Source organism: Anoxybacillus tepidamans PS2 (assembly GCF_000620165.1).
Classification (GTDB): Bacteria; Bacillota; Bacilli; order Bacillales; family Anoxybacillaceae; genus Anoxybacteroides; species Anoxybacteroides tepidamans_A.
Window position 1 is genome coordinate 57,672 of the sequence record NZ_JHVN01000012.1, and the last position, 44,496, is coordinate 102,167.

42 protein-coding genes and 1 other annotated feature (1 of these 43 cut by a window edge) are annotated in these 44,496 nt (G+C 42.4%); of the genes, 31 read left to right on the plus strand and 11 right to left on the minus strand.

All coding sequences use genetic code 11. The annotated features are described in order from the left end of the window. From N667_RS0110950 to murC, 8 genes are all read left to right on the plus strand, one after another. Nucleotides 1–832: the 3' portion of a M42 family metallopeptidase gene (locus N667_RS0110950; protein ID WP_027409612.1), read on the plus strand. The gene continues 242 nt to the left of window position 1, outside the view; 832 of the gene's 1,074 nt are visible here — the last part of the coding sequence; its start codon lies off the left edge, out of view; its stop codon occupies nucleotides 830–832. 56 nt (nucleotides 833–888) lie between these two features. Further along, nucleotides 889–1,425, plus strand: a complete 537-nt coding sequence (locus tag N667_RS0110955) for a DUF84 family protein (RefSeq protein ID WP_027409613.1) — start codon at nucleotides 889–891, stop codon at nucleotides 1,423–1,425. Continuing rightward, nucleotides 1,422–1,745, plus strand: a complete 324-nt coding sequence (locus tag N667_RS0110960) for a thioredoxin family protein (protein WP_027409614.1) — start codon at nucleotides 1,422–1,424, stop codon at nucleotides 1,743–1,745. The genes N667_RS0110955 and N667_RS0110960 overlap by 4 nt, the downstream gene beginning before the upstream one ends. 8 nt (nucleotides 1,746–1,753) lie before the next feature. Beyond that, a complete protein-coding gene (locus N667_RS0110965; protein WP_027409615.1) occupies nucleotides 1,754–2,548 on the plus strand; it encodes a DUF1444 domain-containing protein in 795 nt (264 codons plus the stop codon). A gap of 22 nt (nucleotides 2,549–2,570) precedes the next feature. Further along, nucleotides 2,571–3,173, plus strand: coding sequence for a YtpR family tRNA-binding protein (ytpR, locus tag N667_RS0110970; protein ID WP_027409616.1), 603 nt, complete (start codon nucleotides 2,571–2,573; stop codon nucleotides 3,171–3,173). Between the two features lie 97 nt (nucleotides 3,174–3,270). Beyond that, a complete protein-coding gene (locus N667_RS0110975; RefSeq protein ID WP_027409617.1) occupies nucleotides 3,271–5,484 on the plus strand; it encodes a DNA translocase FtsK in 2,214 nt (737 codons plus the stop codon). 63 nt (nucleotides 5,485–5,547) lie between these two features. Beyond that, nucleotides 5,548–6,645, plus strand: a complete 1,098-nt coding sequence (locus N667_RS0110980) for a nicotinate phosphoribosyltransferase (protein WP_027409618.1) — start codon at nucleotides 5,548–5,550, stop codon at nucleotides 6,643–6,645. Nucleotides 6,646–6,961: 316 nt separating this feature from the next. Then, the gene (murC, locus tag N667_RS0110985; protein WP_027409619.1) at nucleotides 6,962–8,263 is read left to right on the plus strand and encodes a UDP-N-acetylmuramate--L-alanine ligase; all 1,302 of its coding nucleotides are present in this window, start codon (nucleotides 6,962–6,964) and stop codon (nucleotides 8,261–8,263) included. A gap of 76 nt (nucleotides 8,264–8,339) precedes the next feature. On the opposite strand, the gene N667_RS0110990 is transcribed toward murC, so the two are convergent. Next, nucleotides 8,340–9,455, minus strand: coding sequence for an aminopeptidase (locus tag N667_RS0110990; protein ID WP_027409620.1), 1,116 nt, complete (start codon nucleotides 9,453–9,455; stop codon nucleotides 8,340–8,342). A gap of 165 nt (nucleotides 9,456–9,620) precedes the next feature. On the opposite strand from N667_RS0110990, the gene N667_RS0110995 reads away from it, so the two are divergent. Genes N667_RS0110995 through ytxJ form a run of 3 tightly spaced genes read left to right on the plus strand, consistent with a single transcriptional unit; the run spans nucleotide 9,621 to nucleotide 10,759 of the window. Then, the gene (locus N667_RS0110995; RefSeq protein WP_027409621.1) at nucleotides 9,621–10,019 is read left to right on the plus strand and encodes a DUF948 domain-containing protein; all 399 of its coding nucleotides are present in this window, start codon (nucleotides 9,621–9,623) and stop codon (nucleotides 10,017–10,019) included. A 15-nt stretch (nucleotides 10,020–10,034) separates the two neighbouring features. Beyond that, complete coding sequence (locus N667_RS0111000) at nucleotides 10,035–10,427, plus strand: YtxH domain-containing protein (RefSeq protein ID WP_027409622.1); 393 nt, start codon at nucleotides 10,035–10,037, stop codon at nucleotides 10,425–10,427. Between the two features lie 5 nt (nucleotides 10,428–10,432). Then, complete coding sequence (ytxJ, locus tag N667_RS0111005) at nucleotides 10,433–10,759, plus strand: bacillithiol system redox-active protein YtxJ (protein ID WP_027409623.1); 327 nt, start codon at nucleotides 10,433–10,435, stop codon at nucleotides 10,757–10,759. A 269-nt stretch (nucleotides 10,760–11,028) separates the two neighbouring features. Here the strand turns inward: ytxJ and N667_RS0111010 are convergent, their stop codons facing one another. Further along, entirely contained in the window at nucleotides 11,029–13,191 is a 2,163-nt protein-coding gene (locus N667_RS0111010; protein WP_027409624.1) for a cell division protein FtsA, read from the minus strand. 171 nt (nucleotides 13,192–13,362) lie between these two features. Here N667_RS0111010 and N667_RS0111015 point away from each other — a divergent pair, with 171 nt between their 5' ends. Both N667_RS0111015 and ccpA read left to right on the plus strand, forming a co-directional pair. Then, nucleotides 13,363–14,445 (plus strand): bifunctional 3-deoxy-7-phosphoheptulonate synthase/chorismate mutase, encoded by a 1,083-nt coding sequence (locus N667_RS0111015; protein WP_027409625.1) that lies wholly within the window; start codon nucleotides 13,363–13,365, stop codon nucleotides 14,443–14,445. Nucleotides 14,446–14,645: 200 nt separating this feature from the next. Then, nucleotides 14,646–15,641 carry a catabolite control protein A gene (gene ccpA / locus N667_RS0111020; RefSeq protein WP_027409626.1) on the plus strand — a complete coding sequence of 332 codons (996 nt, stop codon included), beginning with the start codon at nucleotides 14,646–14,648 and terminating at the stop codon, nucleotides 15,639–15,641. A gap of 14 nt (nucleotides 15,642–15,655) precedes the next feature. Here ccpA and N667_RS0111025 read toward each other — a convergent pair whose 3' ends face one another. Genes N667_RS0111025 through N667_RS0111035 form a run of 3 tightly spaced genes read right to left on the minus strand, consistent with a single transcriptional unit; the run spans nucleotide 15,656 to nucleotide 18,137 of the window. Continuing rightward, nucleotides 15,656–16,834, minus strand: coding sequence for an acetoin utilization protein AcuC (locus N667_RS0111025; RefSeq protein WP_027409627.1), 1,179 nt, complete (start codon nucleotides 16,832–16,834; stop codon nucleotides 15,656–15,658). Continuing rightward, the gene (locus N667_RS0111030) at nucleotides 16,831–17,475 is read right to left on the minus strand and encodes an acetoin utilization AcuB family protein (RefSeq protein ID WP_027409628.1); all 645 of its coding nucleotides are present in this window, start codon (nucleotides 17,473–17,475) and stop codon (nucleotides 16,831–16,833) included. Before N667_RS0111030 ends, N667_RS0111025 begins: the two co-directional genes overlap by 4 nt. Before the next feature lie 29 nt (nucleotides 17,476–17,504). Then, nucleotides 17,505–18,137, minus strand: coding sequence for a GNAT family N-acetyltransferase (locus tag N667_RS0111035; RefSeq protein WP_027409629.1), 633 nt, complete (start codon nucleotides 18,135–18,137; stop codon nucleotides 17,505–17,507). Nucleotides 18,138–18,316: 179 nt separating this feature from the next. Between N667_RS0111035 and acsA the strand changes: the two genes are divergently transcribed. After that, a complete protein-coding gene (gene acsA / locus N667_RS0111040) occupies nucleotides 18,317–20,032 on the plus strand; it encodes an acetate--CoA ligase (protein WP_027409630.1) in 1,716 nt (571 codons plus the stop codon). Between the two features lie 37 nt (nucleotides 20,033–20,069). Here acsA and N667_RS0111045 read toward each other — a convergent pair whose 3' ends face one another. Further along, complete coding sequence (locus N667_RS0111045; RefSeq protein WP_027409631.1) at nucleotides 20,070–22,862, minus strand: transglycosylase domain-containing protein; 2,793 nt, start codon at nucleotides 22,860–22,862, stop codon at nucleotides 20,070–20,072. A 152-nt stretch (nucleotides 22,863–23,014) separates the two neighbouring features. Then, nucleotides 23,015–23,236 (plus strand) — a binding site (T-box leader). A 43-nt stretch (nucleotides 23,237–23,279) separates the two neighbouring features. Here N667_RS0111045 and tyrS point away from each other — a divergent pair. Beyond that, nucleotides 23,280–24,539, plus strand: a complete 1,260-nt coding sequence (tyrS, locus tag N667_RS0111050; RefSeq protein ID WP_027409632.1) for a tyrosine--tRNA ligase — start codon at nucleotides 23,280–23,282, stop codon at nucleotides 24,537–24,539. A gap of 40 nt (nucleotides 24,540–24,579) precedes the next feature. Here tyrS and rpsD read toward each other — a convergent pair whose 3' ends face one another. Further along, the gene (rpsD, locus tag N667_RS0111055; protein WP_027409633.1) at nucleotides 24,580–25,182 is read right to left on the minus strand and encodes a 30S ribosomal protein S4; all 603 of its coding nucleotides are present in this window, start codon (nucleotides 25,180–25,182) and stop codon (nucleotides 24,580–24,582) included. Nucleotides 25,183–25,531: 349 nt separating this feature from the next. Between rpsD and N667_RS0111060 the strand changes: the two genes are divergently transcribed. Continuing rightward, nucleotides 25,532–27,379 carry a sensor domain-containing diguanylate cyclase gene (locus N667_RS0111060; protein ID WP_027409634.1) on the plus strand — a complete coding sequence of 616 codons (1,848 nt, stop codon included), beginning with the start codon at nucleotides 25,532–25,534 and terminating at the stop codon, nucleotides 27,377–27,379. 45 nt (nucleotides 27,380–27,424) lie between these two features. Here N667_RS0111060 and N667_RS0111065 read toward each other — a convergent pair whose 3' ends face one another. Both N667_RS0111065 and hisJ read right to left on the minus strand, forming a co-directional pair. Further along, the gene (locus N667_RS0111065; protein ID WP_027409635.1) at nucleotides 27,425–27,907 is read right to left on the minus strand and encodes a GAF domain-containing protein; all 483 of its coding nucleotides are present in this window, start codon (nucleotides 27,905–27,907) and stop codon (nucleotides 27,425–27,427) included. Between the two features lie 89 nt (nucleotides 27,908–27,996). Next, nucleotides 27,997–28,797 carry a histidinol-phosphatase HisJ gene (hisJ, locus tag N667_RS0111070; protein ID WP_027409636.1) on the minus strand — a complete coding sequence of 267 codons (801 nt, stop codon included), beginning with the start codon at nucleotides 28,795–28,797 and terminating at the stop codon, nucleotides 27,997–27,999. Nucleotides 28,798–28,995: 198 nt separating this feature from the next. Between hisJ and ezrA the strand changes: the two genes are divergently transcribed. The 5 genes from ezrA (at nucleotide 28,996) to mbcS (ending at nucleotide 35,191) form a co-directional block, all read left to right on the plus strand. After that, nucleotides 28,996–30,702 carry a septation ring formation regulator EzrA gene (gene ezrA / locus N667_RS0111075; RefSeq protein WP_027409637.1) on the plus strand — a complete coding sequence of 569 codons (1,707 nt, stop codon included), beginning with the start codon at nucleotides 28,996–28,998 and terminating at the stop codon, nucleotides 30,700–30,702. Between the two features lie 127 nt (nucleotides 30,703–30,829). Beyond that, nucleotides 30,830–31,972, plus strand: coding sequence for a cysteine desulfurase family protein (locus N667_RS0111080; RefSeq protein ID WP_027409638.1), 1,143 nt, complete (start codon nucleotides 30,830–30,832; stop codon nucleotides 31,970–31,972). 5 nt (nucleotides 31,973–31,977) lie between these two features. Then, a complete protein-coding gene (thiI, locus tag N667_RS0111085; RefSeq protein ID WP_027409639.1) occupies nucleotides 31,978–33,183 on the plus strand; it encodes a tRNA uracil 4-sulfurtransferase ThiI in 1,206 nt (401 codons plus the stop codon). Nucleotides 33,184–33,263: 80 nt separating this feature from the next. Next, entirely contained in the window at nucleotides 33,264–33,476 is a 213-nt protein-coding gene (locus N667_RS0111090; RefSeq protein WP_027409640.1) for an alpha/beta-type small acid-soluble spore protein, read from the plus strand. A gap of 122 nt (nucleotides 33,477–33,598) precedes the next feature. Then, a complete protein-coding gene (gene mbcS / locus N667_RS0111100; protein ID WP_027409641.1) occupies nucleotides 33,599–35,191 on the plus strand; it encodes an acyl-CoA synthetase MbcS in 1,593 nt (530 codons plus the stop codon). Between the two features lie 42 nt (nucleotides 35,192–35,233). Here mbcS and N667_RS0111105 read toward each other — a convergent pair whose 3' ends face one another. Further along, the gene (locus tag N667_RS0111105; RefSeq protein ID WP_027409642.1) at nucleotides 35,234–36,037 is read right to left on the minus strand and encodes an NAD kinase; all 804 of its coding nucleotides are present in this window, start codon (nucleotides 36,035–36,037) and stop codon (nucleotides 35,234–35,236) included. A 122-nt stretch (nucleotides 36,038–36,159) separates the two neighbouring features. Between N667_RS0111105 and sppA the strand changes: the two genes are divergently transcribed. The 7 genes from sppA (at nucleotide 36,160) to N667_RS0111140 (ending at nucleotide 41,979) form a co-directional block, all read left to right on the plus strand. After that, on the plus strand, nucleotides 36,160–37,170 hold the full coding sequence (gene sppA / locus N667_RS0111110; protein WP_027409643.1) for a signal peptide peptidase SppA: 1,011 nt from the start codon (nucleotides 36,160–36,162) through the stop codon (nucleotides 37,168–37,170). Continuing rightward, nucleotides 37,160–37,648 (plus strand): RDD family protein, encoded by a 489-nt coding sequence (locus N667_RS0111115; protein WP_051530032.1) that lies wholly within the window; start codon nucleotides 37,160–37,162, stop codon nucleotides 37,646–37,648. The genes sppA and N667_RS0111115 overlap by 11 nt, the downstream gene beginning before the upstream one ends. Nucleotides 37,649–37,716: 68 nt before the next feature. Next, nucleotides 37,717–38,388, plus strand: coding sequence for a DUF2953 domain-containing protein (locus tag N667_RS0111120; protein WP_027409645.1), 672 nt, complete (start codon nucleotides 37,717–37,719; stop codon nucleotides 38,386–38,388). A 12-nt stretch (nucleotides 38,389–38,400) separates the two neighbouring features. Then, complete coding sequence (ytfJ, locus tag N667_RS0111125; protein WP_027409646.1) at nucleotides 38,401–38,856, plus strand: GerW family sporulation protein; 456 nt, start codon at nucleotides 38,401–38,403, stop codon at nucleotides 38,854–38,856. A 136-nt stretch (nucleotides 38,857–38,992) separates the two neighbouring features. Then, a complete protein-coding gene (gene tpx, locus N667_RS0111130; RefSeq protein WP_027409647.1) occupies nucleotides 38,993–39,493 on the plus strand; it encodes a thiol peroxidase in 501 nt (166 codons plus the stop codon). A 107-nt stretch (nucleotides 39,494–39,600) separates the two neighbouring features. Beyond that, a complete protein-coding gene (locus tag N667_RS0111135; protein ID WP_027409648.1) occupies nucleotides 39,601–40,596 on the plus strand; it encodes a class I SAM-dependent methyltransferase in 996 nt (331 codons plus the stop codon). 189 nt (nucleotides 40,597–40,785) lie between these two features. Beyond that, the gene (locus N667_RS0111140; RefSeq protein WP_027409649.1) at nucleotides 40,786–41,979 is read left to right on the plus strand and encodes an acetate kinase; all 1,194 of its coding nucleotides are present in this window, start codon (nucleotides 40,786–40,788) and stop codon (nucleotides 41,977–41,979) included. Between the two features lie 44 nt (nucleotides 41,980–42,023). On the opposite strand, the gene N667_RS0111145 is transcribed toward N667_RS0111140, so the two are convergent. Beyond that, a complete protein-coding gene (locus N667_RS0111145) occupies nucleotides 42,024–42,743 on the minus strand; it encodes a hypothetical protein (RefSeq protein WP_027409650.1) in 720 nt (239 codons plus the stop codon). Between the two features lie 273 nt (nucleotides 42,744–43,016). Between N667_RS0111145 and N667_RS0111150 the strand changes: the two genes are divergently transcribed. The 3 genes from N667_RS0111150 to N667_RS20190 all read left to right on the plus strand — a co-directional run. Then, nucleotides 43,017–43,610, plus strand: a complete 594-nt coding sequence (locus tag N667_RS0111150) for a YcxB family protein (protein ID WP_027409651.1) — start codon at nucleotides 43,017–43,019, stop codon at nucleotides 43,608–43,610. 20 nt (nucleotides 43,611–43,630) lie between these two features. Further along, nucleotides 43,631–44,146 carry a molybdenum cofactor biosynthesis protein B gene (locus tag N667_RS0111155; RefSeq protein WP_027409652.1) on the plus strand — a complete coding sequence of 172 codons (516 nt, stop codon included), beginning with the start codon at nucleotides 43,631–43,633 and terminating at the stop codon, nucleotides 44,144–44,146. A 55-nt stretch (nucleotides 44,147–44,201) separates the two neighbouring features. Continuing rightward, a partial coding sequence (locus tag N667_RS20190) for a transposase (RefSeq protein WP_409978183.1) occupies nucleotides 44,202–44,496 on the plus strand: 295 nt, incomplete at its 3' end.

Sequence of the window (44,496 nt, forward strand, 5' to 3'; positions counted from 1 at the left end):
AATGATTCGCTTTCAGCCGCTTGGCGGATGGTGGAATCAGGTGATGCTTGCACAGCGCGTCCAAATTATCACGGATCATGGTCCTGTCATCGGTGTCATCGGGTCGGTTCCGCCACACTTGCTCGGAGAAGAACAGCGAAACAAGCCGATGGAGATCAAAAATATGCTAATTGATGTAGGAGCGGATGATCGGGAAGATGCCAAACGGATGGGAATCCGGCCCGGTCAACAAATTGTGCCGATTTGTCCATTTACGCCAATGGAAAACCCGAAAAAAATTTTGGCGAAGGCATGGGACAATCGCTATGGTTGCGGGCTGGCGATTGAATTGTTAAAGGAATTGAAAGATGAAAAACTGCCGAATACATTGTATTCCGGAGCGACTGTTCAAGAGGAAGTCGGCTTGCGCGGCGCACAAACGGCGGCGTATATGATTAAGCCAGACATCTTTTTCGCCTTGGACGCAAGCCCAGCGAACGACATGACGGGAGACAAGAAAGAGTTCGGACATCTTGGAAAAGGGGCGCTCGTCCGCATTTACGACCGTTCGATGGTGACCCATCGCGGCATGCGCGAGTTTGTATTAGACACGGCGGAAACACATCGAATTCCTTATCAGTTTTTTATTTCTCCTGGCGGCACGGATGCAGGGCGCGTACATATCGCGAATAACGGTATCCCTTCCGCTGTAATTGGCATTTGTTCAAGGTATATTCATTCTCACGCTTCGATTATTCACGTTGACGATTACGCGGCTGCCAAGCAATTGCTGATCGAACTTGTAAAAAAATGCGACAAAGGGACGGTTGCGGCTATTCATCAAAATAGTTGATGAAAGGGGAGTCTTATGAGACTTCTCTTTTTTCCGTGAAAGGATGGGACAGCGTGATTAAAATTGCAGTCGGCACGATGAACCGCGCGAAAATCGCTGCTGTTGAGGCCGTTTTTTCTGATGAACGCTTTATGGTTGTTGCAACGGAAGCGGATTCGAACGTATCTTCCCAACCATTCTCCGACGAAGAGACGAGGGAAGGGGCGATCAATCGCGCGAAGCATGCGCTTATGAAAGAGAATGCAGATATTGGTATTGGACTTGAAGGCGGCGTCGTGCAAGCGATGGACGGGCTGTGGGTATGCAATTGGGGGGCGCTTGTGGACCGAAACGGCCTTGTCGTATCGGCAGGTGGCGCCCGTATCCCATTGCCAACGGAAGTCGCCGAAGGGGTGCTTGGCGGACAAGAGCTCGGCGATGTAATGGACGCGTATACTGGGACGCGCAACATTCGCCAAAAAGAAGGAGCGATCGGTGTCTTTACGAACGGATACGTTAACCGGACCGATATGTTTGCTCATATTGTCAAACTGTTAGCAGGACAGTATGAATTTTCATACAAAACGAATGCTTATGAGGAGGGAGATAAATGAAAACGATCGAAACGATAGCGCAGTATGAGGAAGTGAAAAATAGCCAAAAAGCCATTTTCGTTTTTTCGGCTGATTGGTGTCCGGACTGCCGGTTCATTGAGCCGTTTTTGCCGGAGATTGAACAAATGTTTTCTGATTATGGATTTTACCTTGTCGACCGCGACCAATTATTAGAAGTTTGCCAAGCTGAAAATGTTTTTGGCATCCCTAGCTTTATCGCATATGAAAATGGCCGGGAGCTTGGCCGTTTTGTCAGCAAAGATCGCAAAACGAAAGAAGAGATTGAGCAATTTATTCAAGGGTTGCAGCGAGGAAAGTAAATATGAAAATGGACAGCAAAAAAATGCGGAGGGAAATCGAGAAAAGATTAGCGCGGGACGGCTGGACGTTTCACTTTGATAGTAAAAAAGACACGCTGCGCATTGAGGATGAGCGGACAAAAAAAGGAGTCACTGTTTCGCTGCCTGGCATTATCGCGAAATGGGAAGAAAAAAAAGATGAAGCGATTCAAGAGGTTGTTTATTACATCGAGCAGGCGCTGCAAACGATGCACGAAGAACAAACGTTATCTGGCAAAGAAAAGGACATTTATCCCGTTATTCGCTCCACTTCATTTCCGACAGAAACGAGCGAAGGCATTCCGCTTATTTACGACGAACATACAGCGGAAACGCGGATTTATTATGCACTTGATTTAGGAAATACGTATCGCCTTATTGACAAAAAGCTTGTCGAGCAGGAAAATTGGGATGTTCACCGAATCAAGGAAATCGCCCGCTTTAATGTCCGTTCTCTAGAGGTACCTGTCAAAGAGGATACGGTGGCGGGAAATATCTTTTATTTTGTCAACACGAACGATGGATATGACGCAAGCCGGATATTAAACGAACCGTTTTTAGAGAAGTTTTCAAAAAATATAAAAGGAACGATGGCACTTGCAGTACCGCATCAAGATGTTCTTGTGATTGCTGATATCCGCAATGAAACAGGCTACGATGTATTGGCGCAGTTGACGATGAGCTTTTTTGCCAGCGGCCGCGTGCCGATCACAGCTCTGTCGTTTTTGTATGAAGACGGTGAACTCGAACCGATTTTTATATTAGGCAAGCGTCGAGGCAAATAGCAAAATGAAAGGAAGGAAAGCAATGAACGTATTTTATAATCGTGATGGAATCGGCGATGTATTGCTCATTTCTTTAAAACCAATTAATTCTGAAACTCGCTTGTTCGAGAAAAAGGGAGATATTGTCCGTATTTTTGATGAAACAACAAATGAGACAGCAGGCTATAACATTTTTAATATTTCTAGTTATTATGCAATCGGCGAGACTGGAACGGTTGAAGTAAATGATGAGTTGGTTGCAGCCATTAATGAATTGTTGGAGAAAAACGGTTTTGAAAAAATTACAGCTGATTTTTCACCAAAGTTTGTCGTTGGATATGTTAAGGAAAAGCAAAAACATCCAAATGCCGACAAACTAAGCGTATGCCAGGTGGACGTTGGAGCGGAAGTGCTGCAAATTGTATGCGGAGCACCGAATGTAGAAGCGGGGCAAAAAGTTGTGGTCGCAAAAATCGGTGCCGTCATGCCGAGCGGTCTTGTCATTAAAGAAGCAGAATTGCGCGGAGTTCCTTCATACGGCATGATTTGCTCGGCACGGGAGCTTGAATTGCCAAATGCTCCACAAGAAAAGGGGATTCTTGTATTATCAGATAGCTATGAAGTTGGCCAACCTTTTACGAAGTAATTCAATTTGTCCGGTCACTAGAAACACTTCTAGTGACTTTTTTTTTATAATTGGTAAAATAGAGAGTTGAAAAGAGAATAGAAAGAGTGAAATGTATATGAAATGGCTAAAACGGCTTGTTCGCTATTTGTTTCAAGATGAGGAGAGAGAGCAGCCAATTCGCGAGGAAAGTCCAAAAAGGGAAAGGAAGTCCCCAGACTTAGACGTTAGAGTAACATATCAATACCCGACTGGGAAGTTTCGCTTTCCTATCATTCCTGATGAATCGTTGCCACAGCGTGAAAAAGGTGCGCGTGCAACTTACGAAAACGAAAGGACAACTATTGACGATTCGCCGGAGGAAAGGAGACCTTTTCGTCCTTCAGAAGTACCGTCTCCGATTTACGGTTATAAGGAGCGCCCGAGGCATGAGCCAACGCTTGAGGAAAGGGCGGTTTCGCAGCAATCGGATGTTCTGGTTGATAAAGAAGAGCAACGCCTAATAGATTTATCGTTAAATGAAGAGCAACAACCGGCAGAACAGGTATCTATTTCTTGGGGAGAACAAGAAATAGAGGAATATGAAGCGCGGCAAGAGGAACAAGCAATCACTGAACATGCCCAACCGCTAGAGACGGAGCGCGTTTTCCAAGAAGCAGGCTATCAGGAAGAAACAGCGATATCGCTAGTAGAGACAGAAGAACAACAAACTGCGCCAGTCGAACCTAGAGAGCAGAAAAAAGAAGCGATAAGCACTGAATTGCCACGAGAGAATAAAGAAGGCGGGAAGCGTGAAGCGAGCGTTTCGGTCAAGCCGACTTCGCCGCGCATCCCGTATAACGTGATGATGCTTAAACAAGATCGAAAGAAATGGGAAGAAAGAAAAAAACGGGAAGAAAAAGCTTGCGGATATCGTTTTCCATCGATTGAACTGCTGCAACCCCCATTTGAACAACAAGGTGATGATCGACAGTGGATCGAAAAACAGCGCGAGCAGCTTAATGAAACATTTAAAAATTTTAATGTTGGTGCGAAAGTTGTACACGTAACACAAGGTCCAACCGTGACAAGGTTTGAAGTGCAGCCTGCTCCAGGAGTAAAAGTGAATAAAATCACTAGTTTATCAGATGATATAAAGCTCAGTTTAGCGGCAAAAGACATTCGTATCGAGGCGCCGATCCCTGGAAAAAGCACGATTGGGATCGAGGTGCCGAACGCCAAAAGCAGGCCGGTATTCATTCGGGAAATTTTGCAGAGCGAGGAGTTTCGAGCAAGCACTTCACCTTTGACAGTGGCGCTTGGACTTGATTTATCCGGTGCGCCTATTGTAACAGATTTGAAAAAAATGCCGCACGGACTCATCGCGGGGGCAACCGGCTCAGGAAAAAGCGTATGCATCAATGCAATGCTTGTAAGTCTTCTTTATAAGGCAGCCCCTCATGAGGTAAAGCTGTTATTGATTGATCCAAAAATGGTAGAGCTTGCACCATATAATCACATTCCTCACCTCGTGAGCCCTGTAATTACAGATGTCAAAGCAGCGACCGGGGCGTTGAAATGGGCTGTTGAAGAGATGGAACGCCGCTATGAATTGTTTGCGCATGCTGGCGTGCGGGATATTCAAAAGTATAATGAACTTGTGAAAAAAGAGGAAACACCGGAACATTATCTTCCATATATTGTGATTGTGATTGACGAACTTGCTGACTTAATGATGGTCGCTCCGGCAGACGTTGAAGAAGCCATTTGCCGCATCGCACAAAAGGCAAGGGCTTGCGGCATTCACCTGATTGTAGCGACACAGCGTCCGTCCGTCGATGTCATTACTGGCTTAATTAAAGCTAACATTCCGACAAGAATTGCTTTTTCTGTTTCGTCGCAAATCGATTCAAGAACAATCATTGATACAAACGGGGCAGAAAAGCTGCTCGGACGCGGGGATATGCTGTTTTTGGAGAATGGTACATCGAAAACGGTGCGCATACAAGGAAACTTTGTGTCTGACGAGGAGATTGAGCGTGTAGTAACACATGTCAAAGCACAAATGTCTCCTTCCTATTTATTTGAACAAGACGATTTTTTAAAGCAGAGCCCTTTGTCTAATGACGGGGACGAGTTGTTCTATGAGGCATGTGAATTTGTCGTTCAGCAAGGAGGCGCATCGACCTCTAGCTTGCAACGGCGCTTTCGTATCGGCTATAATCGTGCAGCGCGGCTTATTGAAATGATGGAAGAGCAAGGCATCATTTCTGAAGCGCGCGGCAGCAAACCGCGTGATGTGTTGATTACGGAAGAGGAATTAGCAAATCTGCAAGAAACGAGCATGATGTGATGTGCTCGATATGAAGAAGCAAGAAAGGTGTCAGTGAAATTAAAGTAGGCGAGGGAACAAGAAATGAAGGAAATTGAATTAAAATTACAAGGAAAAATTAAGCGGTTAACCAACAAAACGTTTAAATTTGATGAACGGATTCGTGATGGCTGGTTTTCCGCTGTATACTTTTTAAAAACGAGGGAGATTGTAAAGGAATTTTGTCCGAATAACATTGTTACAATGCAGTTTTTTCAAAAAGAGCATGCTGTATTATGTGGAACGGATGAAGTGATTGCACTTGTGAAAACATTTGCGGATGAGCCAGAAAAATTAGAAATTTATTCATTAAAAGATGGGGATAAAATTAGCCCGTTTGAAACGGTGCTTACAATTACAGGTCCTTATCAAAATTTCGGGTATTTGGAAGGAATTATTGACGGTATTTTAGCGCGGCGGACGTCGGTAGCGACCAACGTCTATAATGTGGTCAAAGCCGCGGCGCTTTCCGGTGTGCAAAAACCGATTATTTTCATGGGGGATCGTGACGATCACTATACGCAACAAGCAGGGGACGGTTATGCCGCATTTATTGGCGGATCAACAGCGCAGGCAACCCACGCAATGAATGAATGGTGGGGCAAGCAAGGGATGGGAACAATGCCCCATGCGCTCATTCAACTGTTCGATGGCGATGTCGTAGCGGCAGCTAAAGCATATTATGCGAAATATCCGGAGGATGATTTAATTGTACTTGTTGATTACAATAACGACTGTATTACGGACGCGCTTCGCGTGGCAAGAGAATTTGGCGATCGATTGAAGGGAGTGCGCGTTGACACGTCCCGCACAATGATTGACCAATATTTTATCCGCCATCCGGAAGTGCTAGGTACATTTGATCCTCGCGGCGTGAATCCTCCGCTCATCTTTGCCTTGCGCGAGGCGTTGGACCGTGAAGGATTCCATCACGTCAAAATCGTAGTGAGCGGCGGTTTTAACGAGCAGCGCATTATCGAGTTTGAGAAGCAGGGTGTCCCTGTCGATATGTATGGAGTGGGAAGCAGCCTGTTGAAAATTCATATCGGCTTTACTGGTGATAACGTATTGCTTAACGGAAAACACCAAGCAAAGGCGGGACGAAGATACAGACCGAATCCCCGTTTAGAAAAAGTAGATTAATCATCAATACAATATTGGTTAAAAGGGAAAACTGATAGAGAAAGGCTATCAGTTTTCTTTTTCGTCATAGTCTTTAGCTAAAAACAATGATATAATGATGAAATGTGAGAATACATATGGCGTGTAAATGGCAAATGCAGATGAACATCATATACTGTGTTACAAAGAATGTGCTGCTACTCATATGAATCAAGAAAGGGAGAAGCGGCAATGAAGGTTTGAACCGAGCCGACCAGCGTGATGAACTATAAAAACGATTTGGTTGATTGTCATTGCGCAAAGGCTCAGAGACAGACGATTGTTGGAGGTCTTCGATATGACTGTTTACCATTTCGTTGGAATTAAAGGAACAGGAATGAGCGCATTAGCACAAATTCTTCATGATATGAAGTATACTGTTCAAGGTTCAGATGTGGAGAAACGCTTTTTTACGCAAAAAGCGTTGGAAGAGCGGGGAATTCCTATTTTTCCGTTTAACAGAGAAAATATTCGGCCAGGCTATACAGTTATTGCTGGGAACGCATTTCCAGATAACCATGAGGAAATTCAAGCAGCGCATGAGTTGGGAGTACCAGTCATTCGCTATCATCGGTTTCTAGGTGATTTTTTGCAAAAATTCACAAGCATTGCGGTCACCGGAGCCCACGGGAAAACGTCGACAACTGGATTGCTTGCCCATGTGATGCAAGGGGCGGAGCCGACATCGTATCTCATTGGCGATGGAACGGGAAAAGGGATCGAAGGAAGCAAATATTTTGTCTTTGAAGCTTGTGAATATCGTCGACATTTCTTATCCTATTTTCCAGATTATGCTATAATGACGAATATTGATTTTGATCATCCAGATTATTTTGCCAATATTGATGATGTATTTGCCGCATTTCAAGAAATGGCGATGCAAGTAAAAAAAGGCATTATCGCTTGCGGAGACGATGATTATTTGCAAAAAATTCAAGCGAAAGTGCCTGTATTGTTCTACGGCTTTGGTGAGGACAACGATTTTCAGGCTCGCAATATCGTCAAAACGACAGAAGGAACGTCGTTTGATGTGTTTGTCCGCAATACGTTTTTTGCTTCGTTTGAGATTCCGCGCTTTGGCGACCATAACGTACTAAACGCGCTTGCGGTGATTGCGCTTTGCCATTATGAAGAGATGGATGTCCATATTATTCAAGAGCGGCTAAAAACGTTTGAAGGAGTTAAGCGGCGCTTTAGTGAAAAGCAGATTGGCGATCAAATTATCATTGACGACTATGCACATCACCCGCGGGAAATTGTTGCAACAATTGATGCGGCAAGACAAAAATATCCGGACAGAGAGATTGTGGCTATCTTCCAGCCACATACGTATACGCGTACGCAAACATTTTTGCGGGAATTTGCTGAAAGCTTGCAGCTAGCAGACCAAGTATACTTATGCGATATCTTTGGTTCAGCGCGGGAGCATCATGGTCAATTGTCCATTCACGATTTGCAGGAGAAAATTCCAAACGCTCGTCTCATTAAGGAAGAAGATACGTCTGTATTGAAACAGCACTCAAATGCTGTGTTGGTTTTCATGGGAGCAGGCGACATTCAAAAGTTTCAACAAGCGTACGAAGAGACGGTGCATTCATAACACCAAGGAGCGCTACCTTGGTGTTTTTCTTTTGAAAAAAAGAGCCGATGTATACGCATCGACTCTTTTGCTTTTGTTATTTTAAGTTTTCAGGGTTAAGCGGTTCAAGTTCTGGAATGACGAAACGACCGTCCTTGCGGATTAACACTCCATCAAAGTAAATTTCGCCGCCGCCATATTCCGGACGCTGAATCATGACCATGTCCCAATGAATATTGGAGTGATTGCCATTATACGCGTCGTCATAGCATTGTCCCGGTGTAAAGTGAAAGCTTCCATCAATCTTTTCATCAAATAAGATATCTTGCATTGGATGCTGAATATATGGATTGACACCGATGGCAAATTCACCGATATAGCGAGCTCCTTCGTCTGTGTCAAAAATCTGGTTAATTCGCTCTGTGTCGTTGGCTGTTGCTTCGATAATTTTTCCATCTTTAAATGTTAATTTGACATTTTCAAACGTAAAGCCATGATATGGGGACGGTGTATTGAATGTAATCGTTCCATTGACAGAGTCACGAACAGGAGCTGTATATACTTCGCCATCTGGAATATTCATTTGTCCGGAACATTTAATGGCCGGAATGTCTTTAATTGAGAACGATAAATCGGTTCCTGGACCGGTAATGCGAACTTGATCGGTTTTATTCATTAAGGCGACAAGGGCGTCCATCGCTTGATCCATCTTGCTGTAGTCGAGATTGCAGACGTTAAAGTAAAAGTCTTCAAACGCTTCCGTGCTCATTTTCGCAAGCTGCGCCATTGAAGGGTTCGGATAGCGAAGCACAACCCATTTTGTTTTTGGCACGCGAATATCACGATGTACTTTCTTTCCAATCGTCTGACCATGAAGTTTCATTTTGTCGTCAGGAATATCAGCAAACTCGTTAATGTTATCACCTGAACGCAAACCGATATAGGCATCCATTTGCGACATGACATTCGCTTCAAAGTCAGCCATCATTTGAAATTGCTCTTCTTGCGCACCAAGAAGCAGCGCGCGGTCGATTTGATGATCTTTTAATGATACAAACGGATATCCCCCGGCAGCGTATGCTTCGCGGATAAGGGCAATAACAAGTTCACGCTGCAGTCCGAAGTTTTCAATTAGTACTTTCTCGCCTTTTTGCAGGCGAATAGAATAGTGAATGAGCGTTTTTGCTAATTGTTCAATACGTGGATCTTTCATTGATATAGCCTCCAATTTCAGAAATGTATGTATAGCTTTATTGTAACCAAATTCACTTAATTGTTGAATGAATGCGATGGGAGGAATTTGTCGATTCAAAGTCGAATCATTTGTATCGAGTATCATTTTTGCTGCTCATCAAAGTTGCAACGAGGAGGAAAAGGTGTGAAAATTATTTTATACTTAAGCGTAGCACTGATCGCCATTGCTTTTTTTATTTTAACCATGTACTTAGTCAAGACGTTAAAAACGGTTCAAGGAACGCTAGAAAGTTTGACAAAGACGATTGAAGGAATGGAAAAACAAATTAACGAGATTGGCAAGGAAACGGCACAATTGCTGCACAAAACGAACGTTGCTGCCGATCATGTACAGAAAAAAATGGAAAGCTTAACTATGCTATTTGATGCGGTAAAGCAAGTAGGTGCTACCGTTCAGATGTTTAATGATTCTCTATCGAGAAAATTAACAGCGAATGAACAAAAAGTTGCTCAAGCAGTGCAATGGGGAAATGCTTTTTTAGAAATATGGGAAAAATGGAAAGGAAGAAGAAAAAAAGTATAGAGGAGGGCGTTCGAAATGTCAAAAAATAATGGTGGCTTTTTATTTGGCGCAATTATTGGAGGAGTTGTTGGTGCAGCCACAGCGATGTTTTTAACGAGTGAAAAAGGGAAGAAGTTGATTGCTGAACTGAATGAAAACGATAATTTAGAACCGATTAAGACGAAGGCAACGGAATGGTTAAGCATTGCCAAGGAAAAAACGAAGGAAGTAGCGAAATTTACTTCGCCGACTAAAGAATCGCCGCAGATGAATTCCATTCCAGAAGAAAATGAACAAATTGCTCAAGAAGCGGCGTCTATTCCGCTTCCGATTAACAATAATAAAGAAACAATTGAAAAATTGTTGAAAGAGGCAGAAGCAGCATTGAATGATGCGGAACAAAAACGACATTCAGGCGAAACGGAGTGAGGATGATGGGGAAACAAAAACTTGAGACGATAGAGCAGTTCCAGCAAGTTGTCAACGAAAAAGACCGTTTTCTATTTATCAAACACAGCTTAACATGTCCGATTAGCCAAGCGGCGTTTCACGAATATGAAAAATTCGTAGCGGATCATCCGGAAATAGAGACGTATTATTTGTTTGTCCAGGAGGCGCGTCCTCTTTCGAACTACATTGCAGAAACGTTCGGGGTCAAACACGAATCCCCGCAGGCATTGCTGTTTGAAAATGGCTCTGTAACATGGCACACATCGCATTGGAACATTACATACGATGCTTTGCAATCCCATAAAAACTAATTGACATCGCTTGATTCCTAGCTTTTCTGCCGTAGTCGGCGAAGCAGTGCTTCGCCGACTGGGCATGCTTGGCATGACCTCCTCGAACAACGAACGCTTTGCGGGCAATGGTATTTGCCCGCTAGCGTTCTTGTTCGAGAGAAGCGGCAGAAAAGCTTGTGTTTAGCCGGTACCATTCTACATTTTTTTAGTAAAATAATGGATCATCAGCACTTGTGCTTTGCAAAGAAAAATAAAGGGCTGAACCCGAAAACTGGGGTTCAACCCTTTTATTTTACTTCCTCGTTTGCTTGCTCCCACACAATTTGTAGCTCGTCTCCTGGTGCAAGCGGCTCATAAAATGCTACGCGTTCTCCGTTTCGCAATAATGTGAAAGAAGAGGATGACGATGGGATATCGATGTGCACATAATTAAACAAGTCTTGAAAGATAAACGGCTCGATCTTTTTTTCAATTACTTCAAGAGTGGCTCCATTTTCAATGATGTCATCTTCTTTCAGTAATTTCCCTTGATAATAAAGTTCCGCTGCTGGTTTCGAAAGAGTAATGATCTCTCCATTAAAACGTACAGGAATGGAGTGAATCAGACGCATGCGCTTTACTTCGGCCAATTGGCGGACGGTCGGCGCCTTCCGGCTTATGATTTCAATCACATCACCGTCTTCAAAGCTAGATGACGGCTTTGCTTCAATGTGGTTTTTGTAAATCATGCCGGAAAATTGTTTCACCTCAACGGGCAGTCCGTTGACGTAAACTGTAAATGGCTTCGCTTGCTCAAGCCAATTGGAAAGGTGAAGGGCAGCAAACAGCTCTTCAATAGTTTCCGGCATGTCTATTGTAATGACATCACGATCATTCACCTCGTTATCGAGTGAAGCGATTTGTCCATTTTGGTATACAGTTGCCTCTATTTGGTATGCTTCGCCATTAATAGTTACCGTTTTACGCGGCAATTCGTCAATCAAATCTTTTAACTGAATGGATGCGGATTCCCCGTCTTTTCCTTTTTCGACGACAATTTGATCGCCATCTTGAATTGGGGTATCTAAAGAAGCAGGAATACCATTTTTAATAATAAGAGGCGGCTGTCCGTATGTACCTGGAACGGTGACCGTTTGTTCATTGACGGTAACAACAAGGGCCATTCCTGGCTTTCCATATAATTTATGAAGGGAGATGCCGCTAGCCAGCAAACAATCCCCAACCGTTAATTGTTTCATATCAAATAGCCGGAACGGCTGATTATTTACGTAAACACTGACATATTGAATAGGATTCTGTTTGGAAGCGATCGCGATTCCAATCGGCGTGACAAGTTCAGGTCCTTGCAATGACATTTCTTGTGTGATCGTCAATTTTTGAATCGCTTCCACACCGCGAATGGCTACGCGATTATCCGGCAGCTGAAGTTTTTGCGCCAGCCGTTTCGGAAGTTCTGGCGTCAAGCTGCCGCCGCCGACCAACATGACTGCTTTCGGAGGCTTCCCGCCGTTTAGCGACAAGATTTCTTCGCTGATAGCGTCAGCAAGGCGATCGACCGCATCAGAAATGGCAGCAATCATGTCATCGCGCCGCACTTCTGCTTCAAATCCTAGAATATCCGTAATTGTCACCGTTTCATTTGTCGACAGTTCCCGTTTTGCTTTTTCTGCTAGAGGGAAATCGAGCAAATATTGATCAGAAATCGCCTCGGTAATTTCATCGCCAGCAATCGGCACCATTCCATAGGCAACGACGGTGCCGAGATCGGTGATAGCAATATCGGAAGTTCCTGCGCCAATATCGACGAGCGCCACGTTTAATCGCCGCATTGTTGGCGGGATCAACACATTAATGGCTGCGATCGGTTCAAGCGTCAATGCTTCCATTTCGAGGTTGGCGCGCTTTAGGGCGGCAAGAAGGGACTCAACGACGAGTTTTGGTAAAAACGTGGCGATGACTTCGACGGTGGCTTCTGTCCCCTGCTGGTCTATCAAACTTCCGATTTCTTGTCCATCAATTTTATAGTTTACAACAGAGTAACCTACACAATAATAACGATGGCTTTGTTCTTGCTTTTTTGCTGCGAGCTTCACTTGCGCCTGCTGTACGGCGCTTAGTTCTAAATGTGCCACATCCTCTTTTGTAATCATCGGTTTTCCGGCGATCCAAATCGCTGCTTCGGCTCGCTCGGTCTTTAACGCTCTTCCTGCGGCCGCGACCGATACGCGCTTTAAAGTTCCGTACTTTCGTTCTAATTCCTCTTTGATTTCGACGATGACTTTAGCGACGGCCGGCACGTCATGAATTTGCCCGTCAAGCATGGCTCGTTCACCGTGTTCTTTAACGATCATATTTAAAACTTGATATTCACCGTCTTTTTCCTGTAAAATAACTCCAACAACCGAGCGAGTTCCGATATCCAGTGCAAAAATCGATGATTCATTGTTCACGGACAATTCACCTTCTTTAAAAAGTGGTCATACGCTACTTTATCACTTGAAAGCGTTTAATCGTTAAAGTTTTATGATGACAATTGTATCCATTTGCATTATAATAATGTCTAATTACTAGAAATGTATCATATTTTTCCGTTTTTATAAACTAAGAAAGGATGAGAAAGCATGAGCAATGAAAGACTAGATGAGCTGCGAGCAAGAGTAGATGAAGTGAATTTGCAGATTTTGAAATTGATTAACGAACGGGGACGGCTTGTTCAGGAAATTGGAAAAATTAAAGAGACGCAAGGAACGTATCGGTATGATCCTGTTCGTGAACGAAAAATGCTTGATTTAATTTTAAAGCATAACGACGGCCCGTTTGAAACGGCAACATTAAAACACATTTTCAAGGAAATTTTTAAAGCAGGGCTCGAACTGCAAGAAGATGATCATCGCAAAGCGTTGCTTGTTTCACGCAAGAAAAAGCCGGAGAATACGATTGTCGATGTAAAAGGCGAAAAGATTGGTGATGGCAAACAGTATTTCGTCATGGGGCCGTGCGCGGTAGAAAGCTATGAGCAAGTTGCAGCAGTGGCTGAGGCGGTAAAAAAACAAGGATTGAAGTTGTTGCGCGGCGGGGCATATAAACCGCGGACATCTCCATACGATTTCCAAGGACTAGGTTTGGAAGGATTGAAAATTTTAAAGCGTGTGGCGGATGAGTACGATTTAGCAGTCATTAGTGAAATCGTCACGCCGGCCGATATCGAGATGGCGCTCGATTACATCGACGTCATTCAAATTGGCGCGCGCAATATGCAAAACTTTGAGTTGTTGAAAGCGGCTGGTCAAGTGAATAAGCCTGTATTGTTGAAGCGCGGTTTAGCTGCAACGATCGAGGAATTTATTAACGCTGCAGAATACATTATGTCGCAAGGAAATGATCAAATCATCCTTTGCGAACGTGGAATTCGCACGTATGAGCGGGCAACAAGAAATACGCTTGATATTTCCGCTGTACCGATTTTAAAGAAAGAAACGCACTTGCCGGTATTTGTTGATGTAACTCATTCAACTGGAAGACGCGACTTGTTACTTCCTTGTGCGAAAGCAGCATTGGCAATTGGTGCGGATGGCGTGATGGCCGAAGTGCATCCAGATCCTGCAGTGGCGCTATCCGACTCGGCTCAGCAGATGGATATTGACCAATTTAACGAGTTCATGGCAGAATTAAAGGCATTTCAAGGCCAAATGGTAAAAGCTTAACGGGAGTCACCCTTCCATCAATTCAGAAATGTGATGATGGAAGGGTCTTTTATTTTTAAAAAGATGAAAACATTTGCAAATTATTTGCCAAGACGTTGCGATTGTTCCATAATGTATCGTATGATATTTCTAACATAAATTAGGCAAGACTTGCTGTCATAGGAAAATAGATAGAAACGTTGTAAGAGGAGTGGAACAAAATGAATGTAACAATCTATGATGTAGCGCGAGAAGCGAACGTGTCGATGGCGACTGTTTCGCGCGTAGTAAATGGAAATCCGAATGTGAAACCATCAACAAGAAAAAAAGTATTAGAAGCGATCGAACGGTTAGGTTACCGCCCGAACGCCGTAGCACGGGGGCTTGCCAGCAAGAAGACGACAACGGTTGGCGTCATCATCCCTGATATTTCTAGTATCTTTTTTGCGGAATTAGCTCGCGGAATCGAAGATATTGCGACAATGTACAAATATAATATTATTTTAAGCAACTCCGATCAAAATAAAGAAAAAGAGCTTCATTTGCTTAACACGATGCTTGCGAAACAGGTCGATGGAATTGTGTTTATGGGTGGAAACATTACACATGAGCATGTAAGCGAATTTCAGAAATCGCCAGTGCCGATTGTATTGGCGGCAACGATTGAGCAAAACGAAGCAATTCCGTCTGTTAACATTGACTATGAACAAGCAGCGTTTGAAGCGGTGAACCATCTGCTTGACAAAGGACATACGCGCATTGCATATGTTACAGGTCCAGCGGATGATCCAGTGAATCAAAAGAAATTGTCAGGATATCGCCGCGCCTTTACAGAGCGGGGATTAGCCTATGACGAAGCCCTTGTAATTGAGGGCGATTATTCGTATGATTCCGGAATTGAAGCATATGAGAAGATGATGGAGCTTGAAAACAAACCGACCGCTGTATTCGCTGGAACGGATGAAATGGCTTTAGGTGTCATCCACGGGGCACAGGATCATGGGATTCATGTTCCGGAACAAATTGAGGTAGTAGGTTTCGACAATACAAGGCTTGCCACAATGGTGCGTCCACGCTTAACAACAGTTGTTCAGCCGATGTACGATATCGGCGCAGTGGCGATGCGTTTACTGACTAAGTATATGAACAAAGAGAGCGTTGAAAATCATATCGTCGTGTTGCCGCATCGAATTGAGTACCGCGAATCGACGAAATAAAAAAGCCTATGATTTCATAGGCTTTTTTTCGTATTTTGCCGCTGGCTGCGGATCGGATAGAGCGCTTTTTCTACTGCTTTTGCGTTTTTCTCAGCAATTTCTGCTTTGCGCGGAATTGGAGGGTATAATCCCTTAGGATCATCCCATTCAAGCGGTAGCGGAACAGGAGAATGCGGCTGCCACTTGTCGAGCCACGCTTTCGGAAGATTGCCTGAAATGTTCGATTGTTCAGTCATTTGAAGCCAGATGAGCGCCCAGGCACGCGGCACAACCCGCCAAATATCGTAACCTCCTCCGCCTACGGCAACCCAGCGGCCGCTGCAGTACTCATGGGCGATTTCATGGGCTATTTTCGGGATTTCACGGTATGTTTTCATCGTTACAGATAAATGGGTAAGCGGATCATAATAATGGGCATCAGCCCCGTTTTGCGTCAAAATAATATCGGGTTTAAAAAAATCAGCAATTTCGCGAAATGCCTGTGTATAAGCATCGAGCCACGATTCATCCTCGGTAAATGCGTCCACAGGAATATTGAATGAAAAGCCGTACCCTTTTCCTTGCCCGCGTTCCGTTACATTTCCAGTACCCGGGAATAGATAACGCCCCGTTTCATGAATGGAAAACGTACAAACGTTTGGATCGTCATAAAAAGCCCATTGCACTCCGTCTCCGTGGTGTGCATCTGTATCTACATATAGCACGCGAAGTCCATATCGTTTTTGCATGTACTTAATGGCTACTGCGCTATCGTTATAAATGCAGAATCCCGAAGCTTTGCCGCGAAAACCGTGATGAAGCCCCCCTCCCAAGCTTAGAGCATGTTCGGCTTTTCCTGACAACACGTAATCAACAGCAGTTAGTGTAGCTCCTACTAAAAGAGCGCTTGCTTCATGCATATTTGGAAAAATAGGAGTGTCTTCTGTTCCAAGCCCGTAATTTAGCGCCACATCTTCTGATAACTGCTTCTTTCCTGCTGCTTTGACTGCTTCAACATAGGCGCGATCATGAATTAATTCGAGTTCTTCGTCTGTGGCAACGCGGGGAGGAACAATCTGTTCGTCCTTTAATGCATTGATTTCACGCAACAAATCATAAGTAAGCGTGACCCGCAGTTGGTTAAAAGGGTGTGTATCGTTAAACTTATACATTTGCAAATCATCTGAATACACGAATACACAGTCCTGCTTCATGATGAAACCTCCGGTAAGCTCGGCCATAGCACTGTGTAGCCCGCATTTTTTAAATCCGAGATAATTCCGATAGGGTTCATGGTCTGGATGCGAAATACAAGAATTTTATAGTGTTCGTCTTGATCCGGGTAGACGAGAACGCTTGAAATGTTAATGTTTCTTTTTCCGAAAATGGCGGCTACTTCGCTTAGTATGCCGCTTAAATTGGGGACTTTAACCTCGATTTGGGAACTAGGTTGGTGGGCCCCCGTCAACTGGACGAGTGTATGCAGCAAGTCTGTCTCTGTAATGATGCCAATTAGTTTTCCATCTTTCACAATTGGCAGGCAGCTAATGCGATGTTCAAAAAATAAAGCGGCAACTTCCTCAACAAAATCGAGAGGATGGCCCGTAATCACATCCGTTTTCATGATCGTACTCACAGGTTTTTGCAAGTCTTCTAGGCGATCGGCTACATGAAAAATGGATGGGCTCGCATCGCGAATATCACGATCGGTTACAAGACCTATTAAACAATTGTCATCATCAACAATTGGAATATGACGGATATGCTGCTGCTTTAGCAATTGCGCCGCTTCCGCAATCGTATTGTATGGCTGAAGCGTAGTGACATTCGTTTTCATGATTTGCTCGACAATCATTCCTCATCCCCCTTTGTTAATAGAAAATATTAGTACATAAAACGATTCATAAAGCGAAGTCTATCAAATTTTTGAATCGATGTTTGATCTACCCTTTTTCCAATGCGGGCCATTAGGCAGTTGGCAGGGTGCGAACATATTTCTGGGTCATCGGTCGCATACCATATAAGGCCGCCAGCGCTCATCATTTTTTCCATTACTTTGCGATACTCCCAGACGTTGAGGCCTGTCCGTTTTAAGTCCCAATGCCAGTAATATTCCGTTGTAATGATGATGTAATCTTCCATTGCATCATCCATCATGGAAACGATCAGAAGGTTTTTGCCGACTTGATAACCGCGGAAGTCGGGAATTACTTCGATTGCACCTAACTCTATTAAATTTTCCATATTTCCTTCTGACCAACGCTCGAGCGGATCAGGATAAAGAAAAGTGACGTAGCCAACAATCGTTTGATGGTGACGCGCAATAATAATTCTTCCTTCTGGGAGGCGAGCGATGTCGATTAATGCTTTGTGCTGCTGCTGTGGCTGGCGAAATGCGGTTAGGTCATGATGAAATTCATAGCTTGCTAACTTTTCAGACGATACCGGTCCCTCAATGATGAGAGTCCCTTTTGGTGTTTTTAGTTCTTTTGCATTATACGTTTTTTTATGTTCCATTAGGACACCACCTGATTCAGCTTTTTCTCCTAGTCCCATTATACATAAAAATACAGGAAGTAAAGCGTTTTCAAAGAAATTTCTCAGCCTGTAAGTTGAATTTTTTAAAAATTGAGAATTTACATAAGTTGTACTATAATGGAAATGTAATCATTTACATAAAGGGGGAAACAAGGGGAATGAGAGTAGAAATGCTATCAGTCATACAAGGGGATCATAACTTAAAAAATTATGAAGAAACATACCGCAATTTTGACTGGTCGGAGGCTGAAAAAGCTTTTTCGTGGGCGGAAACCGGTCGGGTGAACATGGCTTATGAAGCGATTGACCGCCATGTGGAGACGTTTCGAAAAAATAAAATCGCCCTTTATTATCGCGATGCTTCGCGAGAAGAAAAATATACGTTTAAGGAAATGAAAGAATGGTCGAACAAAGCAGCGAACGTCTTAAAGCAAGTAGCCGACGTCGAAAAGGGAGACCGTGTTTTCGTATTCATGCCGCGCTCTCCTGAGCTGTATTTTGCGATTCTTGGCGCTATTAAAGCCGGCGCGATCGTCGGACCGTTGTTTGAGGCGTTTATGGAGGGAGCTGTGCGCGATCGCTTAGAGGACAGCGAAGCGAAAGTGATTGTAACAACCCCGGAATTGTTGCCGCGCGTTCCAATCGGTGAGCTTCCAGCGCTAAAGCATGTTTTATTAGTAGGAGAAAATGTTGTAGAAGAAGGGCCGTACATTGATTTTAAAAAGCGGATGAATGAAGCGAGTAAACATTTTGACATTGAATGGGTTGATCGTCAAGATGGCTTAATTTTGCATTATACATCCGGATCGACAGGAAAGCCAAAAGGCGTTTTACACGTTCATAATGCAATGATTCAGCACTACCAAACAGCGAAATGGGTGCTTGATTTAAAAGAAGATGATGTGTATTGGTGTACGGCAGATCCAGGCTGGGTAACCGGAACATCATATGGCATTTTCGGTCCGTGGCTATGCGGCGCTTCTAACGTGGTTGTCGGCGGCCGTTTTAGCCCAGAAGCATGGTACAAAACGATCGAGGATTACGGGGTGACTGTTTGGTACAGCGCTCCAACAGCGTTTCGCATGCTGATGGGAGCGGGGGATGAAATTGTTAAAAAGTTTGACTTAAGTTCGTTGCGCCATATTTTAAGCGTGGGCGAACCTTTGAACCCGGAAGTGGTACGCTGGGGTATGAAGGTATTTCATCGCCGCATTCATGATACGTGGTGGATGACAGAAACAGGAGCGCAGCTTATTTGTAATTACCCTTCGCTGGAAATTAAGCCGGGATCAATGGGGAAACCAATTCCGGGAGTAAAGGCAGCAATCATTGATGATCAAGGAAATGAATTGCCTCCTTACCGCATGGGGAATTTAGCGATCCGAAAAGGATGGCCATCAATGATGAAGACAATTTGGAATAATCCGCAAAAGTATGAATCTTATTTTATCGGAGATTGGTATGTTTCCGGAGATTCCGCCTACATGGACGAAGACGGTTATTTCTGGTTCCAGGGGCGCATTGATGATGTTATTATGACTTCAGGCGAGCGCGTTGGTCCATTTGAAGTGGAGAGCAAGCTTGTGGAGCATCCAGCAATAGCAGAAGCCGGCGTAATCGGAAAGCCGGATCCAGTTCGCGGTGAGATTATTAAAGCGTTTATTTCCCTTCGCGATGGATATGAGCCATCCGAGGAGCTGATTGAAGACATTCGCATGTTTGTGAAAAAAGGCCTAGCTGCCCATGCGGCTCCGAGAGAAATTGAGTTTCGTGATAAATTGCCGAAAACGCGCAGCGGTAAAATCATGCGCCGCGTCCTTAAGGCATGGGAGTTAAACTTGCCGACTGGCGATTTATCTACGATGGAAGATTGATAAAAAGCTGACCGACGAGATCGGTCAGCTTTTTATATTATTGGCTAGCTTTTTGTTCTTGCGCGGCTGGTAGAGACGAGGTTGGTTGCTCTGTTTTTTTAGTTTTATCTGTTGTATTTTGTTTAGAAACAATATTCGAAGGAGCAGATTCATTTCCAGCGATATCGACAGCTGTTACGTAATAAACGCCGCTAGTAAAACGATCTTTAAATGATAGCGGTTGCCCTGATTTGATGGATGTTACCATTTGAAATGGCACCCCTTCGTGTTCTGCACGGTATACGCGATAGCCGATTACATCGCTTTCATGATGGGCAGACCACGTTAACACTTGATTTGACATTCGCGCAACAGGCGGATCAGGACGTTTACCATTTTCATTGAGTGGTTCGGCAGCAAAGGTTTTTGACCATTGTACTGATTTTGGAAGCAGTTTTTCTATATCGTTGCGTTGAACCCCTAATTTTTTTAGTAACTGTTCATCGAGTAGGACTCCTTCTGTCACAAATTCGCGCGGTGTTGTATTGAGAGCAACATACCGCTTTCCATTTGCTTCAACGAACCGACCTGTTGTAAGGGAATGATCTTCTTCAGTTGGTGTGAATTTTGTGTTATATAGATCGTAGCTCACTAGCCCTGCTTTTGTGCACATCTCCGATGGAAGAAGTCCAGAAACGGCACAATATGCGCGGCGGACGATTCCGCCCGGCATGTTAAATCGCTGTTTTGGAGCAATTAAGTCTGGCTTTGCGTCGTAGGCGGTGTTCATGAGTTGAGCCCATAACAGCAAATTCCGTTTGCTATAGGACAACCCTTTATATGTCAGCTCCAACGGCATTGGTGTATCATATCCCATCCAGACGCCAAATGTAACGTTTGGATTTGTAGCGACAAACCACGCATCTTTGTTGTCTTGCCCTGTCCCAGTTTTTCCAGCCCAATCAGCCTGAAATTTCAAGAATGACGGAAGAGCGGCAGCCGTTCCGTGACGGATGACATCTCTCATCATATCAATTGTCAAATAAGATGTTTGCGGCGAAAAGACGTTGACCGGCTGACTTTTATGTTCATATACGACTTGTCCATCTTTTGAAACAATTTTTTCGATCAAGTACGCATCCACGAATGTTCCGTAATTGCCGAAAGTAGCATAAGCATTGACATTTTCTTCAACAGTGACGCCTTTTGTCAAAGCGCCTAGCGCCATCGACAAGTTCGCCGAATCGGCTTTTGTTAGGCTTGTAAACCCCATTTTTTCTAGATATGTGATCGGTCGGTGCTGAATGATCTTCATATACGTCCTAACCGCAGGAATATTATAAGAATATTGCAAAGCACGTCGGGCTGATACGAGTCCATGTGTTTGGCGGTCTGCATTTTTCGGGCTGTATATGCCTTGTGATGTCGGAATATGAAGTTCGACGTCAGGAATGACAGACCCCGGTTGAACGACCCCCATTTCCATAGCGGGCGCATATACAAGCAACGGTTTCATCGTTGAGCCGTTAGATCGGTATGCTTGTGTAGCATGGTTTAGTTGTTGGCGGTGATAGTCTCTGCCACCTACGAAGCTAATAATTTTTCCCGTTTTATTCTCAATTAACATTGCTCCGACTTCCACCGGTTCTACCTTTGTAACAATAGCACCCGTTTTCTGATCTTTTTCTCTTGTTATAATGTTGCTTCCGAAATACGGATATTTAGCGACAACGGCTTGCATGCGGTCGTAAATGTCTTTATCAATCGTTGTATAAATATCGTATCCATTTTGCCGCAGCTGCTTTTCTGCTTTTATCGCATACTCTTTATAAAGGGCAGGATTGTCTTGCAAATCCTTTTTCTCATAGCCGTCTTTTTTGGCTAGGACAGCAGCTAAAATATCTTTCGCACGCTGCTCAATCTCCATCGTCAGCCACGGATACTTTTCAAATGGCGACGGCCGCGGAGGGGCGAAATGTTTGGCTACATCATACTTCAACGCCTCATCGTATTGCTTTTGGGAAATGTAGCCGGCCCTTTTCATTCTTATTAAAACGGTTTTCATACGTTGTAGCGCAGGAGAAAGATCTTTCTTTACTTGCCCGTCACTTGTAAACGGAGTATACCCGAACGGGCTTTGCGGGAGGCCCGCCAAAAAGGCTGCCTGGGCGAGATTTAAATCCTTGGCGTCAACACCAAAAACCCCTTGCGCTGCTGCTTGGATGCCGGCAATGTTTCGTCCGGATGAATTTCTTCCGAACGGAACAACGTTTAAATAGGCCTCTAAAATCTCGTCCTTGCTAAAAAAGTGCTCGAGCCGAAGGGCAAGCAAAATTTCTTTAGCTTTGCGCTCAAACGACACTTCATTTGTTAAAATTTGATTTTTAACGAGTTGCTGGGTTAATGTGCTTCCACCTGTGCGTGTAGAGGAATTTGCTGCTTCTTGAAATAGGGCACGCGCAATCGCCTTTGGGACAATTCCATGATGATCATAGAAGTACTCGTCTTCTGTTGCAATAATCGCTTTAATGACATAAGGTGAAACATTTTTTAATGGCACTTCTTCCCTCTCTATATCGGAACGAAAACTCCCTAAATATACATTGTTGGCAAAATAAATGTGGGTCGTCTCCTCGTAGTTGTAAATGTCTTTTTTCATTTCTTTGTAAGAAGGAGTGTGCATATTTTTGACGAGCGAAGCGAAATAGCCCGCGCCGACACCGAAGGCAAAACAGGTTGCGCATATAAACAAAACTATAAACACAAGGAACACATTCCATATAATTTCATATACCATATACAGATTGCGTAACATCGCTTGAAAGGAAAACGTTTGCTTTACTTCCTCCATATATGCCCCCTATGTAAAGAAAAATATGTCTAAAAATTAGTTTTATTATATCATACAATGTGTCTAATATTATGTTTTTTTGTCATTTTTCGACGAACAGTTTGACAACTTAGACGGATTATGGTAAAAACGAGTATATCAAAAATGAAAAGATACAGGCGATGACAGGAATAAGTAGTGTTTATCTCCCTGTTTCAGAGAGCTAGTGGCCGGTGTGAACTAGTACAAAGATAAACATGAATTACCTCCTCGAGCTTCTTTTGCGAACGGCTCTGTCTAGTAGCAAAAGACGGTCAGTACCGTTATTGGAATGAAGTGAGGGAGCTTTATGCTCTCTAAGTAGGGTGGTACCGCGATATAAACTCGTCCCTTCGTTTGAGGGACGGGTTTTTTATTTTAGATGAAGAGGTGAAGAGAATGGATTTGCTAAAGGAGTTAGAGTGGCGCGGTCTTATTAATCAAGTGACGGACCACGAAGGATTGGAGGAATTGTTATCCGAGGAGAAAGTGAGTTTATATTGTGGATTCGACCCAACGGCTGATAGCTTGCACATCGGGAGCTTACTGCCGATTTTGACGCTAAGAAGATTTCAATTAGCCGGCCATCGCCCTATTGCTCTTGTAGGCGGAGCGACAGGACTGATTGGCGACCCAAGCGGCAAAAAAAGCGAGCGCTCATTGAACGAAAAAGAAGTAGTGCAGCAATGGAGCGAAAAAATTAAAGAACAGTTATCCCGCTTTTTAGATTTTGATGTGGCGGACAATCCAGCGAAGATCGCAAACAATTATGAATGGATTGGTGAGCTCGATGTGATTTCGTTTTTGCGCGATGTCGGCAAAAACTTTGGCCTGAATTACATGCTGGCAAAAGAGTCGGTGCAATCACGCATTGAAACGGGAATTTCTTTTACAGAATTCAGTTATATGATTTTGCAATCTCTAGATTTCTTAAAGCTATATCAAAACGAAAATTGTAAATTGCAAATTGGCGGCAGCGATCAATGGGGCAATATTACTGCCGGATTGGAGCTTATCCGAAAAACAGAAGAGGATGCTAAAGCGTTTGGTTTAACGATTCCGCTCGTGACAAAAGCGGATGGTACAAAATTTGGAAAAACAGAAAGCGGCACAATTTGGCTAGATCGTGAAAAAACATCTCCATACGAGTTTTATCAATTTTGGATTAACACCGATGACCGTGATGTGATCAAATACTTAAAATACTTTACATTCTTAACAAAAGAAGAGATTGAACAACTAGAAAAAGAGGTGCAGACAGCACCGGAAAAACGTGCAGCACAAAAAGCGCTGGCGGAAGAAGTCACAAAGCTCGTACATGGGGAAGAAGCGTTGCAACAGGCTATTAAAATTTCCGAAGCGCTATTTAGCGGAAGCATTTCCGAACTAACAGCTGATGAGATTAAGCAAGGATTTAAAGATGTCCCTTCTTTTGAATACGAAGGAGAGGAAGTATCGCTATTAGAGTTGCTTGTTATGAGCGGAATTGTTTCATCAAAGCGTCAGGCGCGCGAAGATTTAGCAAACGGCGCTATTTATGTAAATGGTGAACGAGTGCAAGATGTTAATAAGATATTAACGCGTGAAGATCGCATTGAAGGGCAGTTTACAGTAATTCGCCGCGGAAAGAAAAAATACTACTTAATTAAATACAAGTAAAAAACTCCCTCTGGAAATGTTTCCAGAGGGAGTTTTTGCATTAACGAGAGTAGAACTCAACGATTAACGCTTCGTTAATTTCAGCAGGCAACTCAGAACGTTCAGGTAAACGAGTGTATGAACCTTCTAATTTCTCAGCATCTAATGTCAAATAGTCAGGTACAAAGTTGTTTACCTCTAGCGCTTCTTTAATAATTTGCAGGTTGCGAGATTTTTCGCGAACTGCAATGGTTTGTCCAGGTTTCACGCGATAAGATGGGATGTCTACACGATTTCCATCAACTAGAATGTGACCATGGTTTACTAATTGGCGAGCTTGACGGCGTGTGCGCGCAAAACCTAAACGGTAAACAAGGTTGTCAAGGCGAGATTCAAGAAGAATCATGAAGTTTTCACCGTGTTTACCAGCCATTTTTCCAGCTTCTTCGAACGTTTTGCGGAATTGACGCTCGTTCACGCCATACATATGGCGAAGTTTTTGTTTTTCTTGTAATTGTAAACCGTATTCAGAAAGTTTTTTGCGTTGGCCTGGACCATGTTGACCTGGCGCATAAGGACGTTTTTGCAACTCTTTACCTGTGCCGCTTAGAGAGATGCCAAGACGGCGAGAAAGTTTCCACATTGGACCTGTGTAACGAGCCATTGATATGCTCCTCCTTCGCTTTTATTTTAGGTAAAATAAAAGCAGACGTGATCAACAATTACGGTCATTTTGTTTTCATGTATCCTCGCTCTAGCAGCTAAGAGTTACACGATACACCTCTAATCAGAGGAACAAAATGAACACATAAAGGTGAACACTAAGGCTGCTATATTTTACACAAACGCTATTATATGATTTTTATAAAATAAAGTCAATATTTTATTTCTTTGCTATAATCCCATATGTTATAATAAATGATGTAATTTTTTGAAAAAAATTTTCACCCCTTTCAATAAATGGTGGTATCGTTTCATGAATATAAGACTATATGATGTAGGTGGATGGAATGATGAAAGTAGAGGAACAAGAGGCATACACCGCTTTCAAAGAAAAGTTTTTTGATTGGCTGCTACTATATGAAGACTACGGACACTTTTCAAAAATGATGTTGAATTTGCTTCTGTTATTGAAACAAGAGCTGATGGTACGGGAAGTGACGTTATTTTTGTTTGATCCCATCAAAAAGACTTTTTACCCTGAGGTAACAACAAGAGAAGGCGATATTTTATCTGTTGAAATTCAAACAACCCATCCAGAAAAAAATATATATGTTCATGATTATGGAGAATATACGAGCGTCCAAATTTTTCTTCGTCGTTCTGAAGAATTTATCGGTGTACTGCAAATTCTGTATGAAAGCCACCAGCAGTGGAGTCTGTCATTTTTTGAGAGAATTGAAAAAGATTTTTCGCGCCTATTAAGCAAAATGAAACGGATTTCACGAGGATTAAGTGAAGAAAAGCGTTATGAGCGTCTTCATCACTTTACAGCCAAGATCCATGCATCCATGAAAATTGAAGATGTGCTGGAAGAAATTATTGAAACGTTGCGAGAAGTATACCCTTCGTTTACGTATTATTTATTTTTATCCCACGATCACCAATATCATGACCATTTACCTATTAAAATGTTAATGTTTGAAAACGATGAAGAAAATATAGGTGCAATGCAGGCGTTCTTAACAGGGAAAATTCAGTTAGAAGACTCAATTGCGCTCCAACGATCAATTTTATATGCCCCGATTAAAGGGGCTCAAGGTGTTTACGGAGTGATTGAGATTATCGCGCCGCATATTATGGAATTTCCAAAAAGTGAAATGAACTTTATCTCATTGTTGGCAAATACAGCGGGAAGCGCATTAGAAAACGCCAAACTATATGAGCAGTCCCGGCGGCTTGTTGCCGATTTGCAGCTAATCAATGAAACGATGCACCGTTTGAACGCTAATTTGCGCTTGCAAGATGCCTTAGAATTTATGACAGAGCAAATCAAACTTTCGTTTGGAGCAGAAGAGGTCGGTTTTTTTCTGTTTGATAGCGAAAAGAAAAAAATGTTGCCAGGAAGCACTCCTTTTTTTCAATCGCGCCAGGCTAAAAAATATATTGAGTTCGTTTCGAAGAGAATTCGCACAGAGCGGGACATGGTATTTTTAGGGGAAGCGAAAATCGATGCATCGCCACCTTTTCCGCTTTTTCATTCGTTAATGGCTGTGCCGATGGTGCAAAACGGGAGGTTAAAAGGTGTTGTTATCGTTCTGCATCGACAACCGTATCATTTTACATTTGAAATGTTTAAATTGCTGCAATCTTTAATTCATCATTCTACGCTGGCCTTTACGAACGCGATGTTGCGTGAAGAGTTGGAGAATCTTGTTGTCACTGATTATTTAACAAAATTATATTCCCGTCATTATTTGGACGAACAATTACAAAAATCGATGGAGCGAGACGCTTTTGGCACATTTATTTTAATCGATATCGATAACTTTAAAGAGATTAACGACACATATGGGCATCAAACAGGAGATGATGTCATTATTCAGGTAGCGAATGTAATTAAACAGAATATTCGTGAAAGCGACATTGGAGCCCGCTGGGGAGGAGAGGAATTAGCGATTTATTTGCCAAAAGTAGGTCTTGCTACGGGCATTTCAATTGCTAATCGACTTGCGACAAAAGTGAGAAATGAAACGAATCCGCCTGTTACTGTTTCTTGTGGTGTTTCATACTGGAAAAAAAATCGTTATGAGGAAGCAACAGATTTGTTTAAACGAGCAGACGAAGCGCTTTATATGGCTAAACGATCCGGTAAAAATTGCGTGTTTGTCAAAGATTATCACCACCAATATAAAGCGTAAAAAGGAATCCGCTTAGCTGGATTCCTTTTCTTTGCGACCATTAGACTATTCATGCGAAGAAATTAACGCTTCAACAAATTTTTCTAAGTAATACCGATCGATATCGTCAAAACGGTTTTTAATTGGGCTGTCAATATCTAAAACGCCGATTACGCATCCATTCTTCATCATTGGAACGACGATTTCCGACCGGGATGCGGCGTCGCAGGCAATATGTCCAGGGAAAAGGTGCACATCGGGGACAAGTTCTGTTTTTTTATTTTGCGCTGCCGTACCGCAAACTCCCTTGCCAAACGGAATGCGTACGCATGCCGGCAGTCCTTGGAATGGACCTAGTACTAGTTCTTCGCCTTCTGCTAAATAAAAACCAACCCAGTTAACTTGTTCTAAAAAATGATTTAACAAGGCAGAAGCGTTGGCCAAATTAGCAATAAAGTTTGCTTCTCCCTCAATAAGGGCGCGAAGCTGTTTAATGACTAGTTCATAGTTCTCTTCCCTTGTTCCGTTATAACCTGTTATATGAAACAAAAAAATCGCCTCCTCATTTAGATTTAGTACAATTGGAGAGAACGTTTTAATTTAATATGCACTCATTCTATGATGAATAAGGGAAACTTTCAAATGAAAGCTTCATTGACCATCACGTTCCTCCCTTGATGTAGATCGTTGGCACAGTGGGCATCCGAACCGTAAATGAGAGGAATGTTTCGCTTCATTGCTTCATGAACAACCCAGTGCGGCGGGTATGGCTCTTGGCAAAGCGGTTTTTGAACGCCGGCACCGTTATAGTCAAGCTCATAATGGCGAATTTGAATTTGATCAAGAATGCGTAAAATATGTTCATTCATAGGAACGGAACAAGGAAACTGTTTTTGAAATTTTTGAATGAGAGTGAGATGACCGATGCGTTTCGGTTTGTAAGGACCAAGATCGGCACAAACAGATTGCAGCAAAGTCTGGTAGTAAGCTTCGTATACATGCGAAACAGAGCCAAACGCTTTCACGATTGCTGAAAACATATCAGTGTTATAATCTACACAAAAATATTGATCGTTAAAACGCAGAAAATGCACTGATAAGATGCTGTCGTCGAGTTCTGGACCGATTTCGTCAAGAAAGCGAGCAGTTTCTTCCTCGTAGCCGACAATAAAATCGATCTCAAGTCCTATCCGAATCGTAATATCATTTTTATACATTTTTTTTAATTCGTTGAGCGACGACAAATATGGATCAAGCTGCTTGAAAGTCATCGCGCTATCTTGAGCGGGAGTTGGATCAACAAATGTTTCTGGGAGCGGGGCGTGTTCCGTAAATGAAATATCTTTATATCCTAATTCGATCGCTTGTTCAACATATTTCTTTAATGGATCACGGCTCCCGTGCGGACAAAATGGTGTATGAATATGTCCGTCGCGCAACATCATCACTCCTTAGAGGGATAGTAAATTGAAAAAAATGAAGATTCCTGTAAAAAAAATTTAAAATTTTAATCAAAAAATGTCGTTAACATGGTATCATAAAAGCATTAAAAAAACATTATGTCAATGTTTTTTGCCTTCTCGATAGACCGTTTTTTTATTCTTTAATCGACTAACTCGGGTGCAAGGAGGCTTCTTATGGAAATCGCGGTTATGCTTTTACTCCTCGCTAGTGGAGGAATGATATATAACTACGCATATCGAAAGAAATTGTATCGTGAAATTGATCGTTTAGAAGCATGGAAAATTACTATTATGAATCGTCCAGTTACGGATGAGCTTTCTAGAGTAAAGCAACTAAATATGACAGGCGAAACAGAGCAACTGTTTGAAAAATGGCGTCAGCAGTGGGACGACATCGTAGCATCACGGCTTCCATCGGTGGAGGAAGAGCTGTTTGACGCTGAAGAGCTCCTTGATAAGTATCGCTATGGAAAAGCAAAAGAGGTGCTGCGCGGCATTGAGCAAACGCTTCGAAAAGTAGAAGAAGACATTCAAGCGATTCTTCACGAACTCGAGGAGCTCATCGGCAGCGAAGAACAAAACCGCACAGAAATAGAGCAGCTAAAAGTTGCGTACCGTGACACAAAAAAGGCGCTGTTAGCCTATCGCCATACATTTGGGGTGGCCGAGGAAAAGTTAACGGAAAAACTAGATGCTATTCATAACGAGTTTCAAAAATTCGAAGAGTTAACGAATACAGGAAATTATTTAGCAGCAAGAGAAGTTGTTCTTTTTCTGAAAAAAGAACTGAACGAGTTGTCACAAATGCTGCATGATGTCCCGGAATTGCTGAACGATTGTGAAACGACAATCCCAGCGCAGCTTGCGGAACTTTTAGAGGGATATAAAGAAATGGAAGAAGCCGGATACATACTTTCTCACCTTCATATAGAACGAGAAGTGGCGGAAAAACAGGAAAAGCTGCAGCAATATATTCAATTAATTGGGGAACTTCGCGTCGAAGAAGCAAAACAAGCCATTGAAGAGACGAAGGAAGAAATCGAAACGCTTTATGATTTACTAGAAAAAGAAGTGATAGCCCATCGTTATGTTCAAACAGAGATGAAGAGTATTGAAGAGCAACTTTACGATTTAGGCGAAGAAGCGAAAGAGACTGGCGCGGAGACATTATTGGTACAGCAGATTTACCGCTTGTCCGAGCAAAACCTCGAAAAACATCGCAGCATGGAAAAACAAATTCAACAACTAATAAAACGTTTCTCCCTTATCCAAGAACGGGTTATGGAGGGAAAAACGGCTCACACAATCATTAAAGAAGAAATCGAGCAGCTTTTTGGCCAAGTTCAGATGTTAAAGGAGGAGCATGAGCAGTTCCGGGAAATGCTCCAAGCATTGCGTAAAGATGAGCTAACCGCTCGCGAAAATTTGAATTCTATGCGAAAAAAATTATCAGAAGCGGTTCGTTTAGTTAGAAAGAGCCGTCTGCCGGGCCTTCCGGAAGCGTATAAAATCCGGTTAGATGAAGCGAAGGAATTGCTGACAAAGGTTGCTTTGCGACTTGACGACAAACCGCTTAATATGGAAGCAGTTAATCAAACGTTAAAGGAAGCAGCAGATTTAGTGGAGAGCGTCTATGTGGTAACGGTGAGCATGATAGAACAGGCCGAACTTGTCGAAAAAGTGATTCAGTACGGCAACCGCTATCGTGGCCGCTATCCGGCTGTAAAGAAAGGTCTCGAAGAAGCGGAATTGCTGTTCCGTAGCTATGATTACGAACAAGCTCTCGAACAAGCAGTGGCGACTGTTGAGAAGGTGGAACCTGGTGCTCTAGAACGCATTCGCCAAATTTTAGAAGAAGGATCGAGCCAAAAAAATTCATAGAACGAAGCCGATAAGTATCTGCCCTAATAGATATTTATCGGCTTTTTCGTGAATAATGTAATTGCGGTTGCACGATTTTGTTTTTATTATATTCGTACGAGCATTGATTATTCGGAGGGTGGAAGGCATGATTTATTTAGATAATAGCGCAACAACAAAGCCATTTCCCGAAGTCGTTGAATCATTCGTGACCGTAGCAACAAAATATTTCGGCAACCCTTCCTCGCTCCATGAATTAGGGATGAAAGCGGAAAGGTTGTTAGAACAATCGCGGGAACAAACAGCCGCGTTGTTAGGGGTTAAGACAAATGAAATTATTTTTACGTCAGGCGGCACGGAAGCAAACAACTTTGCAATTAAAGGGGTGGCTTTACAATATCGCCGGCGAGGCAATCACATTATTACAACAGCGATTGAGCACCCGTCTGTTGCAGAGCCGTGCAAACAATTAGAAGAACTTGGGTTTGAAGTTACATATTTGCCCGTCAATGAAAAGGGAAGGGTCGATGTGGAAGAACTTGCCCGAATGATTCGGGATGATACAATCCTTGTATCGGTGATGCACGTAAATAATGAGGTAGGTTCGATACAGCCGATTGAACAAATTGGTCAATTACTTACCCGGTACCCGAAAACGATATTTCATGTTGACCACGTACAAGGAATCGGAAAGGTTCCCCTTGATTTAAAAAAAGCGCATGTCGATTTATGTACGATGTCGGCTCATAAATTTCATGGTTTGCGGGGGGCTGGCATTTTATATGTTCGCGATGGCGTTCGAATTTCTCCGCTCTTAGCGGGGGGAGGCCAAGAGTTGCAGCTTCGTTCTGGTACAGAAAACGTGGCGGCGATTGTGGCTATGACAAAAGCGCTTCGTTTGTCACTTGAGGCCTACAAACGGAAGCTTCCGCATTTATTGGCGATGAAAGAGCGCTGGATGAACGAATTAAACGAAATTGCTGACATTCAGCTAAATACGCCATCTGATTGCTCTGCGCCGCATATTATCAATTTTTCACTGAACGGTTTAAAATCAGAGGTATTTGTTCATGAATTGGCTAAACAACAAATTTTCGTTTCCACTACATCAGCCTGTTCGTCGAAAAGGAGAGCGCCGAGCAAAACGTTATTGGCGATGGGCATGGAGTCGAAAAAAGCCGAAAGTGCGATTCGAATCAGCCTATCATATGAAAATACTATGGAAGAAATTTCTGTGGCTGTTCGTTCCATCAAGCAAGCGCTAAAAAAACTAAAAGAAGTAACGAGGTAGAGAAGATGAAGTACGATCGCATTTTAATCAGATATGGAGAAATGTCAACGAAAGGAAAAAACAGAAATCGTTTCGTCGTACGATTGAAGCGGAATATCGAAAAAAAATTAAAGTCGTTTTCAAATATAAAAATTGAATATATGCGCGACCGAATGTACATTTTATTGAATGGTGAACCTCATGAAGAAATCCTTGAGCAGCTGAAAACAGTGTTTGGAATTCAATCATTCAGCTTGGCGATGAAATGTGAAAACGACATCGAACTAATCAAAGCAACGGCATTAGCGGCAGTGCAACAGCTGCCTTATGAAGGCAAAACATTTAAAGTAAGTGCCAAACGAGTAGATAAACAATTTCCTTTAGGAAGCAACGATTTGAACTATGAAATCGGCAGCCATATTTTGCGTAATACGGAATCCTTGACTGTTAATGTTCGCGAACCGGATATTAACGTGCGGGTTGAGGTTCGAAAAGACGGGACGTATGTAACGTGCCGCGATATTCTTGGCGCAGGGGGGCTTCCGATCGGCACGAGTGGAAAAGCGATGCTAATGTTATCAGGCGGTATTGACAGTCCAGTGGCTGGATATTTGGCGATGAAACGGGGATTGGAAATCGAAGCTGTTCATTTTTTCAGTCCGCCGTTTACAAGTGAGCGGGCGAAGCAAAAAGTGATCGATCTAGTGAAAAAACTGACGACGTTTGGCGGAAAAATGAAGTTGCATATTGTTCCATTTACAGATATTCAACAAGCGATTCATCGGCAAGTACCTGATGGCTACTCTCTTATTTCAGCAAGAAGAATGATGTTAAAAATTACAGACTTACTGCGGAAAAAACATAACGGCTTAGCGATTGTTACAGGAGAAAGTCTTGGGCAAGTAGCTAGCCAAACGCTTGAAAGCATGTTTGTCATTAATGAGATGACAACAACCCCTATTCTTCGTCCGCTAGTTTCGATGGATAAAACGGAAATTATTGAAATAGCTAGAAAAATTGATACGCATGATATCTCAATTCTTCCATATGAGGACTGTTGTACCATTTTTACTCCAAGCGCACCAAAAACAAGGCCTAAACGGGAAAAGGCGGCTTATTATGAAAGTTTTGTTGATTTGATGCCGCTGATTGACGAAGCGATTGCGAACACGGAAACGTTGATCATTGACGAAACATTTACGACAGTAGATGAGTTTGAGGAGTTATTTTAAATATAAAAAATTACCAAAAATATAAATGCATGATTTCATGTGTTTTCACACAATCTATAGACACAAGGAGGTGAAAACACATGGCACGCAACAACAACAACAACCAATTACTAGTTCCTGGAGCACAACAAGCTCTTGAGCAAATGAAATACGAGATCGCTCAAGAATTCGGCGTAAACCTTGGTGCTGATACAACTTCTCGCGCTAACGGTTCTGTTGGTGGAGAAATCACAAAACGTCTTGTTGCTATGGCGCAACAACAATTAGGTGGTTCATACCCTAACCAATTCTAATTAAATATTTATGGCTACGAGGGCGGGAGTTTTCCCGCCTTTATTATTTCAAAAAATTATTCAAAAAATTCTAATTGTTTTGTATAATTTAGTTGTGAAATAAAAAACGGGGGATGATAGTTGTGAGACGCGAAGACTTAATTGCTCCTACGCAATATAATTTAACTTCCGAAATTGAAAAATACGCAAAACAAACTCCGGAAAGAATTGCTTTAAAATGGGAAAGTGAGGATGGGCACACTCAACAAATCACATATGGTGAATTAATTAAAAAGGCGAATCAAATTGGAAACGCTTTACTTTCTGCTGGATTAAGAAAAGGCGACAAAGTGCTTATTATGGTGCCGCGTTTGATTGAAGCGTATGAAGTGTACTTAGCTTCTTTAAAGGCCGGTCTTGTTGTCATTCCGAGCTCTGAGATGCTGCGCACAAAAGATTTACAGTACCGCATTTCGCACGGAGAAGTAAAAGCGGTCGTTGTGTACGAGCCTTATGTGGAACAGTTCGTTCCTATCGAAAACATGGATACGATTTTAAAGTTTGTTATCGGCGATCGCGACATCGAAGGTTGGGACAATCTAGTGAAGGTGAGTGGGGTGCAAAGCGAGGAACTCGAAGCGGCTGATACGTCCCGTGATGATATGGCATTTTTATCATATACATCCGGAACGACAGGCAACCCTAAAGGGGTCGTGCATACACATGGATGGGCTTATGCTCATTTGCGTACAGCTGCGAAAAATTGGCTATGCATTGAGGAAGGAGATGTTGTGTGGGCGACAGCGGGACCTGGTTGGCAAAAATGGATTTGGAGTCCATTTTTATCAGTGCTCGGCTCAGGCGCGACAGGTCTTGTTTATTATGGGCGATTTGAGCCGGAAAAATATTTGCAGCTGTTAAGCAAGTATGAAGTGAATGTTTTGTGCTGCACTCCGACGGAATATCGCTTGATGGCGAAGGTGCCGACGATTGGAAACTACGAGTTGCCGCATTTGCATAGTGCTGTGTCAGCAGGAGAACCGTTGAACAGAGAAGTGATTGATACGTTTGAGAAGTATTTTAACATACAGGTTCGCGATGGATATGGACAAACAGAAAACACGCTGCTTGTTGGTGTGATGAAAGGAATGAAAATCAAACCAGGTTCGATGGGAAAACCAACCCCTGGAAACCGCGTTGAAATCATCAACGAAGACGGCGAACCGTGCGCTGTCGGAGAGGTCGGGGATATTGCTGTTCACATTGAAACGCCGGCTTTGTTTAAAGAATATTATAAAGATCCTGAGCGCACAGCGATGCAGTTTCGTGGTGACTACTACATCACAGGCGATAAAGCGAAGAAAGATGAGGACGGTTATTTCTGGTTTGAAGGGCGCGGCGACGATATTATTATCAGTTCCGGCTATACAATCGGTCCTTTTGAAGTAGAGGACGCGCTTGTTAAACATCCGTCTGTAAAAGAGTGTGCGGTTGTAGCGAGTCCGGATGAAATACGCGGACATGTCGTAAAAGCGTTTATCGTGCTTCGCGAAGGGGTCGATGCTAATGATCCGGAGCTTATTCCAGCGTTGCAAGAGCATGTGAAGCAACTCACGGCACCGTATAAATATCCGCGCAAAATTGAATTTGTTGATGAGTTGCCAAAAACAACATCCGGAAAAATTCGCCGTGTTGAATTACGGGAACGGGAAATGCGACTTGCGCAACAAAAGTAAAAATGAAAAGGGCTGATCACCAAAGGATCAGCCCCTTTTCTATTATAAGAATGTCCGTTTCACTTTTTCCCAGAAAGAGTTGTCTTTTAACCGCACAGTTTTAATAAGGCGATCACTTAATTTGATTTCAACTTTTTCGACATGCTGAATGCTTAAGGCTTCATTATCCATGCCGATAATTGGGTAGTGGTTTCCTTCCGGCGAAATTTTTAGTGTAAGTTTTCGTTGACCGCTTAAAATAAAGGAAGAACCGAGCGTTCGATAGCGATTGTTATTCAGTGAAGCCAGTTCGCTTACTTGAAAGCAAGGGAGAAGCGGATCAACTACGGCTCCGTTGATCGATTTATTGTAAGCGGTGCTCCCAGTTGGGGTAGCGACAATCATTCCATCGCCTCGAAATGTTTCAAAATGAAGGTTATCAATGAACACATCCATCACGAATGTTTTAATAATCCCCGAACGAATCGAGCATTCATTTAGGCAAAAAAATGAAGCCGTGTCGTTAATTTTCACCTCAATAATTGGGTACCGCCGCACTTCCATTTGTTCATTCATGATTGCTTGTACCATATGGTCGGTGTCGTCAATATGAAAATCGCAATAAAAACCGCGTGATGACAGCGTGGAAATCGCGGCATAAAGACAATCATCACGAAAACCTGTTTGCCGTACAGCTTGAAGAAATGACCCATCATCTCCAATGCTTACAATGATATTGGCGCTGCGATAATCGTTGACGACGACGAAATCATTTTGCTGGGCGAGTGTTGTCAGCGATTGAACTTGTTGGAGCAACTCTTCATCATGTTTGTGGAAGAAATAAATGCGATTGCGACGTTCTGCCATGGTGAAACCTCCATTTTGTCATATTTTAGTCTATTCATTATTATGGTAAAATAAATGAATCGTACATATAGTTTACCACTTATTTCTATGGAACTGAAATTATTTGTAGAGGGGGAATGATGATGAACCGCAAACGCTGGATTGCATTAGGGATCGCTGCTGTATTATTCATTGTTTCAGCGTTAGTTAGTGTCATTACATCGTTTATAACGCGAGATATGGGAAAATGGTCAGAAGATTGGATGACTTTCGCAAATCAAAATTTTGGAGAGGAAGTAATCGAAGACGGAAATCAATTAAAGAAGATTGTTGTTCTTGAAGTGAATGGTGTCATTCAGGAAGGAGAAGAAGCTAGTTCGCTGTTTTCCGGGGACGGCTATAACCATCGTGTGTTTTTGCAGATGCTTGAGCAAGCAAAAAAGGATCCTGCCGTCAAAGGCATCGTATTGCGCATCAATTCACCGGGTGGTGGAGTTGTTGAGAGTGCTGAAATCCACGATCAGTTATTAAAGCTAAAGAAGAAAACGAACAAGCCAATTTATGTATCAATGGGGTCGATGGCAGCTTCTGGAGGATACTATATTTCGACAGCTGCGGATAAAATTTTCGCAAGTCCTGAAACGATTACAGGATCATTAGGAGTGATTATGCAAAGCATGAATTATGAAGGGCTAGCGAAAAAATATGGTGTGGAGCTTGTGACGGTAAAAAGCGGACCTTACAAGGATATTATGAATCCTGCTCGTAAAATGACTGATGAGGAACGAAAAATTTTAGAATCTTTGATTAAAAACTCGTACGAAGGATTTGTGAAAGTCATTTCTGAAGGAAGACATCTTCCAGAAAGCGAAGTGCGCAAAATCGCTGATGGTCGCATTTATGATGGGCGCCAAGCAAAGCAATTAAAGTTGATTGATGAGTTCGGATACTTAGATGATACAATTGCGGCGATGAAAGCAGATCATCATTTGCAAGGAGCAGAAGTAGTAAAATATACGAACGATTTTGGATTGAGTTCACTATTTCAGATGACGGCTTCAACCTTTGCTTCTAACCGTAATGACGACTTTGAGATGTTAAAATTATTTTCAAAACCAAAATCGCCTCGGCTGATGTATTTATATGCGGAATGAGGGGGAAATAAAAGTGGAGGGAAATGTTTATACTGAAGAAAGAACAGTTATTGAAACAGCCTCGCCTTTTCGTTACGGGGGATTTTGGATGCGCTTTTGGGCGTATTTGCTTGATTTACTAGTTGTCGCAAGCCTTAATCGTTTGCTCGTTTATCCGCTTTTTCGCTTATCTGACCTTTCGCTAGAGGAAAAAACGCTGTTTTCACCGATTGCTGTTGTTACAACAGTGGTATTTTATACATACTTCGTCATCATGACAAAATACTTTCAGCAAACGGTAGGAAAAATGGTATTTGGTCTCAAAGTGATTGATGTCAACGGGCGTTCCTTAACTTGGCTCACTGTATTATTTCGTGAGGTAATCGGAAAATTTATTTCTAAATTTATTTTATTTATCGGGTTTCTGCTAGTAGCGTTTTCGAAAAAAAAGCAAGGTCTTCACGATCAAATTGCTGATACGACGGTTGTTCATGAATAAACCTGCAAAGGCAGGTTTATTTTTTTTTGAATATGGCGACAATGTTATGTTGAAAGGAAGTGCTGACGGTGAAAATAGTTGTTGTCATTATTCCGATTTTATTTGTTTTTTTTATGCTTATGAAGCTCTCGATAACCATTTTTTTTCATCATGCGCAAGACGATGATGAATGCCGTATTACGATTAAAACGTTGTTTGGATTAATTCGATATACAATCCGAATTCCTCTAATTAAAATCGATAAACAATCGGCTAGCATTGTTGTGTCTCATAAAGAAACCATAAATAATAAGTCTAACAATCCGACGAAGCGGAAAAAATATAGCCCAAAGGAAATTATTGATAGTTTCAAAGAAACAAAAGAATTTGCCCAGCATGTGATTCATTTGCATGTGATTGTTCGAAAATTTATGGCTCATGTGTCAGTCACTAAACTGGAATGGTGTACGAAAATCGGTACTGGCGATGCTGCCCAGACGGGGATGATTGTCGGTTTTGGCTGGTCGGTGAAGTACGGAATTATTGCACTCGTAAGTAAATATATGAAATTAAAAGCGATGCCTCTTCTTTCTATTACACCTTCTTTCCAACAGCCCGTTTCAGAAATGAAATTTGTATGTATGATTCATTTTCGAATCGGGCATGCTATGTTAGCAGGAATACGAATTTTAAAATATTGGCGTGGCAATCGCTCAAAGTTAAAATCATTTATTAACCGGCAAGCAAACGAAAGCTACTAGGAGGAGTTTATAATGAGCAACCATCCAATTCAAGGATTAATGACAACAGCGATGGAAAATTTAAAACAAATGATTGATGTTAATACAATTATCGGTGATCCTGTAGAAACACCAGATGGGAGCGTTATTTTAACAGTTTCAAAAGTAGGATTTGGATTTGCTGCTGGCGGCAGTGAGTTTATGGTTGAAGGAAAGCCAAACGGTGCCAATGTTGCATCTGTAAATCATGTCAACGGACACTCAAATGCGGAACATCCTTTCGGGGGTGGAAGCGGCGGCGGCGTGTCTATTACTCCGATTGCGTTCTTAGTTGTAAACTCTTCAGGTGTAAAATTGCTTCATCTTGATGAAAGCACACATTTGTACGAAAAAATCCTTGATTTCGCTCCGCAGGTCATTGAAAGAATTCAGAATGCGTTAAAGAAAAATAAAGAAAATGGCGAAAGGAAAGATGATTTAGGAATATGAGCCTCTCCCTCCTACACTCTGTTTCAAGGTGGGAGACTTCTCCATAGATATATTAAATGAAAGTCAAAATCGTTGAAAAATTTTTTCATTCCCGGTATGATTACGCTATACATAAATTTTTCGGGAGGAATTTTCAATGGCCAATGTAACATTTAAGGGAAACCCGGTGACATTAGTCGGGAATGAGGTGAAAGTTGGAGATAAAGCTCCAGACTTCAAAGTGCTAGCGAACGACTTGTCCGAAGTGACGCTTGCGGACACAAAAGGGTCTATTCGTTTGATTAGCGTCGTTCCATCGATTGATACGGGAGTATGTGATGCACAGACACGCCGTTTTAACGAAGAGGCGGCAAAGCTTGGTAATGTGAAAGTGTTGACGATCAGCGTCGATTTGCCATTTGCCCAAAAGCGCTGGTGCGGAGCGAACGGAATTGAAAACGTTCAAGTGTTATCTGATCATCGCGATGTTTCATTCGGTCAAGCATATGGCGTCTTAATTAAAGAGTTGCGTTTACTTGCTCGTGCCGTGTTCGTAGTCGACAGCAACGATGTGGTTACATACGTTGAATATGTTCCTGAAGCGACAAATCATCCGAATTATGAAGCAGCTATTGAAGCGGCAAAAGCGGCAAAATAATGGCTGAATAGAAAAATGCCTCGAACAATCGAGGCATTTTTTGTTGAAAACGGTGATAGTAAGCCATACAATAAAACATTGGATACCCATTAGAAAGGGGAACAACGATGCTTACACCAGTTGAACAGTTATTTTCTCTCTTTGACCAAACGGCATGTATTTTGCAGGAGGAGTTGCGCTGTACATATTTAGAAGCTATTGCAGAAACTGGGGAGAATATTTTTCACGGAGATGTACTGCAGGAAGAAGTAAGCGAGCTAAATAAGAAAAGGCTGACAAACGAGTATAGACAAGTTCAGTTGGAGCGTTTTGCGAACGAAGAGATTCGCAAAGCATTTCAACTCGCTGTGCTAAAAGGAATGAAAGAGCATATCCAGCCGCATCATCAAATGACACCTGATGCTGTTGGTTTGTTTATGAGTTATCTGGTTGGCAAGTTTACAGCCAATCATCTAGCTCTCACAGTTTTTGATCCGGCTGTTGGCACGGCCAACCTATTGACGACGGTGCTGAATCACCTGCCGGGAAAGCAAATTAAAAGCTATGGTATCGATGTAGATGATTTGCTTATTAAACTTTCATATGTGAACGCGAATCTACAAAAACATTCGATTCACTTTTTTAATCAGGACAGCTTGCAGCCGCTTTTTGTTGACCATGCTGATGTCGTCATTTGCGATTTGCCGGTTGGTTACTATCCGAATGATGAAGTTGCGTCCCGTTTTGTACTAAAAGCAGAAAGCGGCCGTTCGTATGCGCATCACTTATTCATAGAACAAAGCGTATACCATACAAAAGAAGGCGGTTATTTATTTTTCTTGATCCCGAACTCATTATTTACAACCGATCAGTCGGACAAGCTTCATGCATTTATAAAAGAACATACTGTCATTCAAGGCCTGTTGCAGCTTCCGCTTTCGATGTTTAAAGCGGAGAAGGCTGCCAAAAGCATTTTTATTTTGCAAAAAAAAGGTGCAAATGTCACGGCGCCAAAAAAAGCGTTGCTTGCTGAATTGCCGAGATTTTCAAACAAACAGGCGATGCAAGTAATTATGCAGAAAATTAACGAATGGTTCGAAACAGAGAAAAGGGTTCTTAAATAGAGAGCCCTTTTTTTAATTTTAGGAATATAAAAACATATTAGATGCAAACGGTTACAGTTGGAAGAGGTGCTTGAAACGAGCGGCATGCGGGGCGTAAAATGGAAAAGGATTATGGGGCGTTTAGCTACTAAAAAACGAAGAGATACTATTGTGTAGGAAGTGTCATGATAAAGGAGTTGTTTCATCAAGATGTCAAAAATTATCGCTATTAACGCAGGTAGTTCGTCGCTAAAATTCCAACTATTTGAGATGCCGAGCGAAACGGTATTGACAAAAGGGCTAGTCGAAAGAATCGGCTTTGAAGACGCGATATTTACTATTACGGTAAATGGGGAAAAAATTCAAGAAGTGGCATCAATTCCAGATCACTCAGTTGCCGTCAAAATGCTGCTTGATAAATTAATTCGTTTTGGCATTATTCAATCGTTTGAAGAAATTAATGGCATCGGACATCGAGTCGTTCACGGAGGAGAGAAGTTTAGCGATTCTGTTCTCATTACCGACGAAGTGCTGCAAGAAATTGAGGAATTATCAGAGCTTGCTCCGTTGCACAATCCAGCAAATATTGTCGGCATTAAAGCGTTTAAAGAAATTTTGCCGAATGTTCCGGCTGTCGCTGTTTTTGATACAGCGTTCCACCAAACGATGCCGGAGCAATCATTTTTATACAGCCTTCCTTATGAGTATTATACAAAATTCGGCATAAGAAAATACGGATTCCATGGCACTTCGCACAAATATGTCACGCAACGTGCAGCCGAGTTGCTTGGTCGCCCAATTGAGCAGCTGCGCCTTATTTCTTGCCATCTTGGAAACGGTGCGAGCATTGCAGCAGTAGAAGGAGGCAAATCGATTGATACGTCGATGGGCTTTACGCCGCTTGCTGGGGTAGCGATGGGAACGCGCTCAGGAAACATCGATCCTGCTTTAATCCCGTACATCATGGAGAAAACCGGAAAAACAGCAGAAGAGGTCATTGATGTTCTTAATAAAAGGAGCGGCATGCTTGGAATTTCAGGATTTTCGAGCGATTTACGCGATATTGAAAAGGCAGCGGCTGAAGGAAACGAGCGAGCAGAGCTTGCGCTTGAAGTATTTGCAAACCGTATTCATAAATATATCGGTTCATACGCAGCGCGCATGTGCGGCGTAGACGCGATTATTTTCACGGCTGGAATCGGCGAAAATAGCGATGTTGTGCGTGCTAAAGTGTTGCGCGGCCTTGAGTTTATGGGGGTATATTGGGATCCGGCTCTAAACAAAGTGCGCGGCAAAGAAGCATTTATTAGTTATCCGCACTCTCCAGTGAAAGTATTAGTGATCCCGACTAATGAAGAAGTCATGATTGCCCGCGATGCGGTGAGGTTGGCAAATTTAGCCTAAAATAAAAAGCTAGACAAATATTTGTCTAGCTTTTTATTTTTACTTTACTTAATATCAATCCATAATCCGGAAGAATCGTAGGAAAGTGTAATAGTGAAGCCATTTTTCTCAAATGTTAGAGCAGGTGGATAGCCTTCTTCGCTATCAGATTGTTGATAGCTATTACCGAAAATGCTGATTAATTGCTGTTTTAAATTATTATACATTTTTAGCAATTGGTCTTCCGTGTAAGTTACCTCTGGATCGAAATCATAGCCAAAATAAGTCAGCTTTCCTTTTTCAAATCCGTACCATATCTCAGTATTATATCCAAAGATTGAAGTTGAATAAATGAGCAGGTCTACACCTTGAGCATTTGAATGTGCTACCAGTTTTCCTGTTTCGATCTTCTTAATTTGGGAAGGCGTCATTCCCATTTTTGCGCCTCTAAATAGCTGTTCGATTTTTACTTGGTTTAATTTCGCTTTTGAAGGGGTTTCATATTTTACGCGATTGTCGCGATCTATGTAATATCCGCCACCTAAGCCAAGCATGCCTGGTTTAAACGTGTAAATGCGGAATTTTTCCCCCGGTTTTAATGTTCTTTTAACAATTTTTTTCTCTCCTTGTAGTTGGTAAAGCTCAGTCGTTTTTAATACTGTTAATCTACCAATTTGTCCTGGCTTTAATTCTGAGCCGTTCCAGTAGACTTTGGCCTCTGCTGCTGTTTGGGCGCCAATCCATACAGCAAGGCCGAGAGAGAGAGCAGCAATTGCCTTTTTCATGGTGTCATGTCCTCCTCAAAGTAAAATTATAGTCGCCCTTATTATAGCATCATTTACTTATTTCACATAGATTTTCATAGATTTTATTTTTTGGTATATTGTACATAAAAAGAATGACAGATAGATTTAGGATATGTGCACCATAAATCCGTATCATTTTTCCTTTCTTGATACTTCTAGCATTGCTTTTTTCAATATAGGAAACAAGGCGAGAAACCAAAAAATGCGGCGGTGCTAGTAAGGTATTTGATCGATGAAGGAGAGAAAGAAATAGTGGAAAATAGAGAAGAGTTACATAGGTCGCAAATTCATGTTCGAGTGGAATTATCGCCTAAAGAGTTTGTGCTTGTGAATTTGCTTTTTATGTGGGTGTCATATCCCCGCCTTGTTATAATAGGGATTTCCAGTTTAGTAGTCGGATTATATGCTTGGGCGATAATCGGCTGGAATTCGGTGCTGTTTTTAACATTCTTGCCGACTATAGCGTTAGCTGTGTGTATTGCGTCGATCTTGTTGCAAGCGAAAAAAAAGAACCATGCGTATCGTCAGCCAAGAGTTTATACGCTTTCACAAGAAGGGGTTTACATGGAGTCAGCTACGATGAAACAACAATATGCATGGATAGCGATTCGTGGAATAAAAAAAATAAAAGGGTATTACTATTTACTGTTAGGGATTAATGCAGCGCATGTGCTACCTGAAAAAAATTTTCCCGATCGTGCTTCATTGGAGCAATTTCATAGCTTTATTCAAGCTGTTCCGAAGCAGAAAAAAACTTCATTCTTTACAAGGCTTCGAAAAATCTTTTTCTATATATTTGTCGTCTTAATTTTTATCGGCATTTTCAGCAACCTCTTTTCGAGATAAAACAATAAGGATGGATGCAAATGAGCGTAAACGAACATAAAAAAGAAGCGCCGCACGTGATTCGCTGTAAAATAGTGACCGTAAGTGATACAAGAACAGAAGAAACGGATAAAAGCGGCAAGTTGATGATGCAGCTATTGCGGGAGGCCGGACACGAAATCGTTGCTTACGAAATCGTGAAAGATGAAAAAGAAGCGATTCGCGCAGCGGTGATCCGCGGTTGCGAGCACCCAGAGATTGATGTCGTGCTGACAAATGGGGGAACTGGAATTGCGAAGCGCGATGTGACGATCGAGACGGTTAAAGAAATCATAGAAAAAGAGATCGTCGGATTTGGAGAGCTGTTTCGCATGTTAAGTTATACGGAGGATATTGGGTCTGCAGCCATGCTATCAAGGGCGATTGCTGGGGTGTTGGACGGTAAAGCCATTTTCTCAACACCAGGTTCTACCGGAGCGGTTCGTCTAGCCATGACTAAATTAATTTTGCCAGAACTAGGCCATGTTGTTCGAGAAATAAGGAAAGATTGGCGCTGAAAGACAGAAGTGTCCGTATGAAAAGACGGACACTTCAGACTGTTGAAAAACGATTTTGTCAACGACAAAATCGTTTTTTTATGATATATATGAAGGAAATACCGATGAGGAGAGCTCCCCTATATATTCCTACCGATCGAATTTAGAAATTCAAGAAAACCGTCGAGCGTATGAGTCCATGGTCGATTCGAATCATGTGTTGGTTCAAATCGATCGTTTCATGGATTGGAATCATGTGTATCGCTTACTCCAACCGTTTTACTCGATGAACACAGGCCGTCCTTCCATCGACCCTTTAATCTTGGTAAAAATCCTCATGATCCAATACCTAGAAGGGTTTCGTTCCGTTC

Excerpts from the sequence above, each read along its gene's own strand:
- N667_RS0111140 (WP_027409649.1), top strand. The coding sequence starts at position 40,786 with ATGTCAAAAATTATCGCTATTAACGCAGGTAGTTCGTCGCTAAAATTC.
- N667_RS0111080 (WP_027409638.1), top strand. The coding sequence starts at position 30,830 with ATGATTTATTTAGATAATAGCGCAACAACAAAGCCATTTCCCGAAGTC.
- N667_RS0111045 (WP_027409631.1), bottom strand. The coding sequence starts at position 22,862 with ATGGAGGAAGTAAAGCAAACGTTTTCCTTTCAAGCGATGTTACGCAAT.
- N667_RS0110960 (WP_027409614.1), top strand. The coding sequence starts at position 1,422 with ATGAAAACGATCGAAACGATAGCGCAGTATGAGGAAGTGAAAAATAGC.
- rpsD (WP_027409633.1), bottom strand. The coding sequence starts at position 25,182 with ATGGCTCGTTACACAGGTCCAATGTGGAAACTTTCTCGCCGTCTTGGC.
- ytpR (WP_027409616.1), top strand. The coding sequence starts at position 2,571 with ATGAACGTATTTTATAATCGTGATGGAATCGGCGATGTATTGCTCATT.
- N667_RS0111030 (WP_027409628.1), bottom strand. The coding sequence starts at position 17,475 with ATGATTGTCGAGCAAATCATGAAAACGAATGTCACTACGCTTCAGCCA.
- N667_RS0111155 (WP_027409652.1), top strand. The coding sequence starts at position 43,631 with ATGAGCGTAAACGAACATAAAAAAGAAGCGCCGCACGTGATTCGCTGT.
- sppA (WP_027409643.1), top strand. The coding sequence starts at position 36,160 with ATGAACCGCAAACGCTGGATTGCATTAGGGATCGCTGCTGTATTATTC.
- N667_RS0111145 (WP_027409650.1), bottom strand. The coding sequence starts at position 42,743 with ATGAAAAAGGCAATTGCTGCTCTCTCTCTCGGCCTTGCTGTATGGATT.
- ytxJ (WP_027409623.1), top strand. The coding sequence starts at position 10,433 with ATGGGGAAACAAAAACTTGAGACGATAGAGCAGTTCCAGCAAGTTGTC.
- N667_RS0110980 (WP_027409618.1), top strand. The coding sequence starts at position 5,548 with ATGAAGGAAATTGAATTAAAATTACAAGGAAAAATTAAGCGGTTAACC.
- ccpA (WP_027409626.1), top strand. The coding sequence starts at position 14,646 with ATGAATGTAACAATCTATGATGTAGCGCGAGAAGCGAACGTGTCGATG.
- N667_RS0111015 (WP_027409625.1), top strand. The coding sequence starts at position 13,363 with ATGAGCAATGAAAGACTAGATGAGCTGCGAGCAAGAGTAGATGAAGTG.
- N667_RS0111025 (WP_027409627.1), bottom strand. The coding sequence starts at position 16,834 with ATGAAGCAGGACTGTGTATTCGTGTATTCAGATGATTTGCAAATGTAT.
- N667_RS0110965 (WP_027409615.1), top strand. The coding sequence starts at position 1,754 with ATGGACAGCAAAAAAATGCGGAGGGAAATCGAGAAAAGATTAGCGCGG.
- N667_RS0111000 (WP_027409622.1), top strand. The coding sequence starts at position 10,035 with ATGTCAAAAAATAATGGTGGCTTTTTATTTGGCGCAATTATTGGAGGA.
- N667_RS0111090 (WP_027409640.1), top strand. The coding sequence starts at position 33,264 with ATGGCACGCAACAACAACAACAACCAATTACTAGTTCCTGGAGCACAA.
- N667_RS0110990 (WP_027409620.1), bottom strand. The coding sequence starts at position 9,455 with ATGAAAGATCCACGTATTGAACAATTAGCAAAAACGCTCATTCACTAT.
- N667_RS0110975 (WP_027409617.1), top strand. The coding sequence starts at position 3,271 with ATGAAATGGCTAAAACGGCTTGTTCGCTATTTGTTTCAAGATGAGGAG.
- ytfJ (WP_027409646.1), top strand. The coding sequence starts at position 38,401 with ATGAGCAACCATCCAATTCAAGGATTAATGACAACAGCGATGGAAAAT.
- murC (WP_027409619.1), top strand. The coding sequence starts at position 6,962 with ATGACTGTTTACCATTTCGTTGGAATTAAAGGAACAGGAATGAGCGCA.
- tpx (WP_027409647.1), top strand. The coding sequence starts at position 38,993 with ATGGCCAATGTAACATTTAAGGGAAACCCGGTGACATTAGTCGGGAAT.
- tyrS (WP_027409632.1), top strand. The coding sequence starts at position 23,280 with ATGGATTTGCTAAAGGAGTTAGAGTGGCGCGGTCTTATTAATCAAGTG.
- ezrA (WP_027409637.1), top strand. The coding sequence starts at position 28,996 with ATGGAAATCGCGGTTATGCTTTTACTCCTCGCTAGTGGAGGAATGATA.
- N667_RS0111135 (WP_027409648.1), top strand. The coding sequence starts at position 39,601 with ATGCTTACACCAGTTGAACAGTTATTTTCTCTCTTTGACCAAACGGCA.
- acsA (WP_027409630.1), top strand. The coding sequence starts at position 18,317 with ATGAGAGTAGAAATGCTATCAGTCATACAAGGGGATCATAACTTAAAA.
- thiI (WP_027409639.1), top strand. The coding sequence starts at position 31,978 with ATGAAGTACGATCGCATTTTAATCAGATATGGAGAAATGTCAACGAAA.
- N667_RS0111035 (WP_027409629.1), bottom strand. The coding sequence starts at position 18,137 with ATGGAACATAAAAAAACGTATAATGCAAAAGAACTAAAAACACCAAAA.
- N667_RS0111115 (WP_051530032.1), top strand. The coding sequence starts at position 37,160 with ATGCGGAATGAGGGGGAAATAAAAGTGGAGGGAAATGTTTATACTGAA.
- N667_RS0111060 (WP_027409634.1), top strand. The coding sequence starts at position 25,532 with ATGAAAGTAGAGGAACAAGAGGCATACACCGCTTTCAAAGAAAAGTTT.
- N667_RS0111105 (WP_027409642.1), bottom strand. The coding sequence starts at position 36,037 with ATGGCAGAACGTCGCAATCGCATTTATTTCTTCCACAAACATGATGAA.